55 protein-coding genes (1 of these 55 running past the window's edge) are annotated in these 55,287 nt (G+C 72.3%); 26 read left to right on the top strand and 29 right to left on the bottom strand.

Translation table 11 applies throughout. The features are described from left to right. Nucleotides 1-74: 74 nt before the first annotated feature. Nucleotides 75-599, top strand: a complete 525-nt coding sequence (locus CGL27_RS41650; protein ID WP_119992659.1) for a hypothetical protein — start codon at nucleotides 75-77, stop codon at nucleotides 597-599. Nucleotides 600-642: 43 nt separating this feature from the next. Here the strand turns inward: CGL27_RS41650 and CGL27_RS41645 are convergent, their stop codons facing one another. After that, a complete protein-coding gene (locus CGL27_RS41645) occupies nucleotides 643-1,320 on the bottom strand; it encodes an HAD family phosphatase (protein ID WP_119992657.1) in 678 nt (225 codons plus the stop codon). Nucleotides 1,321-1,594: 274 nt separating this feature from the next. After that, a complete protein-coding gene (locus CGL27_RS41640; RefSeq protein ID WP_119992655.1) occupies nucleotides 1,595-2,527 on the bottom strand; it encodes a ScbA/BarX family gamma-butyrolactone biosynthesis protein in 933 nt (310 codons plus the stop codon). Nucleotides 2,528-2,637: 110 nt separating this feature from the next. Here CGL27_RS41640 and CGL27_RS41635 point away from each other — a divergent pair, with 110 nt between their 5' ends. Continuing rightward, nucleotides 2,638-3,279 carry a ScbR family autoregulator-binding transcription factor gene (locus tag CGL27_RS41635; RefSeq protein WP_119992653.1) on the top strand — a complete coding sequence of 214 codons (642 nt, stop codon included), beginning with the start codon at nucleotides 2,638-2,640 and terminating at the stop codon, nucleotides 3,277-3,279. Here CGL27_RS41635 and CGL27_RS41630 read toward each other — a convergent pair. The 8 genes from CGL27_RS41630 to CGL27_RS41595 form a co-directional block, all read right to left on the bottom strand. After that, the gene (locus tag CGL27_RS41630) at nucleotides 3,271-3,954 is read right to left on the bottom strand and encodes an SDR family oxidoreductase (RefSeq protein WP_119992651.1); all 684 of its coding nucleotides are present in this window, start codon (nucleotides 3,952-3,954) and stop codon (nucleotides 3,271-3,273) included. The genes CGL27_RS41635 and CGL27_RS41630 overlap by 9 nt on opposite strands. Continuing rightward, nucleotides 3,947-5,152, bottom strand: a complete 1,206-nt coding sequence (locus tag CGL27_RS41625) for an exo-alpha-sialidase (RefSeq protein ID WP_119992649.1) — start codon at nucleotides 5,150-5,152, stop codon at nucleotides 3,947-3,949. Before CGL27_RS41625 ends, CGL27_RS41630 begins: the two co-directional genes overlap by 8 nt. A gap of 93 nt (nucleotides 5,153-5,245) precedes the next feature. Then, nucleotides 5,246-6,265 carry an aldo/keto reductase gene (locus CGL27_RS41620; RefSeq protein ID WP_205587837.1) on the bottom strand — a complete coding sequence of 340 codons (1,020 nt, stop codon included), beginning with the start codon at nucleotides 6,263-6,265 and terminating at the stop codon, nucleotides 5,246-5,248. Then, nucleotides 6,262-7,104 carry a dipeptide/oligopeptide/nickel ABC transporter ATP-binding protein gene (locus tag CGL27_RS41615; RefSeq protein WP_059146152.1) on the bottom strand — a complete coding sequence of 281 codons (843 nt, stop codon included), beginning with the start codon at nucleotides 7,102-7,104 and terminating at the stop codon, nucleotides 6,262-6,264. The genes CGL27_RS41620 and CGL27_RS41615 overlap by 4 nt, the downstream gene beginning before the upstream one ends. Beyond that, nucleotides 7,101-8,006 carry an ABC transporter ATP-binding protein gene (locus CGL27_RS41610; protein ID WP_119992648.1) on the bottom strand — a complete coding sequence of 302 codons (906 nt, stop codon included), beginning with the start codon at nucleotides 8,004-8,006 and terminating at the stop codon, nucleotides 7,101-7,103. The genes CGL27_RS41615 and CGL27_RS41610 overlap by 4 nt, the downstream gene beginning before the upstream one ends. Beyond that, nucleotides 8,003-8,944 carry an ABC transporter permease gene (locus tag CGL27_RS41605; RefSeq protein WP_119992646.1) on the bottom strand — a complete coding sequence of 314 codons (942 nt, stop codon included), beginning with the start codon at nucleotides 8,942-8,944 and terminating at the stop codon, nucleotides 8,003-8,005. Before CGL27_RS41605 ends, CGL27_RS41610 begins: the two co-directional genes overlap by 4 nt. Nucleotide 8,945: 1 nt before the next feature. Then, entirely contained in the window at nucleotides 8,946-9,875 is a 930-nt protein-coding gene (locus tag CGL27_RS41600; RefSeq protein WP_078639234.1) for an ABC transporter permease, read from the bottom strand. 3 nt (nucleotides 9,876-9,878) lie between these two features. After that, the gene (locus tag CGL27_RS41595) at nucleotides 9,879-11,453 is read right to left on the bottom strand and encodes an ABC transporter substrate-binding protein (protein WP_119992644.1); all 1,575 of its coding nucleotides are present in this window, start codon (nucleotides 11,451-11,453) and stop codon (nucleotides 9,879-9,881) included. A 104-nt stretch (nucleotides 11,454-11,557) separates the two neighbouring features. Here CGL27_RS41595 and CGL27_RS53290 point away from each other — a divergent pair, with 104 nt between their 5' ends. The 4 genes from CGL27_RS53290 to CGL27_RS41580 all read left to right on the top strand — a co-directional run bounded on the left by CGL27_RS53290 (nucleotide 11,558) and on the right by CGL27_RS41580 (nucleotide 15,726). Continuing rightward, nucleotides 11,558-13,591, top strand: coding sequence for a four-carbon acid sugar kinase family protein (locus CGL27_RS53290; protein WP_346345769.1), 2,034 nt, complete (start codon nucleotides 11,558-11,560; stop codon nucleotides 13,589-13,591). Then, nucleotides 13,522-13,803, top strand: coding sequence for a nucleotide-binding domain containing protein (locus CGL27_RS50480; RefSeq protein WP_237299789.1), 282 nt, complete (start codon nucleotides 13,522-13,524; stop codon nucleotides 13,801-13,803). Before CGL27_RS53290 ends, CGL27_RS50480 begins: the two co-directional genes overlap by 70 nt. Next, a complete protein-coding gene (gene pdxA, locus CGL27_RS41585; protein ID WP_205587836.1) occupies nucleotides 13,800-14,855 on the top strand; it encodes a 4-hydroxythreonine-4-phosphate dehydrogenase PdxA in 1,056 nt (351 codons plus the stop codon). The genes CGL27_RS50480 and pdxA overlap by 4 nt, the downstream gene beginning before the upstream one ends. Before the next feature lie 94 nt (nucleotides 14,856-14,949). Then, nucleotides 14,950-15,726: a DeoR/GlpR family DNA-binding transcription regulator gene (locus CGL27_RS41580; RefSeq protein WP_078639238.1), complete on the top strand. Its 777-nt coding sequence runs from the start codon at nucleotides 14,950-14,952 to the stop codon at nucleotides 15,724-15,726. A gap of 58 nt (nucleotides 15,727-15,784) precedes the next feature. Here CGL27_RS41580 and CGL27_RS41575 read toward each other — a convergent pair whose 3' ends face one another. Together CGL27_RS41575 and CGL27_RS41570 are read right to left on the bottom strand one after the other, a co-directional pair. Next, complete coding sequence (locus CGL27_RS41575; protein ID WP_119992642.1) at nucleotides 15,785-17,527, bottom strand: ABC transporter ATP-binding protein; 1,743 nt, start codon at nucleotides 17,525-17,527, stop codon at nucleotides 15,785-15,787. Beyond that, nucleotides 17,524-19,161: an ABC transporter ATP-binding protein gene (locus CGL27_RS41570; protein WP_240450822.1), complete on the bottom strand. Its 1,638-nt coding sequence runs from the start codon at nucleotides 19,159-19,161 to the stop codon at nucleotides 17,524-17,526. Before CGL27_RS41570 ends, CGL27_RS41575 begins: the two co-directional genes overlap by 4 nt. A gap of 698 nt (nucleotides 19,162-19,859) precedes the next feature. Here CGL27_RS41570 and CGL27_RS41560 point away from each other — a divergent pair. After that, nucleotides 19,860-20,843, top strand: a complete 984-nt coding sequence (locus CGL27_RS41560; protein WP_119992639.1) for an alpha/beta hydrolase — start codon at nucleotides 19,860-19,862, stop codon at nucleotides 20,841-20,843. A gap of 41 nt (nucleotides 20,844-20,884) precedes the next feature. On the opposite strand, the gene CGL27_RS41555 is transcribed toward CGL27_RS41560, so the two are convergent. After that, nucleotides 20,885-21,481, bottom strand: a complete 597-nt coding sequence (locus tag CGL27_RS41555; RefSeq protein WP_119992638.1) for an HhH-GPD-type base excision DNA repair protein — start codon at nucleotides 21,479-21,481, stop codon at nucleotides 20,885-20,887. Between the two features lie 163 nt (nucleotides 21,482-21,644). Between CGL27_RS41555 and CGL27_RS41550 the strand changes: the two genes are divergently transcribed. After that, complete coding sequence (locus CGL27_RS41550) at nucleotides 21,645-22,430, top strand: sigma-70 family RNA polymerase sigma factor (protein ID WP_078639243.1); 786 nt, start codon at nucleotides 21,645-21,647, stop codon at nucleotides 22,428-22,430. A gap of 41 nt (nucleotides 22,431-22,471) precedes the next feature. Continuing rightward, nucleotides 22,472-23,140, top strand: a complete 669-nt coding sequence (locus tag CGL27_RS41545; protein WP_119992637.1) for a dienelactone hydrolase family protein — start codon at nucleotides 22,472-22,474, stop codon at nucleotides 23,138-23,140. 43 nt (nucleotides 23,141-23,183) lie between these two features. Here CGL27_RS41545 and CGL27_RS41540 read toward each other — a convergent pair whose 3' ends face one another. Then, on the bottom strand, nucleotides 23,184-24,260 hold the full coding sequence (locus CGL27_RS41540) for an ATP-dependent DNA ligase (protein WP_119992636.1): 1,077 nt from the start codon (nucleotides 24,258-24,260) through the stop codon (nucleotides 23,184-23,186). 78 nt (nucleotides 24,261-24,338) lie between these two features. Here CGL27_RS41540 and ligD point away from each other — a divergent pair, with 78 nt between their 5' ends. Then, the gene (gene ligD / locus CGL27_RS41535) at nucleotides 24,339-25,343 is read left to right on the top strand and encodes a non-homologous end-joining DNA ligase (protein ID WP_078639246.1); all 1,005 of its coding nucleotides are present in this window, start codon (nucleotides 24,339-24,341) and stop codon (nucleotides 25,341-25,343) included. Nucleotides 25,344-25,376: 33 nt separating this feature from the next. Continuing rightward, nucleotides 25,377-26,372, top strand: a complete 996-nt coding sequence (locus tag CGL27_RS41530) for a helix-turn-helix domain-containing protein (protein WP_119992635.1) — start codon at nucleotides 25,377-25,379, stop codon at nucleotides 26,370-26,372. On the opposite strand, the gene CGL27_RS41525 is transcribed toward CGL27_RS41530, so the two are convergent. The 4 genes from CGL27_RS41525 to CGL27_RS41510 form a co-directional block, all read right to left on the bottom strand. Continuing rightward, complete coding sequence (locus CGL27_RS41525; RefSeq protein WP_119992634.1) at nucleotides 26,369-27,493, bottom strand: asparaginase; 1,125 nt, start codon at nucleotides 27,491-27,493, stop codon at nucleotides 26,369-26,371. The two genes, CGL27_RS41530 and CGL27_RS41525, sit on opposite strands and share 4 nt — an antisense overlap. 46 nt (nucleotides 27,494-27,539) lie before the next feature. Beyond that, nucleotides 27,540-29,648, bottom strand: coding sequence for a SpoIIE family protein phosphatase (locus CGL27_RS41520; protein ID WP_119992633.1), 2,109 nt, complete (start codon nucleotides 29,646-29,648; stop codon nucleotides 27,540-27,542). A 98-nt stretch (nucleotides 29,649-29,746) separates the two neighbouring features. Further along, nucleotides 29,747-30,601, bottom strand: a complete 855-nt coding sequence (locus CGL27_RS41515) for a caspase family protein (protein ID WP_119992632.1) — start codon at nucleotides 30,599-30,601, stop codon at nucleotides 29,747-29,749. 197 nt (nucleotides 30,602-30,798) lie between these two features. After that, on the bottom strand, nucleotides 30,799-31,410 hold the full coding sequence (locus CGL27_RS41510; protein ID WP_119992631.1) for a TetR/AcrR family transcriptional regulator: 612 nt from the start codon (nucleotides 31,408-31,410) through the stop codon (nucleotides 30,799-30,801). Between the two features lie 115 nt (nucleotides 31,411-31,525). Here CGL27_RS41510 and CGL27_RS41505 point away from each other — a divergent pair, with 115 nt between their 5' ends. After that, the gene (locus CGL27_RS41505) at nucleotides 31,526-31,948 is read left to right on the top strand and encodes a nuclear transport factor 2 family protein (protein ID WP_119992630.1); all 423 of its coding nucleotides are present in this window, start codon (nucleotides 31,526-31,528) and stop codon (nucleotides 31,946-31,948) included. Beyond that, entirely contained in the window at nucleotides 31,941-32,813 is an 873-nt protein-coding gene (locus CGL27_RS41500; RefSeq protein WP_119992629.1) for an NAD(P)H-binding protein, read from the top strand. The genes CGL27_RS41505 and CGL27_RS41500 overlap by 8 nt, the downstream gene beginning before the upstream one ends. A gap of 294 nt (nucleotides 32,814-33,107) precedes the next feature. Here CGL27_RS41500 and CGL27_RS41495 read toward each other — a convergent pair whose 3' ends face one another. After that, nucleotides 33,108-33,620 carry a hypothetical protein gene (locus tag CGL27_RS41495; RefSeq protein ID WP_119992628.1) on the bottom strand — a complete coding sequence of 171 codons (513 nt, stop codon included), beginning with the start codon at nucleotides 33,618-33,620 and terminating at the stop codon, nucleotides 33,108-33,110. Continuing rightward, nucleotides 33,617-34,042: an ATP-binding protein gene (locus tag CGL27_RS41490; protein WP_240450821.1), complete on the bottom strand. Its 426-nt coding sequence runs from the start codon at nucleotides 34,040-34,042 to the stop codon at nucleotides 33,617-33,619. The genes CGL27_RS41495 and CGL27_RS41490 overlap by 4 nt, the downstream gene beginning before the upstream one ends. A gap of 601 nt (nucleotides 34,043-34,643) precedes the next feature. Between CGL27_RS41490 and CGL27_RS41485 the strand changes: the two genes are divergently transcribed. Continuing rightward, entirely contained in the window at nucleotides 34,644-35,468 is an 825-nt protein-coding gene (locus CGL27_RS41485; RefSeq protein ID WP_346345768.1) for an SDR family oxidoreductase, read from the top strand. A 115-nt stretch (nucleotides 35,469-35,583) separates the two neighbouring features. Here CGL27_RS41485 and CGL27_RS41480 read toward each other — a convergent pair whose 3' ends face one another. Continuing rightward, the gene (locus tag CGL27_RS41480; protein WP_119992625.1) at nucleotides 35,584-36,987 is read right to left on the bottom strand and encodes a hypothetical protein; all 1,404 of its coding nucleotides are present in this window, start codon (nucleotides 36,985-36,987) and stop codon (nucleotides 35,584-35,586) included. 278 nt (nucleotides 36,988-37,265) lie between these two features. Here CGL27_RS41480 and CGL27_RS41475 point away from each other — a divergent pair, with 278 nt between their 5' ends. The 5 genes from CGL27_RS41475 (at nucleotide 37,266) to uppS (ending at nucleotide 40,949) form a co-directional block, all read left to right on the top strand. Beyond that, a complete protein-coding gene (locus CGL27_RS41475) occupies nucleotides 37,266-38,132 on the top strand; it encodes a helix-turn-helix transcriptional regulator (protein WP_119992624.1) in 867 nt (288 codons plus the stop codon). A gap of 1 nt (nucleotide 38,133) precedes the next feature. Next, nucleotides 38,134-38,373 (top strand): DUF397 domain-containing protein, encoded by a 240-nt coding sequence (locus CGL27_RS41470; protein WP_014056733.1) that lies wholly within the window; start codon nucleotides 38,134-38,136, stop codon nucleotides 38,371-38,373. A gap of 172 nt (nucleotides 38,374-38,545) precedes the next feature. Next, nucleotides 38,546-39,148 carry a hypothetical protein gene (locus CGL27_RS41465; RefSeq protein WP_119992623.1) on the top strand — a complete coding sequence of 201 codons (603 nt, stop codon included), beginning with the start codon at nucleotides 38,546-38,548 and terminating at the stop codon, nucleotides 39,146-39,148. A gap of 65 nt (nucleotides 39,149-39,213) precedes the next feature. After that, nucleotides 39,214-40,026, top strand: a complete 813-nt coding sequence (locus CGL27_RS41460; protein WP_119992622.1) for an SAM-dependent methyltransferase — start codon at nucleotides 39,214-39,216, stop codon at nucleotides 40,024-40,026. 104 nt (nucleotides 40,027-40,130) lie between these two features. Next, nucleotides 40,131-40,949, top strand: coding sequence for a polyprenyl diphosphate synthase (gene uppS, locus CGL27_RS41455; RefSeq protein ID WP_078639260.1), 819 nt, complete (start codon nucleotides 40,131-40,133; stop codon nucleotides 40,947-40,949). 189 nt (nucleotides 40,950-41,138) lie between these two features. On the opposite strand, the gene CGL27_RS41450 is transcribed toward uppS, so the two are convergent. Continuing rightward, nucleotides 41,139-42,365 carry an acyl-CoA dehydrogenase family protein gene (locus CGL27_RS41450; RefSeq protein WP_119992621.1) on the bottom strand — a complete coding sequence of 409 codons (1,227 nt, stop codon included), beginning with the start codon at nucleotides 42,363-42,365 and terminating at the stop codon, nucleotides 41,139-41,141. Between the two features lie 193 nt (nucleotides 42,366-42,558). On the opposite strand from CGL27_RS41450, the gene CGL27_RS41445 reads away from it, so the two are divergent. Then, on the top strand, nucleotides 42,559-43,215 hold the full coding sequence (locus CGL27_RS41445; protein ID WP_078639262.1) for a TetR family transcriptional regulator: 657 nt from the start codon (nucleotides 42,559-42,561) through the stop codon (nucleotides 43,213-43,215). Between the two features lie 47 nt (nucleotides 43,216-43,262). Here the strand turns inward: CGL27_RS41445 and def are convergent, their stop codons facing one another. Beyond that, complete coding sequence (def, locus tag CGL27_RS41440) at nucleotides 43,263-43,820, bottom strand: peptide deformylase (protein ID WP_078639263.1); 558 nt, start codon at nucleotides 43,818-43,820, stop codon at nucleotides 43,263-43,265. A gap of 186 nt (nucleotides 43,821-44,006) precedes the next feature. On the opposite strand from def, the gene CGL27_RS41435 reads away from it, so the two are divergent. From CGL27_RS41435 to CGL27_RS50475, 5 genes are all read left to right on the top strand, one after another. Further along, nucleotides 44,007-45,245, top strand: a complete 1,239-nt coding sequence (locus CGL27_RS41435) for a MurT ligase domain-containing protein (RefSeq protein WP_078639264.1) — start codon at nucleotides 44,007-44,009, stop codon at nucleotides 45,243-45,245. 32 nt (nucleotides 45,246-45,277) lie between these two features. Next, nucleotides 45,278-46,006: a glutamine amidotransferase gene (locus CGL27_RS41430; protein ID WP_119992620.1), complete on the top strand. Its 729-nt coding sequence runs from the start codon at nucleotides 45,278-45,280 to the stop codon at nucleotides 46,004-46,006. Between the two features lie 200 nt (nucleotides 46,007-46,206). Further along, nucleotides 46,207-47,232 (top strand): 6-phosphofructokinase, encoded by a 1,026-nt coding sequence (locus tag CGL27_RS41425; protein WP_078639266.1) that lies wholly within the window; start codon nucleotides 46,207-46,209, stop codon nucleotides 47,230-47,232. Between the two features lie 118 nt (nucleotides 47,233-47,350). Continuing rightward, complete coding sequence (locus CGL27_RS41420; RefSeq protein WP_119992619.1) at nucleotides 47,351-48,301, top strand: cytochrome c oxidase assembly protein; 951 nt, start codon at nucleotides 47,351-47,353, stop codon at nucleotides 48,299-48,301. 117 nt (nucleotides 48,302-48,418) lie between these two features. Next, on the top strand, nucleotides 48,419-48,574 hold the full coding sequence (locus CGL27_RS50475; RefSeq protein ID WP_162953186.1) for a hypothetical protein: 156 nt from the start codon (nucleotides 48,419-48,421) through the stop codon (nucleotides 48,572-48,574). A gap of 21 nt (nucleotides 48,575-48,595) precedes the next feature. Here the strand turns inward: CGL27_RS50475 and CGL27_RS41415 are convergent, their stop codons facing one another. The 5 genes from CGL27_RS41415 to CGL27_RS41395 are packed head-to-tail and all read right to left on the bottom strand — an operon-like array spanning nucleotide 48,596 to nucleotide 53,011. Next, nucleotides 48,596-50,056 (bottom strand): cytochrome P450, encoded by a 1,461-nt coding sequence (locus tag CGL27_RS41415; protein ID WP_119992618.1) that lies wholly within the window; start codon nucleotides 50,054-50,056, stop codon nucleotides 48,596-48,598. Next, complete coding sequence (locus CGL27_RS41410) at nucleotides 50,053-50,703, bottom strand: ATP/GTP-binding protein (protein WP_119992617.1); 651 nt, start codon at nucleotides 50,701-50,703, stop codon at nucleotides 50,053-50,055. The genes CGL27_RS41415 and CGL27_RS41410 overlap by 4 nt, the downstream gene beginning before the upstream one ends. Then, nucleotides 50,684-51,046, bottom strand: coding sequence for a DUF742 domain-containing protein (locus tag CGL27_RS41405; protein ID WP_078639270.1), 363 nt, complete (start codon nucleotides 51,044-51,046; stop codon nucleotides 50,684-50,686). Before CGL27_RS41405 ends, CGL27_RS41410 begins: the two co-directional genes overlap by 20 nt. Further along, the gene (locus CGL27_RS41400; protein ID WP_237298527.1) at nucleotides 51,043-51,450 is read right to left on the bottom strand and encodes a roadblock/LC7 domain-containing protein; all 408 of its coding nucleotides are present in this window, start codon (nucleotides 51,448-51,450) and stop codon (nucleotides 51,043-51,045) included. The genes CGL27_RS41405 and CGL27_RS41400 overlap by 4 nt, the downstream gene beginning before the upstream one ends. Before the next feature lie 4 nt (nucleotides 51,451-51,454). Beyond that, on the bottom strand, nucleotides 51,455-53,011 hold the full coding sequence (locus CGL27_RS41395) for an ATP-binding protein (RefSeq protein ID WP_119992616.1): 1,557 nt from the start codon (nucleotides 53,009-53,011) through the stop codon (nucleotides 51,455-51,457). Between the two features lie 266 nt (nucleotides 53,012-53,277). Between CGL27_RS41395 and CGL27_RS41390 the strand changes: the two genes are divergently transcribed. Continuing rightward, complete coding sequence (locus tag CGL27_RS41390; RefSeq protein WP_119992615.1) at nucleotides 53,278-54,333, top strand: NAD(P)-dependent oxidoreductase; 1,056 nt, start codon at nucleotides 53,278-53,280, stop codon at nucleotides 54,331-54,333. 79 nt (nucleotides 54,334-54,412) lie between these two features. On the opposite strand, the gene CGL27_RS41385 is transcribed toward CGL27_RS41390, so the two are convergent. Next, on the bottom strand, nucleotides 54,413-55,287 hold the 3' portion of the coding sequence (locus tag CGL27_RS41385) for an alpha/beta hydrolase (RefSeq protein WP_119992614.1). 769 nt of this gene lie beyond the right edge of the window; only the last 875 of its 1,644 coding nucleotides appear in the window; its start codon lies beyond the right edge, outside the window; its stop codon occupies nucleotides 54,413-54,415.

Genomic DNA, 55,287 nt, shown 5'->3' with positions numbered 1-55,287 from the left:
ACGGTCCACCGCGGCGGGTGGCCCGAGGCCGTCCGGCCCGGGCCGCCCCGCCGGATTTTCTACGGGAGGTTGATGTGTCACTCGCACTCCGTGCCACCGCGGTCGGCGCGGCCCTGCTGTTCCTGGCCGGCTGCGGTGGAGGCGATCAGGCACACGGGGCCAAGCACGAGCAGAAGAAGGTGTCCCCCGCCACCAAGGAGTTCGCCAAGCCCGGCAAGCCCGCGCCGCTGACGAAGATCGCCGACGCCATCGGCTGCAAGGCCACGGTCATCACCGAGGCGGACGAGCTGCGCCAGGGCGCCTGCGGGTCCGGTGGGAAGCGGTTCACGATGGTCACCTTCGCCACCGACAAGGGCCAGCACGACTGGCTGACGACGTCGAAGGACTACGGGGGGATGTACCTGGTCGGCAAGCGCTGGTCGGTCACCGGCCTGTCCATGAACTCACTGGAGCCCCTGCGCGAGAAGCTCGGCGGATCCCTCGAGGAGGGGATGTCCCACGGCGCGTCCCATGGCGGGATGAAGCAGGGGGACGGGATGGACGGCATGGAGGGCATGGACGGCTCGGCGAGCCATACGGGCCACGACGGGAAGAAGTGACGCGCGGAACCCGCCGACCAGGCGGTGAGCGTGGGTCAGCCCCTCAGGCCGCCCGGGAGTCCGCCCACTTGACCAGCTCCGGGTCGGCCAGGGTGGAGACCCACACATCCACCGGCGGAGGCTCGTCCACCGGCTTCCGCGGCCCGACGCCGAGCACCCTCAGCCCGGCGCGCGAGGCGGACAGAAACCCACAGTGGGAGTCCTCCACCGCGAGGGCGTCCTCGGGGGCCGCGCCGCACAGCCGGGCGGCCTCCAGATAGACGTCGGGATACGGCTTGGGCCGCACCTGCCCCTCGGGGACCAGCACATGGCCGAAGTACCGCAGCAGCCCGGCCTTGGCGAGCCCGTCCTCGACGACGTCGCGCGGGCAGTTGCTGGCCACGGCCAGCGGGGCGAACGTCGCCGCCTTCGCGACCAGTTGGGGCGCTCCCGGCATGGTGACCGGGTCCTCGGCCACCAGCCGGCGGAAGGCGTCCAGGAGTTGTTCGGTCATCTCGTCGGCGAGTTCGGGGCGGCCGGCGAATTCGGCCAGCATACGGCCGCATTCGGTGTAGTGGAGCCCCTTCGTGCTTTGCGCGAACTCCTCGTCGGGGGCGGTTCCGTGGTTTCTGAGAACCACTTCGCGCGCCTCCACCCAGTGTCGTTCGGAATCCATCAGGGTGCCGTCGCAGTCGAAGACGATGGCGGCTGGGGTCCATCCGAGAAACTTTTCGGCTGTCATCTGTCTGCCGTTCCATGGGAGGTGGAGGAATCGGCGCAGGGAGTGCCTGTACTTGCGGGGAGCCGCTCAGTGGAAATGTTCTGGCGGCTCGGAAGTGGCGCCGGGCGCCGACCGCTGCTGTCGTACAGGCCGTGAGGTTCGCCTGCCCGAAACATAACGATCACTACGTTAGTTAGATGACCCGCGGTAAGCAAGGGGTCACTCAGTGTCGGCGATTTGTTCGTCGTTCAGGCCGTTCGTCGCCCGTGAGTTCGTCGCACAGTGTGTTCGTCACTCAGAGGTACTGGAGCACGCCGACCGCCGTGCAGATATCGGCCTGGCGCAGCCGGAAGACGCACGTCCGGCCGTGGGAGGTGCACTCGACCACGGCCGGCGGAAACGACTCGGTGAAGCGGATCGCCTTCATGCGGCAGGCGACGGGCCGGGTCAGCGTCCCGCCGGTGGCCAGCGCCGCCGCCTGACGGGCGCCCTCCAGCAGTACCAGGCCCGGCACATGGTCGCTCCAGTGGTCGAAGAAGAACGGATGGCGGGGGTCGGCGGGGTCGAGGTAGACCACTCCCCCGTCCCGTACCACCAGCACGTCCCGGGCCGCGGGAACGGCCAGTTGCGCAGGTGAGGGCCGCACCGCGGCGCGCAGCCTGCGGCGCGCGGTGTGCCCGTGGAAGGCGGACCGGGTCTCCGCGTAGGCCGTGCCGTCGAGGAAGCGCGCGGTGCCCCCGGCCCAGGCGAAGAGCTTGCCGCCCGCGGACAGCACGACATCCAGCCGCATCCCGGAGACGAAGCGTCCGCAGGGGGTGGTGCGGATGTCGGTGACGGCGGCCCGGCAGGTGATGTCGGAGGCACCGTACGGCGCCCGGGGCTCGGTCTCGGGGTCCAGCCGGTAGGAGATGTCCCGGATCAGGAAATGCGCCCCCGCGGGCACCGCGTAGTACTGCGTGGGGATGTAGATCCCCAGCTCGCGCAGGGTTTCCGCGATCATCAGCGGATGGTGGCGGCCGTCTCCGCCGTGCGGGAAGGTGGGATGGGACCGCGGCCACTGGGCGGCGGCCTCGAACCGGTTGTCACCGTGCGTACGCACGTCGGTGAGCAGCACCTCGGCCACCGAGACCCGGTGCACCGCCTCCCGCGCCACGGTGCGGGACCAGCTGAGCGGCCGCCCGGTGGGACCGGACGGCTCCGAAAGGCCATGAGCCTCACGAACGATCACCTTAAAATACTAATAATGTTTGATCTGTCTCGCCTCATCACCATCACCGACCGAAAGTCCGCTAAGTTCTCCCCGTCACATCCGACGGGCTGCTGAAGGACGGCGAACACGTGCAAGAACGGGCCGAGCAAACACGCCGATCCCTTCTGGAGGCCGCCGCGTTCCTTTTCAACGAACGGGGATACGCCGGCACGAGCATCAGCGACATCACCTCCCGGTCCGGTCACACCAGCGGCGCCATCTATTTCCATTACACGAGCAAGGAAAGACTCGCCCTCGCCGTGGTGGAGGAGCACTTCGCCACCTGGCCCCCGCTGATCGAGCGCTACACCGCCCTCGACGCGCCTCCCCTGGAGCAACTCGTACGGCTCAGCTTCGCGGTGGCCCGCGCCTTCCGCGATGACCTCCTGGTCCGGGCCGGGGCCCGGCTGTGGACCGAGCGCACCCTGATCGAGGCGCCCATGCCACCGCCCTTCGTGGGCTGGATGGACGCCGTGGGGCAGATGATGGAGAAGGCCCGTGCCGAGGGCGATCTGGCCCCGCATGTCGATCCGCTGCCCGCCGCCCGGACCGTCGTCTTCGCCTTCTTCGGGCTGCACACCATCTCCGAGGCCCTCGACGGGCGGCGGCTGGTCGAGGACCATCTGGCCGACATGTGGACCGTGCTGCTGCCCTCGCTCCAGGCCCGGCCCGGGGACACCGCGAGGCTGCTGGCGCTCGCCCGCCCGGGCACCCCGCCCCCGTCAGAGTGAGGCGCCCGCGCACATCACCAGCGTCTGCCCGGTGACCGCGCCGCCCTCCGGGCCCAGCAGGAACGACGTCAGACCCGCCACCTCCTCGGGCCGGACGAGCCGGCCCAGCGGTGGCATCACCGGCGGGGTGCCGCTGCGGCCGGGGTCGCGCAGCATGGGGGTGTCCGTGGGCCCCGGCGCCACCACGTTCACCGTGACCGCCCGGGGCGCCAGCTCGGCCGCCCAGGACCGGGCCAGAGCGGGCAGCGCCGCCTTGGTGGCGGCGTACTGGCTCTTGCCCGGGACGCCCGTCATCGTCCGGCTGCCCACCAGCACCACCCGGCCGCCGTCCGCCACCCGGTCCACCAGCGTGTCGACCAGGACGCCCGCCGCCTGCACATGGATCCGCCACATGAGGGACCCGTCCTCGGGCGCCAGCTCCCCCAGCCGCGCCGAGCGCTGAACGCCCGCCGCGTGCACGATCGCGTCCACCCCGGACACCGGGGCGAGCACCTCGGGGAGGTCCTCCGGCCGGGACAGATCGGCCGGGATCCAGTGCAGCCCCGCGACCGGGTGCGCGGGGGCCGTACGGCTGATCCCGGTGATCCGCCACCCCTCGGCCAGCAGCCGGGTGGCGATCGCGGCGCCGATACCGGAGCTGACACCGGTGACCACGGCGTGGCGGGGCTCAGGCATCGGCCGCCCAATCCGGCGTGACCCGGACGTACTTGATGGCCCGGCGGTGGTAGGTGTAGGCGATGTGCAGCGTGCCGTCGGAGCCCTGCCGGATGGTGGGGTAGGACAGCTCGCGGTTGAGCCGGTCGCGTGAGTTGTTGGTCAGGCAGTGGCCGTCGCCGGTGTCCAGATCGCGCCGTACGGGCCAGGTCAGGCCGTTGTCGGAGGACAGCGCGAGAGCCATCGGGGCGCGCGGCGCACCCCAGAAGGCACCGGGTGCCGCGTCGTCCCGCGTGGCGGCCGGGGCGGGGGGCTCGCCGGTCCTCCCCTCGTCGTCGATCTCGTCGTAGAGGGAGACGCGGCGGGCCGTGGCGTCCGCCCGGCTGCTGTGGTTGTAGACCAGCGCGAGCCGCCCGTCGGCGAGCGGGACGTACTGCACGGAGGAGTTGTTGTTGGGCAGTTCGGTGCGGACCGGCTCGCTCCAGGTCTCCCCGCCGTCGGTGCTGTGCGAGCGGTACACCGCGTCCGCCCAGCGGCTGCGGAAGAGGGCCAGCACGGTGGTGTCCGGCAGTTGGTGGACGTTCATGTGCACACAGCCCGTCGAGCCGGGCACCGGCCGCTCGCGCCAGGTCCGCCCCTGGTCGTCGCTGATCATCACCGCGCTGGTGTCGTGGTCGCCGACCCACTTGACCCCGGGGGTGGCCACGCAGTGGAACACCGGCAGCAGCCACCGTCCGGAGTCCAGGACGGCCACCGGCTGACGGATGAACACCCCGCCCGCCTCGGTCGCCGGGAAGAGCGTGCGCGGCGCGTCCCAGGTGGCGCCCGCGTCGGCGGACACCCGCAGCCGGACCTCCGCCGTGTCCTGGTCGCCCGCCCGCTGGGCGGTGTAGAGCAGCCACAGCTCCCCGGCCGGGGTGGGGAACAGCAGCGGGTTCTGCTCCGAGCGGGTGTCGTCGCCGGAGAGCCGGACCGGCTCGGTCCAGGCGCCGGAGCCCGGGGCGAGCCGGGAGAACCACACGGAGATGTCCGGTACGCCCTCCTGCGTGCCGCCGAACCACACACAGCCGAGGTCCCCTCCCGGCAGCACGGTGAGGTTCGCGGCGTGGTTCTGGACGGCGGGCGCCGGCAGGAACGCCTCCTGGCGCGCCGGGTCGCCCGGGCGCGGCCGGAGCCGTCCGTCCGTCGGCGGCATCGCGGTGTCATGGTCGGCGGTCATGGGCGCCGGGCTCCTCATGGTTGCGGTGGTACGGGGATGTCTGCGGCCGGGCGGGCCCCGGCCCTCCGGGAAGGGACGGGAAAGGCCGGGGAGCTACCGGTTGTACGCGGGCATCGGGCCCCTGAGCCCGGCGCCCACCTCGTCGCACGCCGCCGTCACATCCGCCGGAAGGGGGCCCGCGGTCGCGGCGGCCAGATTGGCGCGAAGGTGTTCCACGCGGGAGCCGCCGAGCAGCAGCGCGTCCACCCCGTCCCGGCCGAGCAGCCAGCGCAGCGAGAGGTCGACGAGCGGGATGCCCGCCTCCTCGGCGATCCCGGACAGGGTCCGTACGGCCTCGAAGAGCCCGGCGTCCCAGTAGCGCTGCCGGTACATGGCGGCCACCCGGGAGTCGCCGAAGCGGCCCGACTCCGGCTGCTCCTCGAAGGTGTGACGGCCCGTCAGCAGCCCGCCGCCGAGCGGGTTGTAGACCATGGTGCGCAGTCCACTGGTGGCCGCGTACGCCAAGTATTCCTCCTCGATCCGCCGCGCCAGCAGGTTGTAGAGCTGCTGGGCCACCACCGGGCGCGGCGCGCCGACCCGTTCGGCGGTGTGGGTGATCTCGGCGATCTGCCAGGCGGCGTAGTTGGAGACGCCGAGCGCCCGGATCTTGCCCTCGGCGACGAACTCGGCGACCGTTCCCAGCGTCTCCTCCAGCGGCGTGGAGCGGTCGGGCTGGTGCAGATAGAACAGGTCGACATGGTCGGTGCCCAGGCGGCGCAGGCTGCCTTCGAGGGCCGCGCGCATCCCGCGTGCGGACAGCGGTGAGTGGTCGCCCGCGTCGGGGTGCGGCATACCGGCCTTGGTGGCGAGCACGATCCGGTCGCGGCGGCCGGGGAGCAGCTCGGCCAGGATCGTCTCGGTGGTGCCGCCCGCGTAGGCGTTCGCGGTGTCCACCCCGGTCACCCCGGCGTCCAGCGCGGTGTCCAGCATCGCGGCGGCGCCCGCGCGGTCCACCGTGTCGCCGAAGGTCATGGTGCCCAGCACCAGCCGCGAGAGCGGCACCGGGATCCCCGGCAGGGCGACCCCGCCGGGCGACGCCTGGGTGGTGGTGTGGGGCTGCGGATGCGCGTTCACTGCGTTGCTCCCGGTTCCTGGTCGGTCGCGATCGCGGACACGAGGGCGCGCGGTTTGCGTCCCCGCATGGTCGTCGGGTCGAGCGCCGCCCGCCGCAGCGCCCTGGTGTACGGGTCGGCGGGCGCGGAGAGCACCGTGCCGGTCGGGCCGGACTCGATGATCCTCCCGGCGCGCATCACCACCACCTCGGAGCTGATCTCGCGGACCACTCCGAGGTTGTGGGAGATGACGATGTAGGCGAGCCCCTGTTCGGCCTGGAGTTCCCGCAGCAACTGGAGCACCTGGGCCTGTACGGAGACGTCCAGCGCGGAAGTGGCCTCGTCGCACACCAGCAGCTCGGGGCCGCTGGCCAGGGCGCGGGCGATGCCGATCCGCTGGCGCTGCCCGCCGGAGAACTCGGCCGGGCGCCGCTGGAGCGCGCCGGAGTCCAGCCCCACCTGGTCGATGAGGACGGCGGCGCGGCGGGCGCGTTCGGCACGCGAGCGCATGCCGTTCAGCCGCAGCGGCTCGGCGACGATCTCCTCGGCCGTCAGATGCGGGTCCAGGGAGCCGTACGGATCCTGGAAGACCATCTGCACCCGCTTGCGCAGCGGGCGCAGCCGCCGCTCGGGCAGGCCCGCGATATCGGTTCCGTCGAGGAGGATCCGGCCCTCGGTGGGGCGCAGCAGGCGGACGAGAGAGCGGGCGATGGTGGACTTGCCGCAGCCGGATTCGCCGACGACGCCGAGCGCCCCGCCGGGCGGGACGGAGAAGCTGACGCCGTCCACCGCGCGGAAGACACCGCCGGCGACCGGGTATTCGACCACCAGGTCCTCGACGGCCAGCAGGGGTGTGGTCACAGCGCCTCCTCGGTGACGGTGGCGGCGGGGGCCTCGTGCCAGGGGCCCAGGGTGGGCACGGCGGCGAGCAGATCGCGGGTGTACCGCTCGCGGGGGTGGTCCACGATCTGTTCGACCGGTCCCGACTCCACGAACCGGCCGCCGCGCATGACGTGGATGCGGTCGGAGACCAGCCGGGCCACGCCCAGATCGTGGGTGATCATCAGGATGCCGATGCCGGTGCGCTCCTGGAGCTCCATCAGCAGGTCGAGGACGCCCGCCTGGACGGTGACGTCGAGCGCGGAGGTCGGCTCGTCGGCCACCAGCAGCCGGGGCTCGGCGGCCAGCGCGATGGCGATGAGGACGCGCTGCAGCATGCCGCCGGAGAACTGGTGGGGGTAGGCGCCCCAGCGGGTCTCGGGGTGCGGGATCCGTACCCGGCGAAGCAGTTCGACGCCCCTGGCGCGGGCGTCGGCGCGGGACATCCCCGGGTGGCGCAGCCGGAGCGCCTCGCCGAGCTGGCGGCCGATGGTGTGCACCGGGCTGAGCGCGGTCATCGGGTCCTGGGGGATCAGGGACACCCCGCGGCCGCGGATCCGCCCGGCCGCCTTGGCGTCGGCGATGACGTCGGCACCGAAGATCCGGGCCGTCCCGGAGAGGACGGCGAGCCCTTCGGGCAGCAGCCGCAGCAGGCCCATCGCGGTGGTGGACTTGCCGGAGCCGGACTCGCCGATGATCGTCACCGTCTCGCCGGAGCCGATGGTGAAGCCGACCCCGTCGACCGCGCGCACCACACCGCGGTCGGTGATCAGCTCGATCTGCAGGTCCTCGACCTCCACCAGGGGGCCCGGGGCGCCGGTGTCGCGGGTGTCGCTGGTGCCTCGGGTGTCGCGGGTATCGCGGGTATCGCGGGTGTCGTTCATCGGGAGCCCTCCGTGGCACGTCGGCGGGTACGGTCGCGCAGCCCGTCGCCCAGCAGGTTGACCCCGACCACCAGCAGCACGATGACGAGGCCGGGCAGGGTCACCAGCCACCAGGAGGTGGTGATGTAGTCCTGGCCGTCGGAGATGATCCGGCCCCAGGTGGCGAACGGCCGCTGGGGGCCCGCGCCGAGGTAGCTCAGCGCGCTCTCCAGCAGCACCGCCTGGGCGAGCAGCAGCAGGACCACCAGCGATGCCTGGCGGACGATGTTGGGGATGATGTGGCGGGCCAGGATGGCGATCCGGGGCAGCCCCAGCACCTGGGCGGCGGCCACATACGGCTTCTCCCGCTCGACCAGCACCAAGGACCGGGTCAGCCGGGCCACCTCGGGCCACTGGGCGATGGCGATGACACAGGTGATGACGGTGACGGAGGGGCCGAAGAGGGCCACGACGAGCAGCAGCATCATCAGCAGCGGCAGCGACATCTGGGCCTCCAGCAGCCGGGAGACGACGGCGTCCACCCAGCGGCCGTAGTACCCGGCGGCGGCACCCGCGACGATGCCGATGAGGCCGGAGACGACGACGGCGAGCACACCGATCGACAGCGAGACCTGGCCGCCGTGCAGCACCCGCGAGAGCACATCGCGGCCAAGCTGGTCGGTGCCGAAGAGATGGCCGTCGGTCAGCGGGGCGAGCCGGCGCCGGGAGAGGTCCTGGTCGCCCGCGCCGGGCAGCGGCAGCATCTGGGCGAGGGCGACGGGGACCACCACCAGCAGGGTGCACACCGCGCCCGCCCACAGTTTGAGGCTCGCGCTGCGGCGGCGCCGGGTGGCGGTGGCGCGGGCCAGGTCCCGGGCGGTGACCGCGCTGGGGCGGGGCGCGGGGGCGGCCTTCGCGGGGGCTGGGGGTTCGGCGGGGGTTTCGAGCGCGCCTTTCATCTCAGGCCGCCTTTCCCAGGCGTACCCGCGGGTCGAGCAGCGGGTAGGCCAGGTCGATGAGGAGTTGGACGAAGACCGCCAGGGCGGCGGTGACCAGGACGGTCGCCTGGATCAGCGGATAGTCGCGGGTCTCCAGGGCGCGGACGACCAGCGAGCCGACACCGGGCCAGCCGAAGACCACCTCGACCACCACGACGCCGTTGAGCATGGCCGCGAAGCGGGTGCCGAGTGCGGTGAGCACCGGGATGGCGGAGTTGCCCATGGCGTAGCGCCAGGTCAGTACGCGGTTCGAGACCCCGCGGGAGCGGGCGACGGTGACATACGGCGCGGCGAGGGCCGCCACCATCTCACGGCGGACCAGCCGGGAGATCAGCGCCATCTGGAGGATCGCCACGGTCACGGTGGGCAGCACCAGCCCGCCCCAGGTGGTGAAGCCGGAGGCGGGCAGCACCGGAACGGCCACGGCGAAGAGGGTCAGCAGCATCACGCCGATCCAGAAGTCCGGCATGGACTGCCCGGCGATGGTCAGCACATTGGCGCCCAGCTCGCGCTTGGTGTCGGCGCGGCGGGCCATCCATACGCCCAGCGGTACGGCCACCAGCGCGGTGAGGGCGATCGCGGAGAGGGAGAGGGTGATCGTGTAGGGCACCCGGTCGAGCACCACGTCCAGGGCGGGCGCGTGGAAGGAATAGCTGGTGCCGAGGTCGCCGGTGAACAGATCGCGCAGAAAGAGCCCGTACTGGCTGAGCAGTCCGCGGTCGAGGCCGAACTGCTCCCGGATCCGGGCGAGGTCGGCGCTGGAGGGGTTGGGCCCGGCCAGGGCCGCGGCGGGGTCGCCGGGGGCCATGCGGACCAGGACGAAGACGGTGGAGAGGGTCAGGAAGACCGTCAGGACGCTCTGGCCCAGGCGGCGTATCAGATAACGCGTCACGGCTCAGCCCTCCAGCCGCACGGCGGCGAGATCGTAGGAGTTGAGCTGCAGAAGGCGCACATCGCGCACTCGGGTGCGGCGGGCCAGCACCACATCGGGGACGAAGGCCCACAGGCAGGGGCGGGTGTCCCAGATCTGCTGCTGGACGGCGGCGAGCTTCGTGTTCCGCGTCTTCTCATCCGTTTCGGCGGAGGCGTCGGCCAGCCGGGCGGCGATCCGCGGAAAGACATAGCCCTGGTAGGTGTCCCGGGTCTGCTCCTTCTCCGCGGTGCCGCCGTACATGCCCTGGAGGCTGGTGGAGGCGTGGCCGGTGGGAACGGAGAAGCCGTTGCCGAGGACGTCCCAGTCGCCCCGGCGGCCCTGCCGCCACTGCTGGATGTCGCCGCCCGGTTCGAACTGCTGGAGAGTGGCGCGGACGCCGACCGCGCGCAGCATCTCCAGCACGGCCTCCATCACCGAGGTGTCCGCGGGGAACTCGCCGGACTCCCAGATGATCTTCACCTTGAGATCGCTCGCGCCCAGCGCGGCGAGGCGCTTGCGGGCCTTGCCGGGGTCATGGACGTAACGGCCGGTGCGCACCGAGCCCTTGAGGGCGAGCGGGATGACGCCCTCGGCCTGCTGAGCGGAACCGGTGAGCACATCGCGCACCAGGGCCTCGCCGTCGATGGCGTAGCTGAGCGCCTCGCGCACCCGGGCGTCGGCCAGCGGATGTCCGCGCGGTTTGCGGAAGTTGAAGAAGAGCTGGTTGACGCGGGTGCCCGAGGTGCGGTCCAGACGCACCCCCGGCAACCCCTTGAGCTGCTCGGCGGAGTCGGGGGTGATGGTGTCGATGACATCCAGCTCACCGCTGCGCACGGCGACGACACGGCTGGACTCCTCGGGGACGAAGCGCACCCGCACCCGGTCCACGGTGGGGCGCGGCCCCCAGTACCGGGGGTTGGCGTCCAGGGTGTACTCGCCGGTGCCGGAGTTGGCCGAGCTGACCACGTACGGGCCGGAACCCACACCGCCGGACAGCTCCTCGGGGCGGTTCCGGGCGGCGGGGCTGATCAGGATGTTGGCCATCAGCTGGTCGAGGATGGGCACCGGGCGCTTGGTGTGCAGGCGGAAGGTGCGCTCGTCGACCGGCTCGACGGTGGGCATCTCGGGGAAGAGGCCGACGATGAACGAGCCGTTGACGCCCGCGTACATCCTGAGAGCGGTCGAGACGTCCTTGACGGTGACCGGCGTTCCGTCGGAGTAGCGGGCTCCTTGGCGCAGCCGCACCGTCCAGGCGGTGGGCCCGGTCATCTCGAAGCGGTCGGCGAGCACCAGTTCGGGCCGGAGCCCTTTGCCGATCCGGGTCAGCGCCTGGCGCACCGCGCGCTGGACCGTGACCGCCGCGTCGAACTGGTTCAGCTTGTTGTCCAGGCTGACCAGCGAGCGGTTCAGCCCGAGGCTGATGGCACCGGGCCCGGGGGCACCGGTGGGGCCCGCGCACCCGGTCAGCGGGGCGAGGGCGATACCTGCTGAGGCGCCTGCTCCGAGGCGCAGCACGGACCGGCGGCTGAGGGCCGGACCGAAGGGGATACGGGTCATCGTTGACCTCTCGGCGTTCCTGAGGCGAGCGACCGGATCGCTCGACCCGCTCGGCGTCCGGATGACGGCCGTACGGGTCAAAGTGTCGCGGCGGTCACCGTGACATGGCTGCGCGCTTTACGCAATACTCCTCGCGCACTTCGCGCAACGTATGCCATCATCGGCACCACGGAGCCGATGTCCACGGCACCGGATCGTTCCGCCCGTCACGGTCATTCGAGGAGGTGCTGGTGGACATGACACCCAACCGGAGGCTGTTGGCCATCGCGGATGACCTGTCAGGCGCCGCCGAGGTGGCAGCGGCGCTTTGCTCGCGCACAACACGCAGCCGGGTCCTGCTTGTGGGGAGGCCCGACGTGGGGAACGGGGGTGGGGTGAGCGCGGGTGGGGCGAGGGCCTTGCACCCCCGCCACCCCGGCGAGGCGACCGTCCTGGACCTCGACTCCCGCTACCGGCCCGCCACCGAGGCGGCCGAGGCGGTCCGCGACGCGCTGCGGCTGTCCTCGCCGGACGGGGAGGCCGACGGGGACACTGACGCGGAAACCCTCGTACTGAAGAAGATCGACTCGCTGCTGCGGGGCAATGTCGCCGCCGAGATCGCCGCCCTCGCCGAGGGCGGGGCGGGTGTGGTGCTGGCCCCCGCACTGCCGATCGCCGGGCGCGTGGTGCGCTCGGGGGTGGTCCACATCGGCGGGGTGGCGCTCCACGAGGGCGACGCATGGCGCGCCGAAACCCTGCCCCCACCCGCTTCGGTGGCCCAGGCGCTCGGCGGCCTGCCGACCGCGCTGATCCCGCTGACGACCGTAAGGGCGTCCCCGCCTGCCCTGCTGGCCGCGCTGCGTGCGGCCGTGGCGGCCGGACGGGTGGCGATCTGCGACGCGGAGACGGACGCCGATCTCGACGCGGTCGTCGAGGCGTCGCTCGCCGAGGGCCCCCGGATGCGGCTGGTCGGCTCAGGGGGCCTGGCCGTAGCCCTCGGCCGCCACCTGACGACCGCCCCCGCTGCCACGACGACTCCGGCCGCCACCCAGACCACCGCGGTGTTGGCGGCTCCGACCGCGACGGGCCCGGCCGCCTCCGACCCCACCGGGGCTCCGACCCTCACGGTCCCGGCTGCCACCGCCACCACGGCTCCGGCTGCCGACACCGCCACAGCGCCCCCGGCTGGCTCCGCCACCACGGGCCCCGCCGCCACCAAGTCCACCACGGCTCCGGCGGTCACCGACCCCACCAGGGCTCCGGCCGCCGACACCACCAACCGGACCCCGGCTACCCCCGCCGCCACGGGCCCGGCCGACAACGACCCCATCACGGCTCCGGCCGCCGCCAACGCCCCGGCCATCACCACACCGGCGGGGGCCGCCGCGTGGACGGCCAGCACCACGGTGCCCTTGGCGAACGCCGGAGGCGCTCCGGCCGCCCCGGCGACTCCGGCTGCCGACACCGCCACTGCGCCCCCGGCTGGCCCCGCCACCACACCGGCGGGGGCCGCCGCGTCGGCGGCCGGAACCGCGGCACCCTCGGCGGACACCGGCCGACCGGTGCTGGTCGTCGTCGGCACGGCCGAACCCTCAGCCGCCGAACAGGTCCGGCGGCTGGTCGAGGACGGCGCCACCCATCACCGACTCCCGCACGCGGGGCTGCTGTCGGACGGTCCCCCGCTGCGGCTGCCCCCGCTGACCGCCCCGGTCACGGTCGTCTCCCTCGCCGCCTCGCCCAGCCCCTCGCCGGTAGCCCCCGGCCCGGCACCGAAGCGCGAGGTGGCGGCCGACGCCGCCTCGCCGACAACGGGCGGCGCGGCGCCCATCCCGTCCCCCCGTCCGGAACGCGAGGCCGTCGCGCCCGCCGACGTGCCCGGCCCGCCGCCCAGCCCAGCACCCGGCCCCAGCCCGCCACGGCGCCACCGTCCGGCGGCGGGACCGACCGCACAGGCCCGGACGCAAGCCCGAACGAAGACCCGGACGCACGCCCGAGCACAGGCCCGGACGCAAGCCCGGCCGAAGACCCTGCCGAAGACCCTGCCGACGAGGCAGGCGCGCGGTCCCGGCCCGTGTCCGGTCGGCGGCTGGTGCTCGGCCTCGCCCGGGCCATCGGCGAGGCCGTCGCCGCGCATCACGGCGCCGTCGACCTCGTGCTGACCGGCGGCGAGACGGCACGCCGGGTGCTGGACGCCCTGGCGGTGACCGAGCTCGATCCGGTCGGCCAGGTGCACCACGGCGCCGTTCATCTCTCCACTCCCGACGGGCGGTCCGTCGTGACCCGACCGGGCAGCTTCGGCGATCCCGACTCCCTGCGCCACATCGTCCAGGCGCTGCGCCCCCACCCGATGGAACGGAAGGTCACCTCATGAACTCCTCCACCAACCTCGCCCCCGCCGGGGCCGCTGGTGCGGACGCCGAGCCCGCCCCGCTTCCGCTCATCGCGGTCACCATGGGCGACGGCGCCGGCATCGGACCCGAGGTGATCGTCCCCGCGCTGCTCGACCCGGACACCCTGCGGCGTTGCCGTCCGGTGGTCATCGGGGACGCGGAGCGGCTGCGGCAGGCCGCCCGGCTGCGCGAGATCGCGTGCGAGATCGTCACGGTAGCCGCGCCCGCCGACGCGGCGTTCACCCCGGGCCGGATCAACGTCGTCGACCTCGGGCTGCTCCCCGCCGAGCTGCCCTGGGGCACGCTCTCCCCGGTGGCGGGGGACGCGGCCTACCAGTACGTACGGACCGCCGCCGAACTCGCCATGAACGGTGAGGTGCAGGGCATCTGCACCGCGCCGCTCAACAAGGAGGCGCTGCACGCGGGCGGCCATGTCTTCCCCGGCCATACCGAACTGCTGGCCCAGCTCACCGGCGTCGAGGAGGTGTCGATGATGCTGGCCACCCCCACGGTGAAGGTCATTCACGTCACCACCCACATCGGACTCATCGACGCGGTGCGGAAGATCGAGCCGGGTCTGGTCGAGCGCACCGTGCGCCGCGGCCATGAGGCGATGGTCCGCGCCGGGACTCCCGAACCGGTGATCGGGGTGTGCGGGATCAATCCGCACGCCGGGGAGAACGGCCTGTTCGGCTACGGCGAGGAGGAGGAGAAGATCGTGCCCGCGCTGGAGGTGCTGCGCGCCGACGGCATCGACGCCCGCGGCCCGCTCCCCGCCGACACCGCCTTCTTCCTGGCCGGGCGCGGTGACTACGACCTGATCGTGGCGATGTACCACGACCAGGGACACGGCCCGGTCAAGGTGCTGGGCCTGGAGGCCGGGGTCAATCTCACCGTCGGACTGCCCGTCATCCGCACCTCCGTCGACCACGGCACCGCCTTCGACATCGCCGGTACGGGCACGGCCGACGCCGGTAGCATGATCGAGGCGCTGCGGCAGGCCGCCGAGATGGCTCCGTCCCCCGCCCACTGACGCCAGCCCCGATTGCTGACGCCCAGCCCCTGTTGAGGAACGCGAGGCCGAGCCCACGTTGAGGAACGCGAGAGACGCGAGAGACGCGCGAGAGATGCCGGTGAACGGAGCGCGGGCCCGGCGCGACCAGATCGTCCACCTCGCCACGACCACGGGCCTGACCAGCGTGGAGGAGCTGTCCCGCGCCTTCGGCGTCACCGCCTCGACCATCCGCCGCGACCTCGCCCAGCTCACCGCGGACGGGCGGCTGGCGCGGACGTACGGCGGGGCGATGGCCCTGGTCGCCCACCCGGAGGCGTCGCTGCGCCAGCGCACCGGCGAGGCGTTCGAGGCCAAGCGGGCCATCGCGCGCTGGGCGGCGTCGACGATCCGCACCGGGGAGACGGTGCTGCTCGACGCCGGTTCGACGGTCGGCGCCCTCGCCCATGAGCTGCGCACCGCCGAAGGACTCACGGTGGCCACGACCGGGCTCACCGCGCTGCAGGAGCTCGCCGATGTGGAGACCGTACGGGTGGAATGCCTCGGCGGTACGCTCCGGCCGCTGAGCCAGAGCTTCCTCGGCCCACTCGCCGAGGCGGCCCTGGAGCGCATGACCTTCGACCGGGTGTTCCTGGGCGCCGACGGGGTGACGGCCGAACACGGCATCTGCGAGGCGGATCTGAGCCAGACCCGGCTGAAGGAACTGATGGCCCGCCGGGCGGACGCGGTGTACGTACTGGCGCACTCCGCGAAGATCGGCCGCCGCCCCTTCCACACCTGGGTGCGGCTGCCGCCCGGCTGGACGCTGGTGACCGACGACGGCGCCGACCCCCACGAGATCCGGGCGCTACGGGCTCAGGGAGTCGAGGTCACGATCGCCGGGGGCGAGTAACCGCCGCCCCGCGACGCCCGCGGCCATTGGTCCGCCACACATGAGGGTCGCGCCCCCATCACGTGCGGCCGTGCCACGACTCCCACAGCGCGGCATACGCACCCCCGCGCGCCACGAGCTCGTGGTGCGGGCCGAGTTCGCTGATCCGTCCGTCCTCCATCACCGCCACCCGGTCGGCGTCATGCGCGGTGTGCAGCCGGTGGGCGATCGCGATGACGGTACGCCCCTTGAGCAGGGCGGCGAGGGAGCGCTCCAGACGGCGGGCCGCACGCGGATCGAGCAGCGAGGTGGCCTCGTCCAGCACCAGGGTGTGCGGATCGGCCAGCACCAGCCGGGCGAGGGAGAGCTGTTGCACCCGGTCCGGTGCCAGGGCCGCGCCACCCGCCCCCACCCGCGCGTCCAGCCCCAGCTCCAGGGCCCACTCCCGGGCCCCGACCGCGTCCAGCACCCGCTCCAGCTCGGCGTCGGCCGCCTCGGGCCCGACGATGAGCAGATTCTCCCGGAGCGTTCCGGAGAAGACGTACGTCTCCTGGGTCACCAGGGCCACCTGGCCACGCAGCCGGTCCGGGGAGAGCGCGGTGAGCGGCACCCCGCCGACGGTCACCGAGCCGGTGCGCGGTGCGTGGATCCCGGCGAGCAGGCGGCCGAGGGTGGACTTCCCCGCGCCCGACGGCCCGACGACCGCCAGCCGCTCCCCCGGCTCGATCTCCAGGTCGATCCCGCGCAGCACATCCCGGCCGTCCCGGTAGGCGTAGCGCACTCCGCGCAGCGCCAGGCCCCGGTGCCGGGGCGCGGCCGTTGTGGGGGCGTCGGCCCCGGGCCCGGGGGTGCGGTGGACGCCCCGCAGCCGGGCCAGTGAGGCGGCGCCCGCCTGGAGGTCGCCCAGGCAGTACAGCACCGTGTCGACCGGGCTCAGCAACTGCTGGACGTAGAGGGTGGCCGCGGTGACCGCGGCGAGCGAGACCATGCCGTGGAGCGCGAAGAGGCCGCCCAGCACCAAGGTCGCGGCCACCGGCAGCAGATAGGCGGTGTCGATGACCGGCAGAAAGACCGTGAGCAGCCCGATCGTATGGCGTTCGGCCGCGTAGGACCCGGCGATGTCCCGGTCCGTACGCTCCGCCCGCCGCCCGGCCAGGCCCAGCGCCTCGACGGTACGGGCCCCCTCGACGGTCTCGGTGAGGCCCTCGGTGATCCGCGCGTAGGAGGCGCTCTGGCGCAGGAACGCCTCGCGCGACCGGCCGAAGAACCACCGGGCCGCGACCCACAGGACCGGGACCCCGATCAGGCAGGGGAAGGCCAGCAGCGGGCCCACCACGACCAGGGCGCCGAAGGTGACGGCGATGGTGACCAGGGCGGTCATGGTGGCGGGGACCGCGCGCCGCACACAGCCCGCGAGCACCTCCACGTCCCGGATGCTGCGGGTGACCAGATCGCCCGCGCCCGCCCGTTCGACGGTGGCCAGCGGCAGGGCGAGCACATCGCCGACGAACCGCTCGCGCAACGCGGCCAGGACCTGCTCGCCCAGCCGCGCCGCGGCGTACGTCGCGGCATGGGTCAGCAGCGCCTGGACGATGACGAACGCGCAGATCAGCAGCGCCGTACGGGTGATGGCGCCGCCGCCGTCGCGGGTGTCCTCCACCAGGTCGCCCAGCAGCCGGGGGCCCACCAGTCCGCAGCCCGCGGCGAGCGCGTACAGGACGAGCACGGCGGTGAGTTCGCGCGGGTGGCGCAGCGCCAGCCGCCGGGCGTAGGCGCGGGTGTCGCCGGCCGGGGCGACCGGCAGCGGGGTGTGGGTGCTCATGCCGACTCCTCCCGCGCGACGACGGACCGGTAGCGGACATCGGTGAGCAGATCGGCGTGCGAGCCCTGGGCGACGGCCTTCGCGCTCTGTACGTAGACGACGTGGTCCGCCCGGTCGAGCACCACGGGGCTGGTGGTGAACACCAGCGTGGTCCGTCCGGCGCGCAGGTCGCTCACCCCGCGCGCGATACGGGCCTCGGTGTGGGCGTCGACGGCGCTGGTGGGCTCGACGAGGATCAGCACCTCCGGGTCGGCCATGAGCGCGCGCACCAGGCGCAGCCGCTGCTGCTGGCCGCCGGAGAAGTTGCGCCCGGACTCGGCGACGAGGTCGTCGAGCCCGTCCGGGAGCGCCTCGGCGATGTCCCGCGCACAGGCGGCGTCGACGGCCCGCTCCAGCTCCGCGTCACTCCCCCGGCCGCGGAGCTCCTCGCGCAGCGGACCGGCGAAGAGGCGGTCGTCGTTGTCGGCGACGAGGATGCGGCGGCGTATCTCGTCCGGGGGCAGATCGCCGAGCGGGGTGTCCCCGAGGGTGACGGTGGAGTCGGTGTAGCGGCCCAGCCGCGCGGCGAGGGTCGCGGTGTCGGCGGGGGAGGCGCAGGCCACGGCGGTGAACCGGCCCGGTGCCACGATCAGCCCGGAGGCGGGGTCGGCGAGCGGGGCGGGCCCCTCGTACGGAACGGGACCGTCGGCCGAAGCGGGCCTCTCGTACGGGACGGGTCCCCCGTAGGGTCCGTCGTACGGAGCGGGTGCGGCGGCCTCCAGGGCGAACTCGGGCCGCAGCGCGAGAAACGCCGTGATACGGCTCGCGGCCACCTGCCCCTGGGTCAGCCGGCCGGCCGCGGTGGTGAGCCGGCGCAGCGGATCGACCAGGAAGACGGCGTAACCGTAGAAGGCGACGAGCTGTCCGGGGCCCATCCGCCCGCTCGCCACGTAGTGCGCGCCCAGCCAGACGACGACGGTGGTCAGCAGCCCCGGCAGCAGCACCTTGGCACCCTCCAGCAGGGCCTCAACCCGGGCCACCTCGACTCCGGCGGCGCGCACCCGCTGGGAGTCGGCGCGATAGCGGTCGGCGAAGACCTCCTCGCCGCCGATGCCGCGCAGCACCCGCAGCCCGCTGACGATGTCCACGGCGCGGCCGGTCAGCTCGGCCTGCTGCTCGCGCAGCCGCTGCTGGCGCCGGTGCAGCGGACGGATCAGCAGGGACACCGTCCCCACCATGAGCGGCACCCCGAGCAGCACCACCAGGCCCAGCTCCCAGGAGGTGTGCAGCAGGATGGCCGCCACGACGGCGATGGCGACGATGGCACCGCTGCCCCGGGCGGTTTCGGCGAGCGCCTCCCCGAGCCGGCCGATATCGGCCACTCCGGCATTCACGATCTCGCCTTTGGCCACCCGTTTCGGCAAGGTCGCCCCCAGCCGGGCGGCCTGGCGGGCGATGAGTTGTGCGGTGCGATAGGCGGCGCCCAGCCGGGTGGTGAGGGCGGCGCGGTCACGCAGAATTCCGGCGGCGGCCTGAATCGTCCCGAGGGCCACCACCGCACCGCCCCACCACAGGAGTGCCCGCTGGTCACGGGCGATGATTCCGGCGTCGATGGCCTTGCCGACGGCGGCGGGCACCAGGGCCTGGGCCAGCACATGGACAATTCCATAGAGAGTGCCAAGGAATATGGCATTGCGCTGATAAGCGGCAAGCCATAACAGATAGGATAGGGGTGAACGGTGGTCTGGATTTCCGGGATCCGGATCAGGAAAACGTCGCATGACGACGGCGATGCTAGCGACGCCGCTTCCGCCGGGCGGAGGAATTATCGCCCGCCTTCCCCACTCCTCGCGCGTTCGGCGCCGAGTCCATGCGTACATCCCAGGGGACCGGGGCACCCGCCCCGGAAACGACGTGGCCACCCGCCGACGAGCTTTGGAGGACACCGTGGCACGGCAGACCGACCCGACCCTCATCCACCAGACACAGCGAGATCCCGGGCCGCCGTCTCCGACCCCGTCGCCCGGTCCGGGCGGCCCCGAACCGGGTCCCGCACCGGGCCCCGTGCCCGGACCGCCTCCGGGGCCGCCGCCCGACCCGATTCCCACCCCTCCGCCCGAGCCGCCGCCGAACCCCACCCCCGGCCCCGCACCGGGCCCGTCCCCCGATCCGGTGCCCAAGCCGCCGGGCCCCGACCCGGTTCCCGATCCGTCACCGGCCCCGGGCCCGCTCAGGTGATGCCGTCGATGGGCCGCCCGGGCGCGGCGGAGGCCCGGGTGGCGTAACAGCGGTGGGTGCCGCGGCGGCCGGGGTGAGATCGTCGGACGGAATCGGACCGGAAAAGGAGAAGCAGATGTCCATCACCGCTCCGGCCCGCCCCGTCCTCGAACCCGCCGCCGCGGCATTCGCCGAGGCCACCGCCAAACCGCCGTATCCGTACCAGATGACGCCCGCGGAGGGCCGTCGCACGCTCGACGAGGCGCAGTCCGGCGAGGTGCCCAAACCGGAGGTGGACGAGGAGTGGATCAGCGTCGGCGGTATCCCGGCGGGCGGCGTCAAGGCGCGGATCGTCCGCCCTCCGAAGGCCGTCGGCACCCTTCCGGTGATTCTCTACATCCACGGCGCGGGCTGGGTGTTCGGCAACGCCCACACCCATGACCGGCTGGTCCGGGAGCTGGCGGTCCGAGTGGGCGCCGCGGTCGTCTTCCCCGAGTACGACCTCTCCCCCGAGGCCCACTACCCGGTGGCGCTGGAGCAGAGCTACGCCGTGGGCCAGTGGATCGTGGCCCACGGCCAGGGAGCGGGGCTCGACGCCTCCCGGATCGCGGTGGCCGGAGACTCGGTGGGCGGCAACCTGGCCATCGCCCTCACCCTGCTCGCCAAGGAGCGCGGCGATCTGTCACTGGTGCGGCAGGTGCTCTTCTATCCGGTGACCGACGCCGCCTTCGACACCGGCTCCTACGAGGAGTTCGCCGAGGGCTACTCCCTCACCTGTGAGGCGATGAAGTGGTTCTGGGACCAGTACACGACCGACCCGGCGCACCGCTCCGAGATCACCGCCTCCCCGCTGCGCGCCACCCCCGACCAGCTCGCCGGGCTGCCGCCCGCCCTTGTCATCACGGGCGAGGCGGATGTGCTGCGCGACGAGGGCGAGGCGTACGCGGCCAGGCTGCGGGAGGCCGGGGTGCCGGTCACCGCCATGCGGATGCAGGGGATCATCCATGACTTCCTGATGCTCGACGCGCTCCGCGACACGCAGGCCGCACGGGCCGCGCTCACCCTGGCCGTGGACACCCTGCGGGACGCGCTGGGCACCGCCTCGCCGAGGACTGCCTGAAGCCCGGCACCGCCTGAAGCCTGGCGAACGCGGGCCCCGGCTCAGCCTCCCGCGCCGCCCTTGGCCTGCTTGGCCTGCCGCTTGAGCTCCTGTTTATGGGCGCGGACCTTGTCCAGCGACTCGGGCCCGGTGATGTCGGCCACCGAGCGATACGCGCCCTCCTCGCCGTAGGACCCCGCGGCCTCGCGCCAGCCCTTGGGCCGGACCCCGAGCCGCTTGCCCAGCAGCGCGAGGAAGATCTGCGCCTTCTGCTTGCCGAAACCGGGCAGTTCGTTCAGCCGCCGGAGCAGTTCCTCGCCGGAGGAGGCATCGCGCCACATGGCGGTCGGGTCGCCGTCGTAGTGCTCGGCCAGATACCCGCAGAGCTGCTGGATGCGCCCGGCCATCGCGCCCGGGTAGCGATGCACGGCGGGCTTCTCCGACAGCAGCGCGGCGAACCGCTCGGGGTCGTGCGCGGCGATCTCCTGGGCGTCCAGCCGGTCTCTGCCCAGACGGCCCGCGATGGTGTACGGACCGGAGAACGCCCACTCCATGGGCACCTGCTGATCGAGCAGCATCCCGATCATCAGGGCCAGTGGGTCGCGCTCGAGCAGGGCGTCCGCCTCGGGTTGCTGGGCGAGACGAAGGCGTGTGTTCATCCCCTGGCCATACCCCGCCACCAGTCGCTACGAACCAGATGAAACGCGCATACCACCCAAAGGCATGCACACCATCACCAATTTGGCCGAATTGCGAGGTGTTAGGGCGCATGCGAATCTGGTGGCGAACCGCCGTGACATCGGAACACGGAGGCGAGTGACCATGTCAGCAACCGCGACTCGCCAACGACGCCATGACGACACTCCCGACACCGGCGGTGCCTTCCTGCGTCTGTCCCGGCTCCCGTCCGGGTCTGAGCGCGACGCACTGCGCGAGGCGATCATCTGCGCCTGGCTGCCCGTCGCCAAGCGCCTGGCGCTGCGCTTCCGCAACAAGGGCGAGAACATCGAGGACCTCACCCAGGTCGCCTCGCTGGCCCTGGTGAAGGCCGTCGACCGCTACAACCCCGACCTCGGGCATGCCTTCCCCTCCTATGCGATCCCCGTCATCACCGGTGAGCTCAAGCGCCACTTCCGCGACTATCTGTGGACACTGCACATTCCCCGCAACATCCAGGAGGTCCGCTCCCGCACCCGCTCCGCGCGCGACGCGCTGGAGCAGGAACTCGGCGGGCGCACCCCCACCATCCATGAGATCTGCCTCCGCACCGGTATGCCCCAGGAGGATGTGAAGGCGGGTCTGGAGGCCAGCGCCTCCTGCACCCCGCTCTCCCTCAACGCCACGGTCCAGGGCGCCGAGGAGCGGCTGCTCGCCGAGACGGTGGGCGCGGACGACGCCGCGATCGAACGCGTCGTCAACCGCGAGGCGCTGCGGGTGCTGATCGCCGAACTGTCGGAGCAGGACCGCTACGTCCTCTATCTACGGTTCTTCGCCGGGCTTTCGCAGAGCCAGATCGGCGAGATCCTGGGCTTCTCGCAGATGCACATATCCCGCAGGCTCTCCCGGCTCTACAGCGAGCTGCGGCAAGGGCTCATGGCCTACGCCTAAGCCGCAGCACCAGCCCCGCAACCCCCGGCAGGAGGTGGCCGATGCGCTCCGAGACCGCCCGTATCGCCGCGGACGATGCCATGCTCGTGGGCGATCTGGCCCTTCCCGACCAGCCCATCGGGGTCGTCGCGTTCGCCCACGGCAGCGGCAGTTCCCGGCACAGCCCGCGCAATCGCGCGGTGGCCCGGGTGTTGCAGGACGCGGATCTGGCCACCCTGCTGTTCGATCTGCTCACCGACGCCGAGGAGCGGGTGGACGCGATCACCGCCGAACTGCGCTTCGACATCCCGCTGCTGGGCCGGCGGCTGGGGGCCGCGGTGAACTGGCTCGGCGGGCATCCGGCCACCTCTGCGCTGCCGGTGGGGCTGTTCGGCGCCAGTACCGGCGCGGCGGCGGCGCTGACGGCCGCCGCGGAGCGGCCGGAGCGGGCGGCGGCCGTGGTCTCCCGGGGCGGCCGGCCCGATCTCGCGGGCGGTGCGCTGAACCGGGTGCGGGCGCCGGTGCTGCTGATCGTCGGCGGTGACGACCCCGAGGTGCTGCGGCTCAACCAGCAGGCGGCCGCCATGCTCGTCGCCCCGCACGAGATCCATGTGGTGCCCGGCGCGAGCCATCTGTTCGAGGAGCCCGGAACCCTGGAGGAGGCCGCCGGGGCGGCGCGTGACTGGTTCGTACGGATGGCCAGGCACCCGGCCCGGGGCGGCAAGCGGTGACGGACCGAGCGGTGGCGGACGGCGGCGGGGACGGCAGCAGCGGCTACGCGTCCGCGGCGGACGACCCCAGCACTTGGCGCAGATCGTAGGAGACCGGCTCCTCCAGTTGTTCGTAGGTGCACTGCCCGGGCTCCCGGTCCGGCCGCCAGCGCCGGAAGCGGGCGGTGTGCCGGAAGCGGCCGCTCTGCATGTGGTCGTAGGCCACCTCGCACACCCGCTCCGGGCGCAGCGGCAGCCAGGACAGATCCTTGACCCCGGTCCAGCGGCTGGGCGCGCCCGGCATCCGGCCCTTGGCATGGGCCTCCTCGCGCGCCCAGTCGGCCCAGGGATGGCCTTCGACGGTCTCCATGGCCAGTGGCTCCAGCTCGGCCATCAGCTCCTGGCGGCGGCGTGCGGTGAAGGCGGCGCTGACGCCCACGTGCTGGAGCCGGCCGGTGGCGTCGTACAGGCCGAGCAGCAGCGAGCCGACACCCTGGCCGGACTTGTGGACGCGGTACCCGGCCACCACACAGTCGGCGGTGCGCTCGTGCTTGACCTTGACCATCACGCGCTCGCCGGGGCGATAGCGCAGGTCGGGGCTTTTGGCCACGATGCCGTCGAGCCCCGCCCCCTCGTACTGCTCGAACCACTGCCGGGCCACGTCGAGATCGTCGGTGCAGGGGGCGAGGTGCACCGGGTCCGCGGCGTCGCGCAGCGCCTCGGTCAGCGCCTCGCGGCGCTCGCTCAGCGGGGTGTCCAGCAACGAGGCGTCGCCGAGCGCGAGAATGTCGAAGGCGACGAAGCCGGCCGGGGTGTTCTTCGCCAGCAGCCGCACCCGGGAGTCGGCGGGGTGGATCCGCTCCAGCAGGGCGTCGAAGTCCAGCCGTCCGCCGCGCACGATGACGATCTCGCCGTCCAGGACGCAGCGCGGCGGCAGGTTGGCGAGCAGCGCCTCGGCCAGCTCGGGGAAGTAGCGGGTGAGCGGCTTGGTGGTGCGGCTGCTGATCTCGATCTCGTCCCCGTCGCGGAAGACGATGGCCCGGAAGCCGTCCCATTTGCCCTCGTAACGCATCCCGGGCGGGATCGTGGCCACGGCCTTGGCCAGCATCGGCTCGACGGGAGGCATCACCGGAAGGTCCATGATGTCCGATTGTGCTCCTGTGGCGGGCCGCTCGCCCGCCGGGAGGCGGCCTCGGGCGGGCGGGCCTAGCGTGGCCGTATGGCAGAGTCGGTGGAGCTCACGGTCGGCGGTCGCACGGTGCGGGTGACCAACCCCGGCAAGGTGTACTTCCCGGAGCGCGGGTTCACCAAGCTGGACCTCGCCCGCTACTACCTGGCGGTCGGCGAGGGCGCGCTGCGGGCGCTGCGGGACCGGCCGACGACGCTGGAGCGCTATCCGGACGGGGTCGACGGGGAGTCGTTCTTCCAGAAGCGGGCCCCGAAGAACCTGCCGGAGTGGATTCCGACCGGCCGTATCTCCTTCCCCAGCGGGCGGCACGCGGACGAGATCTGCCCCACCGAGACGGCGGCCGTGGTGTGGGCGGCGAATCTGGGGAGCGTGACCTTCCATCCGTGGCCGGTGCGGCGCGGGGACACCGAACACCCCGATGAGCTGCGGATCGACCTCGACCCCCAGCCGGGCACCGACTACGAGGACGCGGTACGGGCCGCTGTGGAGCTGCGCGAGGTGCTGGACGGGCTGGGGCTGAGGGGGTGGCCCAAGACCTCGGGCGGCCGGGGGCTGCATGTGTTCGTCCCGATCGCGCCGGAGTGGACCTTCACCCAGGTGCGGCGGTCCGCGATCGCGATCGCGCGGGAGCTGGAGCGGCGGGCTCCGGAGCGGGTGACCACCAAGTGGTGGAAGGAGGAGCGCGGCCGGAAGATCTTCGTGGACTACAACCAGACCGCCCGGGACCGCACCATCGCCAGCGCCTACTCGGTGCGCCCCCGCCCCCATGCGCCGGTCTCCGCGCCGCTGCGCTGGGACGAGGTCCCCGACGCCCGGCCGCGCGACTTCGACCTGGCCACCATGCCGGTGCGCTACCGCGAGCTGGGCGATGTGCACGCGGACATGGACGAGCACGCCTTCCGCCTGGAGTCCGCGCTGGAGCTGGCCACGCGGGACGAGCGGGAGCACGGGCTCGGCGACCTTCCCTATCCGCCGGATCATCCGAAGATGGCGGGCGAGCCGAAGCGGGTGCAGCCGAGCCGGGCCAAGAAGTGATGGCCGGATCCGCCCGTCTGCGAGAATCGCGCCATGTCCGTCTTCGCTCACCCCGGCCGCCATCGGGTGGCGGTGCTGGTGCGCCACGGGCTGCTGCCGTTCGAGCTGGGCATGGCGCACCGGCTGTTCGGCCGGGCCGTATCGGCCGCCGGTGAGCCGCTGTACGAGGTGGTGACCTGCGCGCTCGTCCCCGGTGAGGTGCGCACCGACTCCGACGTCACGATGCGTGTCGCCCATGGCCCGGACGCGCTGGCCGAGGCCGACACCGTGCTCGTCCCGGCCGCCAACGAACCGGACGAGCCACAGGCCGAGGGCCGCCTGGGCGCCCCGCTCACCGGCGCCTTCGCCCGGATCCGCCCCGGCGCCCGGATCGCCTCGATCTGCACGGGGGCGTTCGTGCTGGCGGCCGCCGGGCTGCTGGACGGCCGCCGGGCGACGACCCACTGGCAGGAGGCCGACCGGTTCCGGGAACTGTTCCCGGCCGTCGCGCTCGACCCGGACGTCCTCTACGCGGACGAGGGCGAGGTGCTGACCTCGGCCGGGGACGCCGCCGGTATCGATCTGATCCTGCATATGATCCGCCGCGACCACGGTACGGCGGTGGCGGGCGAGGTCGCCCGCGGCTCGGTGGTGGCCCCGCATCGCGACGGCGGCCAGGCGCAATTCATCCGGCGGCCGGTGCCGGAGCGGCGCGGCGGCTCCACCGGCGCGGCCCGCGCCTGGGCGCTGACCCGGCTCGACCGTCCGCCGACCCTGCGGGAGCTGGCCGAGCGGGAGTCGATGAGCGTACGGACCTTCTCCCGGCGGTTCCGCGAGGAGGTGGGGATGACCCCGGTGCAGTGGCTGACCCAGCGGCGCCTCGAACGTGCCCGGCAGCTACTGGAGGAGACCGATCTGCCGGTGGACCGGATCGCGGCGGACGCGGGCTTCGGCACCGCCGCGTCGCTGCGGCAGCGTCTGCACACCGCCCTCGGGGTGTCACCGAGCGCCTACCGCGCCACCTTCCGGGGCGGCGCCGCCGCCCCCTAACGACGGGCCGTGAACTGGCCGGTGCCCAGGGTGTGGAACCACGTCTGGATCCGATGCTCGTTGTGGGTGGTGGCGAGCGAGAGAAGCAGCAGCAGCCGGGCCTTCTGCGGGGTCAGGTCCTGGGCGCCGATGACGCCGTGGACATCGGGGTCGTAGACCGCGCCGGAGCCGGTGCGCGAGGCGGAGACCATGACCACCCCGTTCTTGACGGCGTCGTCCCTGGCCTCGGTCATGGCCGGGGAGAGGCCGCCCGCCCCGGTGCCCGCGGTGACGATCCCGGCCGCCCCGGCGTCGGCGAACGCCTTGATGGCCTGGGGTCCGGCGCCCTGGTAGCTGTAGGCGATGTCGACCTTGGGCAGTGGCCGCCGGGCGATCCGGTCGAGGTCGAACGGGGTCTTCCAGGCGGGCTTGCCGCACTGCTCGACGCGGGCCGGCGCGCGGTTGACGCGGATGTGGTTCTGGTCGATGACGCCGAGTTCTCCGCTGCTGCCGCTGCTGAACGCGTTCAGCCGCAGGGTGTCGGACTTGCGCACCTCGCGGGCGGCGTGAATCTGGTCGTTGAGCATCACCACGGCGCCGAAGCAGGTGGTGCGCCCGCTGGCGGCGAGGTGGATCGCGTTGTAGAGGTTGGCCGGGGCGTCGGAGCCGATCACCGTCCAGGGCCGCATGGAGCCGGTGAGCACCACGGGCTTGTCGCTGCGGACGGTCAGGTCCAGCCAGTACGCGAACTCCTCCATGGTGTCGGTGCCGGTGGTGACCACGACCCCGTCGTTGAACTTCAGGGCGTGGTCGACGGCGGCGGTGAGCCGGCGGTACTCGGGGATCGTGTAGTTGTTGGAGTCCTTGTTGCCGAACTGCTGGGTGGTCACGTCGGCGATCCGGTTCACCTCGGGCCTGAGGTCGTTGACCAGCCGGGACACCCGGAGCTTGCCCGCCTCGTAGTCGTCGAAGGACACCTTGGACTTGCTGACGCCCGCGATGGTGCCTCCGGTGCCGATGACCGCGACCTTGGGGGTGGGCCTGGGGTGCGGCTCCGCGGCACCGGCGAGGGAGGCCGTGGTCCCCAGGGCGACGGCCACCAGAGCGGTCACTACGGTGAAGCGGCGGGCGAACTGAGCCATCGGGACGTCGTTTCATCGATGGGGTGGGTGATATGTCGGCCCTTCTTCAGCCACCTTCCACGGTAACCACGGAGGTCTCCGACAGGCGAGGGCGGCGCAGCCGGGCCAGCAGCAGGGCCACATCGTCGTCCGGCGCCCCGTGCAGCGCGGCCAGCACCTGGTCGCAGATCCGCTCCAGCGGGCCCTGGTGGCGGCGCAGCAGCTGGACCAGGGTGTGCAGTCCGACGTCGAGGGACTGATGGCGCTTTTCCACCAGGCCGTCGGTGAACAGGGCCAGCAGCGCCCCCTCGGCCAGCTCCCGCTCCACCGAGACGAAGGGGACGCCTCCGACGCCCAGTGGCGCGCCGGTGGGGATGTCGATCAGCTCGGCGTCGCCGCCGGGCTGCACCAGCACCGGCGGCAGATGCCCGGCGGTGGACATCTCGCACCGCCCGGTGCGCGGATCGCAGACCGCGTAGAGGCAGGTGGCGATGGACTCCCCCAGACTGGGCGTGATCTCGTCGAGATGGCCCAGCACCTGGGCCGGGGGCAGATCGAGCCGGGAGAAGGCCCGGGTGGCGGTGCGGAGCTGGCCCATGATCGCGGCGGCGTGGATGCCCTTGCCCATGACGTCGCCGACCACCAGCCCGACCCGGCCGTCCGGGAGGGGCAGCACATCGAACCAGTCGCCGCCGGCGGCGCTGACCGCGGGCAGATACCGGGAGGCGATCTCCAGGCCGTCCAGGTCGCGCGGCTGCTGGGAGAGCAGGCTGCGCTGGAGGGTGAGCGCGGCGTCGCGTTCGCGGGCGTAGAGCCGGGCGTTGTCGATGCACAGGGCGGCGCGGATGGCCAGTTCGCAGGCGAGGGTGAGGTCCTCCTCGTCGAACGGCCTGGGGTTGATGGTGCGGTGCAGGCTGAGGGTGCCGAGCACACTGCCGCGGGCGATCAGCGGGGCGGCGATGTACGAGTGCACGCCCTCGCGCAGCAGCACCCGGGCGGCGTCGTCGTCCCGGGCGATCCGCCGTACGTCCTGCTCGGTCACGTGCGGCACCAGGATCGGCCGGGCCTCGCGGACGCACTGGGTGATCAGCCGGGTGGGTTCGTAGCGGGCGATCTCGCCGACCGGGTCCGCCGCGTGGACGGCGTCGGTGGGGTAGCCGGCGGCGACGGCGAGCGCCCGGAAGCGGGCGGAGCCGTCGGCCCACACCCGGGGCGTGGCCTCGCGGTGCACCACGGAGTCCAGGACGTCGACGGCCGCGAGGTCGGCGAGCCGGGGCACGGTCACATCGGCGAGCTCCTGGGCGGTCTGCCGCAGATCCAGCGTGGTGCCGACGCGGACGCTCGCGTCGGCGATCACGGCCAGCCGCTCGCGCGCCTCGGCGATCTCGCTGGTCTCCCGGTGGCGCCGGGAGATGTCCATGATGGAGACGGCGACGCCCAGGATCCGGCCGCTGGGGTCCTCCAGCCGGTAGTACGACTCCGACCAGGCGTGGTCATGGTCGGGGTCGGCCGGGGTCCGGCCGATGCTCTGCTGGTCCAGCAGCGGTTCACCGGACTCCAGCACATGCCGCATCGCGGCCTCGATGGCCTCCACGTCGAGCCCGGGCAGCACCTCCCCGACGCGGTGGCCGCGCACCTGGGACTCGGTGACGGAGTTCATCTGCTGCAGGGCCGGGTTGGCGCGCAGCCAGCGCAGCTCGGTGTCGAACACCGCGAGCCCCACCGGCGACTGTTTGACCAGGAAGCCGGATACCGCCAGATCGGTCTCCAGCCGCCGTACGGTCCCCTCGTCGGCGGCCAGCCCGAGCGCGTAGCCCTCGCCGTGGGCGTCGCGCAGGCCCATGGTGCGGAACTCCACCTTCAGGGTGGAGCCGTCCAGGCGGCGGACCGGGAAGACCCCGGCCCAGGTGTCGCCCGCCCGGACGCGCGCGAAGAGCTCCACGGCCGCCCGCCGGTCCTTCGGGTGGACCAGCAGCTTGTCCGCGCGGCGCCCCAGCGCCTCGGCCGCGCGGTAACCGAACAGTTGTTCAGCCTCCGGGCTCCACAGGGCGATCCGCCCCTCGACATCCAGCGCCACGGCAGCGACCCGCAGCAGATCGAGCACTCCTCCCGGGGCGGTCGCCATGCTGCCGATACCCGCCTCGTCCTCCTGGTCAACACGGTCATGCGTGGTCATACCGGCACCTCACCGGCTCGCCGTGCCCTCCTACTGTCATACCTCGCTCGGCGGGCCGCCGCACACGGGTATGACGCGGGCACGCTACAGATCCCGGTTCAGATGGTGAAGGGCCGCTGCCGGGCGAATGCGGAGTTCGGCACACCCGCCTGGAAGAGGTGGGGCGTCTGGTCGGGCGGCATCCGCTTGACGATCTCCCGGTGCAGTCCGCGGTAGCTGCCCGCGAAGGCACCGCCCCGCCAGACCTTCAGCAGGGCGGCGGTGAACAGGCCGTTGACGATCCCGTCGGCGGAGGTCTGGTTGTCCTGGCAGCCGGAGATCTGCAGCACGCTGGCGTCGATTTTGGCGAGGTCCTTGGCGGTGCGGGTGTTCTGGATGCGGTCGTAGGCGTCGCGGTCGCGCCGGTAGACGGCGGACTGCACCGACTGGGGCATGACCCGGATCCTGCGGCCGACCTCCGCCGGGTCGGCGGTGCTGAAGCGCCGGTCGAGCTCCTGGGCGCTGAGCGTCTCGGGCAGCCGCCGGGCCACGGTGCCGCTGTGGCAGCTGTCGGAGAGCAGCCAGATCCGCACCCCCTTGGCGAACTTCCCGAACAGCTCGAAGAGCTCGTCGTCGACGAGCTGCCGGTCGTGGAGCACCCAGGTCTCGTCGAGGCGGTCCCCGGTCTCGTCGTGGTTGAGGTCGGGCACCTGACCGCCGTGGCCCGAGTAGGTGAGAAAGAGGATGTCCCCCTCGGCCAGCCGCCCGGCCGCGGCCTCCAGGGTGGCGGTGACCGTCTCCGCGGTGGCCGCCGGGCTCAGCAGCGGGTCGGTCACATCGAACCCCGCGGCGTCGGCGATCCCGGCCATGTCCACGGCGTCCTGCTCGCAGGCGCCCAGCTCACCGCTCCAGCCGTCGTACGCGGCGGGGTCGACCTGATTGAGTCCGATATGGACGGAGAGGCCGGTTGACATGGGGGCTCCTAGGGTCGAGGACGCGCGGCGGCTCACCACCGCTCGTCACTAAGCGATGATGCGGGGCCGCGCACCTCCATGCCCGTTCTCCGGCCCATCCGGAGGAGGAGCCCCGCCGGAGAAGACGCGACGCCCGGACAACGAGCGACTTCGCAGCGGAGGCCCCACTGGGACGCCCTACGGCCCCGCCCCGGCCGTCACTCCCCGCGCGGCCGGGCGCCCAGGGCCCGCAGCGCCATATCGGCGGCGCGCTCGAAGTAGCCGGGCTCCAGGGCCGCCCCACGGGCCGAGACGCGCCAGTAGACCAGCCCGCCGAGCAGATCGAGCGCCAGCTCGCGGTCGAGGTCCCGCGGCAGCTCACCGCGCTCGGTCGCCCGGTCCAGCATGCCGATGGCGCGGGCGCGCCGCGGCTCGCCGATGCAGCGGGCCAGGGCCTGGAACAGCTCCTCGTCCCGCTGCGCCTCGGCGATCAGGTCCGGCAGGATCCGCGAGAACCGCGGATGGGTGAGCCAGTCGGCGACCGTGTGAAGCGCGGCCAGCACATCGCCGCGCAGGGATCCGGTGTCGGGCTCCTCGACCAGGGCGACGCTCAGCTCCGACACGACCGCGATGACCATCCGCTGCCTGGAAGGCCACCGCCGGTACAGGGCGCTCTTGCCCACCCCGGCCCGTTTGGCCACGGCCTCCATCGACAGCCGGCCGTATCCGTGCTCCGCGAGCTCGTCCAGGACGGCCTCGGCGATGGCGGCGGTCTTGTCCGCGCGCAGGGTGGCGGCGCCGCTCGGGGGGCGCCGGTTGGTGTCCGACATGGCGTCAAGGTTAACAGATGGACAGGACGGTACCGTCTCGTTCTATGATGTGCGGACGGGACGGTACCGTTCCGTCCATTGGTTGTGACATTCCCCTGTGAGAAGGAAGTGCGTCATGGACGACCGCATCAAGGTGTTCGAGCGGGCGAAGGAACTGCTGCTCGACCACGACATGATGGGATTCGCGAACCTGTGGGCCGTCGACGGCACCATGGAGTTCCCCTTCGCCCCGGCCAGCCGGCCGCGTCTGCTGGAAGGGCGTGAGGCCGTGCGCGAATACGTGCGGGACTACGCCGACCACATCGATCTGCGCGCCGTCGCGCATCAGGTCATCCACCGCACCGAGGACCCCGAGGTGCTGATCGTGGAGTTCTCGATGGACGCCGTGGCCGTCTCGTCCGGCCGCCCGCTCCGCCCCTCGTACATCGCCGTCATCACCGTCCGGGACGGCGAGATCGCCTCGTACCGCGACTACTGGAACCCGCTGATGCTCAGCGAGGTCAGCTTCGGCGCCGAGGAGGACCGGACCAATGGCTGAACCGACCGTTCTGGTCCTCGGCGCCACCGGGAACACCGGTTCCAAGGTGCTGCGGATGGTGCGCGCGCAGGGCGCGCGGGCGCTGGCCGCCACCCGGCGGCCCGAGTCCGCGGCAGTGGCCGAGGCGGGCGAGGCCGTCCGGTTCGACTGGCACGACCCGGCCGGCCATGCGGCGGCGCTGGACGGCGTGGAGCGGATCTATCTCGTCTCGCCCCTGGGGGTGGCCGAGCCGCGGCCCGTGGTCGAGCCGTTCCTGAACACCGCTGTCGCCCAGGGCGTACGGCGGGTGGTGCTGCTGAGCTCCTCCGCGGTCCCCGAAGCGCCCACGGGCCTCGGCGCGCTGCACACGCTGGTGAAGGAGACCGTTCCGGAGTGGGTGGTGCTGCGGCCCTCGTGGTTCATGCAGAACTTCACCGGTGACCATGCGGTGGCCCACGCCATCCGCGGCGACGGCGAGATCGTCACCGCCACCGGGGACGGCAAGGTGGCCTTCGTCGACGCGACGGATATCGCCGCGGTTGCCACCCGGGCCCTGCTGGACGACCGCCCGCACAATACGGACCACGTCATCACCGGTCCCGAGGCGCTCGGCTACGCGGAGGCGGCGCGCATCGTGACAGAGGTCTCCGGGCGGCCGGCCCGCCATGTCGCGGTGGAGACCGGGGAGTTGCGGGAGAGGCTGAAGGCGATAGGGATCCCGCCGGAGTTCACCGCGGTGCTCGCCGGGCTCGACGAGGACATCCGGCACGGCGCGGAGGACCGGACGACCGACACCGTCCAGCGGGTCACGGGGCGCGCTCCCCGCTCCTTCCGCGCCTTCGCCGAGGCGCACCGCGCCGCCTTCGCCCCGGCGCCCGCCGCCTGAGCGCTCCGCCGGAAGTGCGCTGAGCTGCCGTCGATCGTCCGCGGCACCGTCGTGGCTGATCGCGCCCCCGCGGCGGAGCCGCACATCGGTACGGCCCCGCGCCCCTTCAGGGCGCCTTTCGAACCGCGGCAGACTTCCGCCGATCTGCTCAGGCCCGGCCCGGGAGGATCTTCACGGGCCCGTGACGCCTGGCAGGGCGCTCCCGGCCACCGCTGGGAGGGGCTCTGGCATCGGACGTCGCGCCCCGCGGCGTCCGATGCCGATGCGACAGGGGCCAGGGCCTACCGACAAGGGTCAGCGGAACAGCACATCCGGGAGGCCGGGCCGGTCGATGGCCTCCTCCAGGGCGGCGCGCAGGGCACGGCTGTCGGTGAGCGGGCCGCCGGGCCGGATCAGCCAGACATGGCCCTGCCGGACACAGCCGGGCCTGGGGCAGCGCAGCACCCGGCCGGGCCCCGCCGCGGCCACCGCGCGGCGGCGGGCGTACGCCGTCCCGGCCAGCCAGCCCTTCCACTCGGCCGCCGATCCGGGCGGCACGAGGAAGGACAGCACATGGCTGGCGGTGGCGAGCATCACCGGCCCCGCCGCGTCGCGCCGCCGCAGCGCCTGGATCACCGCGGTGCCGATGTCGTCGCACATCCGCACCAGGTCGAAGACGGGGCCCACCGGCAGATCGGCGAGGCCGGTGCCGCTGGCCCATTGCAGCCGCACCCGCCCGGGGTCATCGCTCGCGGCCAGCAGCCATTCGGCCGCGTCGGTCTCCACGGTGACCCGCATCCGGCGGTCACCGCGCGCCCCCGCGTTCATGAGGTGGCCACCAGCGGCAGGGTGAACCACACCTTCTTCCCCCGGGCTCCGGGGTCGGGCGGCTCGGTGCCCCAGTCGAGTGCCAGGTCCTCGACGATGGCCAGCCCTCGTCCGGACTCCTCGGTCGGCTCCGGTTTGCGGGCGACCGGGATCACGGGCGAGCCGTCGGCCACCTCCACGCGCAGCTCACGGCCGAAGCGTTCCAGCGAGACGGTGATGGTGACGGTGTCGGCGGGGCCGGAGCTGCCGTGCTCCACGGCGTTGGCGAACAGTTCGTTGGTGGCGAGGACGACATGGTCCACGATCGCGCCGAGCCGCCAGTCGCGCAGATGCCCGGCGACCATCCGGCGTACGGCGGCGGCGCGGTCGGGAAGGGCGGGGAACTCCGCCCGGAAGAGCCGGCGGGTGTCCAGCGGGATCACCGTCCTCTCCCCTCCAGCGCGGGGGACAGGGATCGCCGCGGCGGCCGGCCCGGTAACCGGATCGGCTCCCGGCGAGGTAACCGGATCGGTTCGAGGCCCGGTAAGCGGATCGGTTCGCGACCCGGCAACCGGATCGGTTCGCGGGCGGTCCGCGGAGACCGCGATGCCATGGCTCGCGCCCATCGTCTCGCTCTCCTCATCGGCCGACGCCGGCCTGTGCGACAGTCCTGGAAAGGATCGGCTCACGGTGTCGGTCCTCACGCTCCTCATCGGTCTGTGGGCTGTGGTGGCATACGGGCTCATGGGGTGATTGATGCTCCGGTGAGCGGGTAAGCGCATTCTGGCGACCGACTGCCTGGCATCTGAGCTGGTGACAGGCGGTGCGCACACCCCACCGGACCCGCCTGGACCAGCTGCCACGGACGGAGACGGCCCGGTCGCGGTGAGTGCCGGATACCGGCATGGTTCCTCCTTCGAAGGCAGCGCGAGGCGCCGTCGGTCGCCGTTCATGTAGACAAACGGTTGGACCGGCCGGTGGGCGAGAGGGCATGGGGGTTGTCCGGTTGTACGGGCGTAGTGGTTCGGGCTGTACGGTCCGGACGTGGCAAGCGTGAGCGACGGCCGCGAGGGGCGGCTCGGCCCGGGTCAACGGTCCGGTGTGGACGCCAAACGGGTCCTGGTGACCGGGGGCTCCCGGGGGCTGGGTGAACAGATCGTACGGCTACTGGCCGCCGGCGGGGCGCGATTGGCCACGTGTGCGCGGACACCGGAGGATCTGCGGTCCCTCGCGGCGTCCCTGAGCGCCGAGGGCAACGGGGAGTTGTTCACCCGTGCGCTGGACGTCACCGAGCCGGGGTTGCTGGAGGAATTCGTCGAGGCGGCGGGGATACGTTTCAGCGGGCTGGACGGCGTGGTGGCCTGCGCCGGTGGCGCCCGTGGCCGCGGCATCGAGGACGCCGACCCCCAGGACTGGTCGCTGACCTGGGAGATGAACGTGGGTCATACGGCACGGCTGGTGAAGGCCGCGGTGCCGCATCTGCGCCGCGCGGGCGGCGGCTCCGTGGTGGTGATCGCCTCCATCTCCGGCTGGAAGCCGGGGCCCCCGGCGCAGTACGGGGCGGCCAAGGCCGCCCAGATCCATCTCGCGGCCTCGCTCGCCCGTGAGCTGGGCCCGGACGGGATCCGGGTGAACGCCGTCTCCCCGGGGTCCATGCTGATCCCCGGGAAGCGGTGGGACCGGATGCGCACCGAAGAGCCCGAGGCATACGCCCGGTTCACGGCCGAGCTGCCACGCGGTGAACTGGTCACCCCGCGGGAGGTCGCCCAGGTCGTGGCGTTTCTGCTCTCGGACGCCGCGAGCGGGGTCTCCGGTGCGCATCTGCCCGTCGACCGAGCCCAGAACGCCCCCACGCCGGGAGGGTACTGACCCCCCGGCGCTCCCCCGAGCGGAGGCGCTCCGGACACGTCTCCGGCCGCTCACACGGAGCGGCCGGAGACTTCGCCGAGGCACCAGGCGGGGCGAAACCCCGGGGCCCGGAGCCTCAGGCGGCCACGCCGAGCACCGTCCGGGAGCGCTGCTCGAACTCCCGGACCATGGGCTCCCCGCGGTGCGGCCGCAGCCGGGTGCGGAAGTCGCGCAGCGCCTGGATCGAGCGCTCGCTGTGCACCCCGCTGAGCGTGTCCAGCGCCTCGCCCGCGGTGCCGACGGCCTCGTCCAGCCGGTTCTGCTGGAGGTAGGACGTCGCCAGCACGGATCTGCTGATGGCCTGGCGCCGGCGCCGGTCGGCGTTGGCGCGCACGGATTCGGCGGCGGCGTGCTCGGCCTCGGCGGCGTTGCCCAGGTCGCGGAAGCACAGGGCCGCCTCGGCCGCCAGATAGTGGTGGTCGAGGAAGCGCACCCAGGGCGATTCCTGCTCGGGGCCCTGGCTGGCCTCCAGTTGGGCGTCGGCCGCGCGCAGCGACTTGGACGCCTCCCGGGGCTGGTCCAGGGCGGCGTAGCCCCGGGCGGCCATGGCGTGCAACCGCATCAGCCCGAGCGGGCTTCCGGCGTGCTTGGCTGTGGCGACACCGACCCGGGCCAACTCGACCCCCGCCTCGGGCTGGCCCAGGTTGGTCGCCAGATGGGACAGGCCGGCCAGGATCTGACCGCCCAGGACCCGGTCGCCGCCCTCGGCGCACAGCCGCAGCGCCTGGGTCATATAGCGCTGGGCCAAGCCGTATTCGGCGTTGTCATAGCTGCTCCAGCCGGCCATCGCGGCCAGCTTGGCGGCGGCGGTGAAGAGCTGGCGCCGCTCCTGAGGGGGCGCGCCGCGCTGCTGGAGCATGGGGACGACCTCGGTCGACAGATAGAGCACGATGCTGGCGCGGACCTGGCCGCCGCCGAAGCGATTGTCCATCTCGTCGAACATGTTGATCGCCGCATGGACCTGTTCGACGCGGCCGCCTTCGGCCGCGGGTGCGAGCCGGGCGGTGTCCTGGTTTTCGACCAGCCACAGCAGCCATTCGCGCTGCGGGGTCACCAGTGCGCCGGCGACGAAGGGCACCGCACCCAGCAGGCTGCGGCGGGATATGTCGGTGGAGCCGAGTTCGGCGAGCGTGTGCAAGGTTTCTGCTACGTCCTCCCGGTAGGCCAGCGCGCGGGCCACGACCGGGCGCTGTCGGTCGGAGATGAACCCCAGCTCGGCGGGGGCCACGGGCCTGCCGATCCGGTGGGAGAGCACGGCGGCGATCAGCTCCGGCGTGGTGCCACGCGGCTGTCCGCCTTGCAGCCAGCGGGTGACGGACGCCTTGTCGTAATTCGACTCGCGCCCCTGCCTACGGCCCAGTTCATTGACCCGCAGGGCCAATGAGGCGTAGGAGCACCCGGATTCCTTCAGAGCCGCGGCCAACCCGACGTTGACCACGACGCCTTGGCGCCCGCTTACCGGCTGTGCGTGATGCGTCACCGTGACCGTCCCTGTTTCGAGCCACGGCGGTCTGCGGGTTCCCCATCGCGCGGCGCCGACCGGTTGGCCAAGCACCTCAACGACGTTGTGGACATGGGTGGTTGGGAGCCCTCGCCAGAGAGGGTGAGATGGGTCACGTGCTCACTATGCGTGGTGAAGCCGTCACCCCGCAACCTTCGTTCTGATAATTTCAAACCGATCGACTCGCTCTGTCAGTGTCATCCATCGCGTGGCACACTGTGCAGGCATATGACAGCCATTCCTCCGGGAGGCGGGACGTGAGCGAGGCACGGCCGGCCGGCGCCGCCCCCACCGTCTTGCGCAGAGTCCTCGGCAAGCGTCTGCGGCATCTGCGCGAGCGGGCGAAGGTGTCGTTCGAGGAGGCCGCGAAAGCCATCGAGGTCACCCCGTTGACCGTGCGCAGGATGGAAAAGGCGGAAGTCGGTCTCAAGATTCCGTATCTCAAGGAGCTGCTGCGGAACTACGGCGTCCGCGGTCCGGAGATGGAGGACTTCCTCGCTCTGGCACGGGAGGCCAACCAGCCCGGCTGGTGGCATCAGTTCCGCGATGTTCTTCCGGACTGGTTCAGTGCTTACGTCAGCCTGGAGAGTGAAGCCACCGTCATTCGCGCGTACGAGCCCCACTACGTCCCCGGGCTGCTCCAGACTGAGGACTACGCCCGAGCGGTATTGCGCATGGGCTTCCCTCGGGACACCGAGGAGGAGCTGGAGCGCCGGATCGCCCTGCGCGTCCAGCGCCAGGACCTGCTCACCAAGGCGGACGCGCCGACCATCTGGGCCATCCTCGACGAAACGGTGCTGCGCCGCCCCGTGGGCGGCTCGCAGGTGATGCGCGACCAGATCGACCACTTGATCGACACCTTGGATATTCCCAAGGTCAGGCTGCAGATCATGCGGTTCGCGGCGGGGCCGCACCCCGGGGCCTTCGGCCCCTTCCACTACTTCCGCTTCGGATTCTCCGAACTGCCGGACGTCGTCTACACCGAGAGCCTCACCGGGGCGGTCTATGTGGACAAGCCGGCCGAAGTCGTCGCCTATCTCGAGGTCCTGGACCGGATGGCGGTCCAGGCCGAGCGGATCGGCGACTCCAGCACCATCCTGGCCGAACTGCGTAAGGAGCACTGAGATGCACGACCCCGTCTACAGCGGAATGCCGGCCACGGACCTGGGCACGGAGGGCTGGGAGAAGCCCTGGAGCGGGTCCAACGGCGGCACCTGCATCGAGGCCAAGCGGCTGCCGGACGGGCGGGTCGCGCTGCGCCAGTCCACCGACCCGGCCGGACCCGCGCTGATCTACACCCGCTCGGAGGTGGCATCCTTCCTGGAGGCGGCGAAGTCCGGCGAAGCGGACTTCCTCATCGCGTAGAAGGGCCACGCACGGGCGACCCCTCGAAAACCACTACGCCCGCACAACCGCACAACCCCGCACCGCACTCCCGCCCCCGCCGTCCCGCCACGCACACTGAAGACGCCGTGGCGGGCGGCGGCGTCGTCCCCCTCGCAGAGCTGAGAGCTATGGGACCGACAGGATGCCGGAAATGAACCTCGACCATGCGGTGGCACAGCACCGCACACTGATCGTCGAGGGCTGCGACGGGGTCGGCAGGGACGCGCTGCTGGCCGGGCTCGCCCGCCGGCACGGCTACACCGTCACCCGCGCCTCCCCCGACCTCCCGCATGTCGACCCGGTCCGGCCGTACCGCGAACTCCTCCTGCACGACGGGGCGCTCGCGGTCGACGCCGGGCTGGTCGGCGAGCTCGTCTACGGGCCGCTGCGCCGTGGCCACTCCCGGGTGACCTGGATTCAGGCGTTCGACTTCGCCGACGCGGTGGCCGAGCGCCACGGCGCCTTCGTCCATGTGACGGCCCCGGTACCGGTGCTGGAGGACCGGCTGGCCGCGCGCGGCGCCTCGGCGGCGGCCCTCGCGGAGATCGGCGCCGCGGTGACCGGCTATGACCATGCCTTCTCCACTCTCGCCGAGCACGCCCCGGTGCTCACCATCGAGGAGCAGCCGGCCTCCGGCGGCGGCCCGGATCCGGATCCGGGCCGCGGCGAGGCGGCGCCCGAGCCGGTGTCCTCGTTCGCCCGGCCCCTCCCGCGCATCCGCTCCCCCGTGCCGCTCCACGCCCAGCGTCGCTGAACTCCCCGGCACCGGGCTTACGTTGGTGCCCCGCGAACCGCACACGCACGGCAGGAGATGGCTCTATGACCGACCGCTCGTCCACCCCGGACCAGCAGGCCCTGAACAAGATCGACACCACGGTGCCGCATTCGGCCCGGATCTGGAACTACTGGATGGGCGGCAAGGACAACTACGAGATCGACCGGATCGCCGGTGACGAGTACCGGGAGGTCGCCCCGAACATCGAGACCATGGCCCGGGCCTCGCGCGCGTACCTCATCCGCACCGTCACCCATGTGGCGGGCGAGTGCGGGATCCGGCAGTTCCTGGACATCGGCACCGGGCTGCCCACCTACGACAACACCCACCAGGTCGCCCAGCGGGTGGCGCCCGAGGCCCGCATCGTCTACGTGGACAACGACCCCCTGGTGCTCCGGCACGCCCAGGCGCTGCTCACCAGCACCCGGGAGGGAGTGACCGACTACATCGACGCCGATCTGCACGAGCCCGAGCGGATCCTGGAGGCCGCGGCGAAGACGCTCGACTTCGACCGGCCCATCGCCCTGATGCTGATGGGCATCCTCGGCCACATCCAGAACTACGACGAGGCGGTGTCGGTCGTGCGGCGGCTGCAGGACGCCTTACCGTCCGGCAGCTACTTCGTGCACTACGACAGCACCGACACCGACCAGGCGCTCAAGGAGGCACAGCAGGGCTACGACGACACCGGCGCCGTTCCGTACGTGCTGCGCAGCGTGGCGCAGATCAGCCGCTTCTACGAGGGTCTGGAGCTGATCGAGCCCGGTATCGTGTCGTGTCCGCTGTGGCGGCCGGGTCCCTCCGAGACGGACATCGAGACCACCGATGTCCACGGGGGCGTGGCCCGCAAGCGGTGACGGCCGTGACGACCAAACGAATGGTTCGGCCACCGGGGAGGTAACCCCCGCCCCTGTCGCGTCGTCAGACACGGCGCCGGGAAGCTAGGCGGAGGGACGCGTGGGTGTTCGAGGTCGGAGCCTGGAGAGTGCCCTCCGTCAAGCGGCTGCTGCGGGCGTCGATCGCCGGTGCGCCCGCCGTCGTACGGCAACGCCGCGGCCCCCAGGACGAGTCACCCGGGCGGCCACGGCATCTGGCCATCATCATGGACGGCAACGGCCGCTGGGCCGCCCTGCGCGGCCTCTCCCGCACCCGGGGCCATCAGGCGGGGGTGCTGGCGCTGCCGCGGGTGGTGGACACGGCCCTGGAAGAGGGCATCGAACATCTGTCGCTGTTCTTCTTCTCCACCGAGAACTGGAACCGTCCGCGCGGTGAGGTGGCCGCCCTGATGCGGCTCACCGCCCAGCTCGCGGACGTCTTCCGGGGCTACGGCGAGCGGGGGGTGCGGCTGCGCTGGCTGGGCTCGGAGGCCCGGCTCCCCCGGGCCACGCTGGCCGCGCTGCGCCGCGCCGAGGCCGATACGTGCGACAACCGCACGATGACGCTGGCCTTCTGCTTCAACCACGGCGGCCGGGAGGAGATCGCCCACGTCGCCACCTGCCTGGCCCGCGCCTCGGCGGACGGCGCGCTGGACCCCGGGCTCATCGACGAGGCCCTGTTCACCCGCCATCTGCCGCATGCCGATCTGCCGGACATCGACATGCTGGTGCGCACCTCCGGGGAGCAGCGCATCTCCAACTTCATGCTCTGGCGGGCGGCCTACGCGGAGCTCTTCTTCGTGGACACCCTGTGGCCCGACTTCACCGGTGAAGAGCTCCGCGCGCTGCTGGCCGCCTTCGCGACCCGTAAACGCCGCTTCGGCGCGGGCGTCGGCCCCGTCTGACGCGCCCGCCGCTCCTCAGCAGGTCAGAGGAGGTCCGCTACGGTTCGGGCAGCGCCCCCAAGGGGCGCGGGGCTGTGTCGATGTGCGGCTCCGCCGCGGCTGTGTCGATGTGCGGCTCCGCCGCGTGGGACCAGCCACGGCGGCGCCGCAGTCGGCCGACGACGCATCGCGACACGTCCAGCGGAGCGCTTAGCGGATCTGGACGCCGGAGAGGGTGCGGGCGATGACCAGGCGCTGGATCTCGCTGGTGCCCTCGAAGATCGTATAAATCGCGGCGTCGCGGTGCATCCGCTCGACCGGGTAGTCGCGGGTGAAGCCGTTGCCGCCGAGGATCTGCACCGCCTGGGCGGTGACCTGCTTGGCGGTCTCGCTGGCGAACAGCTTGGACATGGAGCCCTCGGCCGAGTCGAAGGGCTTGCCGGTCACGGCCATCCACGAGGCGCGCCACACCATCAGCCGCGCGGCGTCGATCCGCGTGCGCATGTCGGCGAGCTGGAAGGCGACGCCCTGATTGTCGATGATGGGGCGGCCGAACTGCTGCCGGGTCTTGGCGTAGTCGAGCGCGACCTCGTACGCGGCGCGGGCGGTGCCGACCGCCATGGCGCCGACGGCCGGGCGGGACGCCTCGAAGGTGGCCATGGCGGCGTTCTTCAGCCGCTCCCCGCCCGCCTTGGCCTTCTCCCGGGCGCGCGCGAGGCGTTCGTCCAGCTTCTCCTTGCCCCCGAGCAGGCAGCTGCCGGGCACCCGCACCTGGTCGAGGACCACCTCGGCGGTGTGCGAGGCGCGGATGCCGTGCTTCTTGAACTTCTGGCCCTGGGACAGACCGGGGGTGCCCGGCGGGATGATGAACGACGCGTGGCCCTTGGAGCCGACTTCGGGGTCGACGACGGCGACCACCACATGGACATTGGCGATACCGCCGTTGGTGGCCCACGTCTTGGTGCCGTTGAGGACCCATTCGTCCTTGGCCTCGTCGTAGACGGCGCGGGTGCGCATCGAGCCGACGTCGGAGCCCGCGTCGGGCTCGGAGGAGCAGAAGGCGGCCACCTTCACGTCGTCCGCGTCGCCGTACATCTGCGGGATCCAGGTGCCGATCTGCTCCTCGGTGCCGTTGGCGAGGACGCCGACGGCGGCGAGGCCGGTGCCGACGATGGACAGCGCGATGCCCGCGTCGCCCCAGAACAGCTCCTCCATGGTCATGGGGATGCCGAGGCCGGTGGGGTCGAAGTACTGCTGGGCGTAGAAGTCCAGGGAGTACAGGCCGATCTTGGCGGCCTCCTGGATAATCGGCCAGGGGGTCTCCTCACGCTCGTCCCATTCGGCGGCTGCCGGGCGCATGACGTCCGCGGCGAAGCCGTGGATCCAGTCGCGCACCGCCTTCTGATCGTCGTCGAGCTCGAACGAGAACTCCGCCATGACCCCTCCACGTGCTTATTACCTGCGGTAACCGCAGTCTGTTACCGCCCAGTAGACGATGTCAACTCCCCCGGGCACGCGGGCCCCGCGGCCCCCGCGGGTGTTACGTTGCGCAGAGCGCGGAGCGCGATCGCGCCGGGAAACGCGAGGCGCGAAGGGCGCGAGTACGACATCGGGGGCGGGGAGGCAACGCATGCGGACCGGGACCAGCCAGCGGGACGACCAGCGGACGACGGCCCAGCAACGGCGCAAGGAGCTGCTGGAGGCCGCGGACCGGGTGGTGCTGCGCGACGGACCAGAAGCCTCGATGAACGCCATCGCCGCCGAAGCGGGCATCACCAAGCCCATTCTCTACCGCCACTTCGGCGACAAGGGCGGCCTGTACCGCGCGCTCGCCAAGCGCCACACCGACGCCCTGCTCGCCTCGCTGCGCGCGGCTCTGGACGCACCCGCCGAGGACCGCCGGCACCGCGTGGAGGCCACGCTGGACACCTATCTGGCGGCGATCGAGGCGCGGCCCCAGGTGTACCGCTTCCTGATGCACCCGGCCGACCACGGCCAGCAGGAGCCCGAGCAGGGCTTCGACGTCGGCCACCACTCCGCCCCGCTGCTGCGCAGGCTCGGCGAGGAGCTCGCCACCGTGATCGCCGAGCGGCTGGATCTGGGACCCGGCGGCGACGAGGTGGCCCGGGTCTGGGGCCACGGGATCGTCGGCATGATGCACGCGGCCGGTGACTGGTGGCTGCGCGACCGCCCGTGCGCACGCGGCCAGTTGGTGCACCATCTCACCGATCTGCTGTGGGGACGGCTGTCGCTGGCGGACGACCGGGTCGGCGCACCGGGCTTCTGAGCCCCCCGGCCTCCGCTCGCCCCCGCCGCGCTCCCGCCGGGGCGGCCCTACGCCCCGGCGCCGGCCGACGCCGCCCAGGACGCCCGGCGGACCGCCCGCAGCACCCTGCGCCGCCGCAGCCCGGAGAGCCGGTCGAGGAACAGCCCGCCGTCCAGGTGGTCGCACTCGTGCTGCAGACAGCGCGCGAAGAAGCCCGTGCCCTCGATCCGCACCGGCTCCCCGGTCATCGTCACGCCCTCGATCACCGCACGGTCGTAGCGCGAGGTGCCCGCCTCGATGCCCGGCAGCGACAGACAGCCCTCCGCCCCACGCACCGTCACCCCGTCGGCCGCGGCCAGCCGGGGGTTGACGACATGCCCCAGATGGCGGTGGTCCTCGTCGTCCGGGCAGTCGAAGACGAAGACCCGCAGCCCCACACCGATCTGATTGGCGGCGAGGCCCACCCCGTGCGCCGCGTACATCGTGGCGTACATGTCCTCGATCAGCAGGGCGAGCTCGGCGTCGAACGCCGTGACCTCCGCGCACGGCGCGCGCAGCCCCGGATCGCCGAGGAACCGCATGGGCCGCACCGCTCCGCGGCTGCCCGGTATCACGCCATGTCGCATGGCAGCCAAGCCTACGGGGCCGGGGAAGTGCCCTGCGCGGGTGACGGAATTCGGGACAGCCGCCGGATCTCGATAGGCTGCTACCCGACCGTGGCCTCCCGGCTGGCGATGCGGCGCGGAGGGGGCGTACCACCGGCGCCTCGGGGGGCAGGTGCGGCGCCGGTATGCGAGGAGGATCGAGAGACGATGGCAGGCAACTCAGAGCCGCTGTCGCCACGTGCCAAGCTGGCCGTGACGGCGGGCAGGGCCGCGGCGGCGGTGTCGAAGGCCGCGGGCCGCGGCAGCGGATCGGTGATCGGCGGCAAGGTGGCCCTGCGCCTCGACCCCGATCTCCTCGGCAGGCTGGCACAGCACCTGGACGTGATCCTGGTGTCGGCGACCAACGGCAAGACCACGACCACCCGGCTCATCGCCGAGGCGCTGCGGGCGGCCGGTCCGGTCGTCTCCAACGCGCTGGGCGCCAATATGCCGGCCGGTATCACCTCGGCCCTGGCCGGCGGCTCCGACGCCCGCTACGGCGTCATCGAGGTCGACGAGAAGTACCTCGCCGGTGTGGCGCGCGACACCGAGCCCAAGGCCATCGCGCTGCTCAACCTCTCCCGTGACCAGCTCGACCGCGCCGCCGAGACCCGGATGCTCGCCGAGAAGTGGCGCGAGGGCCTGACCGGCACCAAGGCGATCGTGATCGCCAACGCCGACGACCCCCTGATCGTCTGGGCCGCCTCCTCCAGCCCCAATGTGGTGTGGGTCGCCGCCGGGCAGGAGTGGAAGGACGACGCCTGGTCCTGTCCGTCCTGCGGCGGTGTGCTGCAGCGCCCGGGCGACGACTGGGTCTGCGCGGAGTGCGGCTTCCGCCGTCCGATCCCCAGCTGGGCACTGAACGGCGACTACGTCCTGGACCCGCACGGCGCGGCCTGGCCGATCCACCTCCAGCTCCCCGGCCGTGCCAACAAGGCCAACGCGGCCACCTCGGCCGCCGTCGCCGCCGCCTTCGGGGTGCCCCCGCAGGTCGCGCTGGAGCGGATGTACCAGGTCCAGGCCGTGGCCGGCCGGTATGACGTGGTCACCTTCCAGGAACGCCAGATGCGGCTGCTGCTGGCGAAGAACCCGGCCGGCTGGCTGGAGACCTTCTCGCTGATCGACCCGCCGCCCACCCCGGTGATCCTCTCGGTGAACGCCCGCGGCGCCGACGGCACCGACACCTCCTGGCTGTGGGACGTGGACTACACCCGGCTCGCCGGGCACCCGATCTGCGTGATCGGCGACCGTAAGCTGGACCTCGCGGTGCGCCTGGAGGTCGCCGGGCTGGACTTCCGGGTCTGCGCGGACGTGGACGAGGCGGTGCGGATCTCCCCGCCCGGCCGCATCGAGACCATCGCCAACTACACCGCGTTCCAGGACCTGCGCCGCCGGGTCGGCAACTGACCCCCCGTACGAGAGGCACGAAGATGCGTAGCATGAGCCAGAACGGCCTGCGTCTGGTGTGGGTCTACCCCGACCTGCTGAGCACGTACGGCGACCAGGGCAACGTCCTGGTGGTGGAGCGCCGGGCGCGGCAGCGCCGGCTGGAGGTCTCCCGGCTGGACGTCCGCTCCGACCAGCAGATCCCCACCTCCGGGGACGTCTATCTGATCGGCGGCGGCGAGGACCGCCCGCAGCGGCTCGCCGCCGAGCGGCTGATCCGGGACGGCGGGCTGAGCCGCGCGGTCGCCAACGGGGCGATCGTCTTCTCGGTGTGCGCCGGGTACCAGATCCTCGGCCATGAGTTCATCAACGACCTCGGGCAGCGCCAGCAGGGTCTGGGGCTGCTGGACGTGGTCAGCACCCGTGGCGAGGGCGCCCGGTGCGTCGGGGACGTGCTGGCCGACATCGACGAGCGGCTCGGGCTGCCCCCGCTGACCGGCTTCGAGAACCACCAGGGCGTCACCCACCTCGGCCCGACGGCCCGCCCCTTCGCCCGGGTCCGGTTCGGCAACGGCAACGGCACGGGCGACGGCTTCGAGGGCGCCTACAACGACACCGTTTTCGGGACGTACATGCATGGCCCGGTGATGGCCCGCAACCCGCATATCGCGGACCATCTGCTGAAGCTGGCCCTCGATGTGAACGCGCTGCCGCCGGTCAACGACCAGTGGTACGACGCGCTGCGCAACGAGCGGATCGCGGCGGCGTCCCAGCCCGCCTGAGCCGCGACCCGCTCGCCCGAGCGCCACTCGGACGCCGCTCGGGCGCCACTTTGCCGCCACTCGGGCGAAGGGTGCCCGCATGGCGGACATCCGACGCACGACCCCGCCCCCGCCGCCCGGCCGCTTGTAGGGTGGCGGGGTCCAGCCGGACGACGCGGTCCGGCCGTCGGCCCCCCATCTCAGACAGAGGTATGCGTGCCATGCGCATTGGTGTGCTCACGTCCGGCGGCGACTGCCCCGGCCTGAACGCGGTCATCAGGTCAATCGTCCACCGTGCCACCGTCGACCACGGCGATGAGGTGATCGGCTTCCACGACGGCTGGAAGGGCCTGCTGGAGGCCGACTACCGCAAGCTCGACCTGGACGCGGTGGGCGGCATCCTGGCCCTCGGCGGCACCATCCTCGGCTCCACCCGCGTGCGCCCCGAGCATCTGCGGGACGGCGTGGAGCGGGCCAAGGGGCATGTCGCGGAGCTCGGCCTGGACGCGGTCATCCCCATCGGCGGGGAGGGCACGCTGAAGGCCGCCCGGCTGCTCTCGGACGCCGGGCTGCCGATCGTCGGCGTGCCGAAGACCATCGACAACGACATCGCCTCCACCGATGTGACCTTCGGCTTCGACACCGCGGTCGGCGTCGCCACCGAGGCCCTGGACCGGCTCAAGACCACCGCGGAGTCCCATCAGCGGGTGCTGATCGTCGAGGTCATGGGACGGCACACCGGCTGGATCGCGCTGCACTCGGGCATGGCCGCGGGCGCCCACGCCATCGTCGTCCCGGAGCGCCCGTTCGACATCGAGGAGCTCACCAAGACCGTCGGGGCGCGGTTCGAGGCGGGCAAGAAGTTCGCGATCGTGGTGGTGGCGGAGGGCGCCAAGCCGCGCGAGGGCACGATGGACTACGAGGCCGGCGGCAAGGACGTCTACGGCCACGAGCGCTTCGCGGGCATCGCCCGCCACCTCTCCGTCGAGCTGGAGCGGCGGCTCGGCAAGGAGGCGCGGGCGGTCATCCTGGGCCATGTGCAGCGCGGTGGCACCCCGACGGCGTACGACAGGGTGCTGGCCACCCGCTTCGGCTGGCACGCCGTCGAGGCGGCCCACCGCGGCGCCTTCGGCACGATCACGGCGCTGCGCGGCACGGACATCGACCTGGTGCCGCTCGCGGCGGCCGTGGAGCGGCTGAAGACGGTCCCCGCCGAGCGGTACGCCGAGGCCGAGTGCGTACTGTAGGGACGACACAAACCGGTTAATGCCGACTCCGACCGCGGCCATCAATTGCGCAACCCTTACGGCGAGCAACCAGGTCCGCGAGAGCGGCGCCGGTTTAGGCGCACAAAGGGGCTACTCGATGGATCACGGCGGGCACGGCATGACCATGGATCTGCCGCCGTTCACCCTCGCTCGCGGGTTGGAGTTCGGCGGCGATCCGTTCTTCCTGGTCGGCTGTGTGCTGGCGCTCGGGCTGTACGGCTGGGGCGTCGCGCGGCTGTGGCGGCGCGGTGACGCCTGGCCGGTGGGGCGCCTGGTCTCCTTCGTGCTCGGGGTGCTGACCATCGCGGTCGCGATGTGCACCAAGCTGAACGACTACGGCATGGTCATGTTCAGCGTCCATATGGTGCAGCACATGATCATCAGCATGGTGTCGCCGATCCTGCTGCTGCTGGGCGCGCCGGTCACGCTGACCCTGCGGGCCCTCCCGGCGGCCGGGCGCGGCCGCAAGGGCCCCCGGGAGCTGCTGGTCGCGCTGTTGCACAGCCGCTATATGCAGATCATCAGCCACCCGGCGTTCACGATCCCGCTGTTCATCGCGAGCCTGTACGCGCTGTACTTCACCTCGCTCTTCGACTTCCTGATGGGGAGCAAGGCCGGGCATATCGCGATGATGGTCCACTTCCTCGCGGTGGGCCTGGTCTTCTTCTGGCCGATCATGGGCGTGGACCCGGGGCCGCACCGGCCCGGCTATGTGATGCGGATGCTGGAGCTGTTCGCGGGCATGCCGTTCCACGCGTTCTTCGGCATCGCGCTGATGATGGCGTCCGAGCCCATGGTCGGCGTGTACGAGCATCCGCCCGCCTCGCTGGGCATCGACGCGCTGTCGGACCAGACCTGGGCGGGCGGGATCGCCTGGGCCTTCAGCGAGATCCCGTCGGTGATCGTCCTGGTGGCGCTGGTCTACCAGTGGTACAAGTCCGAGCAGCGCCAGGCGCGGCGTATTGACCGCACCGCGGACCGGGACGGCGACCAGGAGCTCGCGGCGTACAACGCCTATCTGGCCTCGCTCCAGTCCCGGAGCCGCTGAGGGCGGCCCCTGCGGCCTGCTAGCGGCAAGGCCCCGGACCGCGAGACCATGGACCCGGGCCCTGAGCGGCCCGGGTCCTGGCGAAGGGGCGTCAGGACCGCCGTGAGGAGGTCGGGGATGCCCGGATCCGCGAAGACGATGACGGTGGCCACGGTGGGGGGCCTGGTGCTGGTGACGGCCTACACCGTGACCCTGGGGAGCAACGGCTGGCTGTGGTTCAGCTGGGTGGTGCTCGGCCTGCTGACCGTGGGGGTCGTGGTGGCCCGGAGCTGAGCGGCGGGGCCGCCGCCATCCCTACGGGGCGGATCCCGAGGGCCTGCCCAGCAGCCACCGCCATAACGCCACCCACCACGGGACGCGCCCGGGAGCCGTCGCCTCGGGCCCCCCGGTGGCCGCTTCCGGGGCCTCCTCCGCGGGCAGCCGGCGCGGCCGCGGGGCGAAGAGAGTCGCGGAGGGGTCCTCCGTGCCCTCCGACTCGGGGCGCCGGGGCATGAACTCCACCGGCAGCGCCACGAGATGGCGGGAGATCCAGGACGAGAGCCAGGTCAGCTCGGACTCGTCGACGGCCAGCCGCAGATCGGGCAGCCGCAGCAGCAGGGTGTCGATGGCGGTGTCCGTGATGGCACGGCCGATGTCCTGCCCCGGGCATTCATGGGGGCCGCCGCTGAAGGCGAGATGGGACCGGTTGCCGTACATCGGCGCCGCGATGTCGGGGCGGATGGCCGGGTCGACGTTTCCGGCGGCCAGCCCCAGCAGCAGCATGTCCCCGGCCTTGATCCGCTGACCGCCCAGTTCGGTGTCGCCGGTGGCCCAGCGGCCGGGGACGACCGTGAGCGGGGGCTCGTTCCACAGCACATGCTCGATGGCGTCCGGCAGGGTCATATGGCCACCGGCCAGGGAGGCGCGGAAGCGCGGGTCGGTGAGGACCATGCGCAGCGTGTTGGCCATCAGATTGGTGGTGGTCTCATTGCCGGTGAGCAGCACCAGCCGCAGATGCTGGACCACCTCCTCCTCGGTGAGGCCGGAGGGGTGGGCCAGCAGCCAGGACGCCAGATCCTCGCCGGGCTCCGCGCGTCTGCGGTCCACCAGGCTCTGGAGGGCGCCGGTGACATACGCGTCGCTGCGCAGGGCCGTCTCGGTGCCCTTCATCAGGTCCCGGGTGGCCTCGACCAGCCGCGGGCCGTACTCGTCGGGCATGCCCAGCAGTTGGGTGAGGACGAGCATGGGCAGCTGCTGGGCGAAGGCGGTGACCAGTTCGGCGCCCCCGTCCGCGCAGAAGTCGTTGACCAGCTGATGGGTGAAGCGGGTGACGTGGCGGCGGATCCCCCGGCGGTCCAGGCGCCCCATGGACTCGGTGAGCGCGGCCCGCAGCCGCTCGTGCTCGTCGCCGTCGGCGAAGGTGCACATGGGCTGCCATCCGACCACCGGCAGCAGGGGCGAGTCGGCGGTGATCCTCCCGTCCTCCCAGGCGTGCCAGTGGCGGGAGTCGCGGGAGAAGCGGGAGGGGGTGCGGGATACCTCCAGGTTCTCCCGGTAGCCCAGCAGCAGCCAGGCCGGTATGCCACCGTCGAGCACGATCGGGGCCACCGGGCCGTGCTCGGCGCGCAGCCGCTCGTACAGGCCCATCGGGTCCTTCTCGTTCTCGGGCCCGAGGAGGTCCACCAGGCCGGCGTCGGACAGCGCGGGGTGGACGGGGCACCGGGTGGGCGGCAGGTCGGCCGTCCCGGTGCCGGGGTCGTCGGGATGAGAGGTCACGGTGTCTCCGGGGTCACGGTGTGGAGGGATTGCAGATGGCGCACGAGGGTGAGGAGGGTGTCGCGGCTGGAGGCCCGGTCGCGCGCATCGCAGTCGATCATCGGTACGGAGTCGGGCAGGTCCATGGCGGCGCGCAGCTCCGCGATGGGGTGGACGGGGGCCTCGGGGAACACGTTGACCGCGACCACGAAGGGCACACCGCGCTCCTCGAGCCGCCCGACCGCGTCGAAGCTGACCTCCAGACGGCGGGTGTCGATCAGGACCACGGCACCGAGGGCGCCCTCGAAGAGGCCGTTCCACAGGAACCAGAACCGCTCCTGGCCGGGGGTGCCGAACAGATAGAGCACCAGCCGTTCGTTGAGGCTGATCCGGCCGAAGTCCATCGCGACGGTGGTCTCGGTCTTGCGCTCGATCCCGGCGATGTCGTCGACGCCGACCCCGGCCTGGGTCATGGTCTCCTCGGTGGTCAGCGGGCGGATCTCGCTCACCGAGCCGACCATGGTCGTCTTGCCGACCCCGAAGCCTCCGACGATCACCACCTTGACGGCGGCGGCCGCGGAGGCCGGGAGGGTGTCCTCGCTGCGCGGTCCGACGATTTCCCCGGCTTCCTCGGCTTCCTCGGCTTCCTCAGAGTTTCTGTAGTCCATGCATCACCGCCTGCAGCAGTTCGGGGTCGGGCAGCACGGCTGCCGGGACCGGTGCCCTGACCTCCACCCGGCCGTCCCCCAGCAGCTCCGCGAGGATCACGGTGACGGTGGAGACCGGCAGGACCAGGTACGCGGAGATCTCCGCCACCGAAAGGGGGAACGGGCACATCCGCAGCACGGTGGCGGCCTCGGGGGCCATCCCCGGCTCCGGTTCGGCGCGCGCCACGATCAGGCTGACGAGTTCGACGGGCCGCTGCCGGGGTTCGTGCGGGGCGCGGCCCCGGCTGACGGTGTAGAGCCGCTCGGGCCCGCCCTCGTCCCACGCCTTGGCGGGCTCGCTCATGTCATCCGGCCGTCGACGCGCGGCGGACTGCTGAGGTGTTCGCCGAGCCGTGCGACCAGGTCTCTCATGCACTGGCCCATCAGCCCGGCGTCCACGCTGTCCTCGGCGAGCACCGCCAGATACGAGCTGACGCCGGCCGCCATCAGATAGAAGAAGCCGCCGTCGACCTCGATGACGACCAGCCGCATCCGCCCGTCCCCCTCGGGGAATTCGGTGGCGATCGCACCGGAGAGGCTCTGCAGCCCGGCGCAGGCGGCGGCCAGCCGGTCGGCGGTGTCCTTGTCCGTACCGACCTGGGCCATGCACAGGCCGTCCGAGGACAGCAGGACCACGTGGCGGGTCTGCGGAACGCTGGAGGCCAGGTCCCGGAGCATCCAGTCCATGTTGAACCGCGGTTGCGTCACTTGCCTACTCATCCTTGTCCGACGGGAGCGGGGTGTTCGAGGTGTTCGAGGTATCCGGGGTGCCGGGGGGTTTCCGGGTGTCCGGGGCGGCGGCACCGGCGTCCGCCGCCGGGATCGGCTCGCCGTTGAGCCCCTTGGTGAAGGCGTCCAGCCAGATCCCCGGCTGCACGGGCGGCCCGGCCGGTTCGCGGGGCACGGAGGGCGCCGCCGGGGGCCCGGAGTCGACCCTGATGGGCGGGGTGACCATGGGCATCCGGCGGCGGCGCTGCGGGAGTCCGGCGCCGTTCTGCCGGAAGCCGGGGCCGGGGCGGCCCTGCACGATCGGGCTGGTGCGAGTGGGCGACGGCAGGGGCGTGGCCCGCTTGATGGGCTTGGGCGGGGGCAGTTTGGCCGCGCGGGCGATCGCGCCGCCGGGGGCGGGGGTGGGGCAGATGATGTCCTGCGGTACGACCAGCACCGCGCGCACCCCGCCGTACGCCGAGGGCCGCAGCGAGACCTGGAACCGGTACTTCACGGCGAGCCGGCCGACCACGGCCAGACCGAGCCGCGGTGTCTCGCCCAGGTCGTTGAGGTCGAATCCGGTCGCCGCCTGGACCAGCACCGCGTCGGTGCGTCTGCGCGCTTCCTCCGACAGGCCGACCCCGGCGTCCTCGATCTCGATCGCGACCCCGGACTGGACCTCGATCGCGGTCAGATGTACCCGGGTCTTGGGCGGCGAGTAGCGGGTGGCGTTGTCCAGCAGTTCGGCGAGGGCGTGGATCAGCGGCTCCACCGAGGGCCCGACGATGGCGACATCCGCCACCGAGTGCAGATCCACCCGCTCGTACTCGAGGATGCGGGACATGGCGCCGCGGCAGACGTTGAACAGCGGCACCTCCTTCTGCCACTGGCGGCCCGGGCGCTGACCGCCCAGGACCGCGATGGAGTCCGCCAGCCGGCCGATGAGGGCGTTGCCGTGGTCCAGGTGGAGCAGGTCCTCGAAGACGTCCGGATCGGCGCCGTGCTTGTCCTCCATCTCCCGCATGTCCTGGGCCTGTTGGTGGACGATGGCCTGCACCCGGCGGGCGATGTTGACGAAGGCCCGCTGGCCCGCGTCCCTGAGGTCCTCCTCGGCCCGCACGGCTTCCAGCACCGACCGCAGCAGAAGCTCGTGGGCGGCGTCGAAGTCCGGGTCGAGGCGGGGCGCGTGGTCGATGGCCCGCATCGCCTCGTCCACCATGGCGCCGCGCTGCAGCCGGGTCACCGCCACCGGCAGCAGCTCCCGGGCCAGCCGCCGGATCGCCGTCTCCTGGTCCACCAGGCGCTGCCGCAGCTCGGTCTCCTGGGCCATGAGCCGGGTGCGCAGCGTGGTGATCAGCCGGCCGCGGCGCATCGCCTCGGCCGCCGCCAGGGCCACCGCGAACGTCGCCGCCATCCCGCACCAGGCGACCGTCGCCCGCGCCCCGGACGGGACCACGACGACGGCCAGCGCCGCGCAGAACGCCATCGCGGCGGGAGGGATGACCCATACGAGCGTGGAGGCGGGCCGTCGGCCTCCGGATGAGGTGCCGGCGAAAACCATGGACATCCTTAAAAACAGCGAAGAGAAAATGCGTGCGAAATACGGGCGGTGAGCCAGCCCGCCATGGGCCCTGGAGCTTAGCGGTTTCACCGACACACGAATCGAATATGCCTTTTTCTTCGAAATGCATCACGGTGAATTCAGAGAGCGCGAAAAAGCGATCATCTTGTACTAGCCGTTTGACCGTGAATGATCGCTCCACGGGCGAATCTGCTCGTGGCGAAGGAGTCTGGGCAGGGTGGCGGCCGGGCCCGTAGCGTCCCGGCATGACCATTGGCAGCGCATGTGTGATCGGGGCGACGGGGCAGATCGGCCGGGCGGCGGTGCGCGCGCTCGCCGCCGAGGGATGGCGGGTGCGGGCCGCCTCGCGCGGCGGGGGCCGCGACGAGAGCTGGCCCGCGTCCGTGGTGAGCGTGGCCGTCGACCGGGACGACGACGCCGCGGTGGCCGCCCTGATCGGGGACGGCTGCGATGTGGTGCTGGACTGCGTCGCCTACGGGCAGGCGCACGCACAGCAGTTGCTGGGGCTCGCGGACCGCATCGGATCGGCGGTGGTGATGTCCACCGGGGCGGTGTACGAGGACGACCAGGGCCGGGGCTTCGGGACCCAGGACCGGCCCGACGGCGCCCCGCGCTATCCCGTGCCGCTCCCCGAGTCCCAGCGGACCGTGCCGCCGGGCGAGGGCTACGGCAGCCGGAAGGTCGCGCTGGAGCGGGAGCTGCTGGCCGCCGGGGACAAGCTGCCGACGACCCTGCTGCGCGCGGGGGCGATCCACGGCCCGCACTGCCGTACGCCCCGTGAGCTGTACTTCGTCAAACGGGCGCTGGACGGGCGGCCGGTGCGGATCCTGGCGTACGGCGGCCGCAGCCGGTTCCATCCGGTGCATGTCGACAACATCGCGGAGCTGGTGCGGCTGGCCGCCCACCGGCCCGGCTCACGGGTGCTCAACGCGGGCGATCCACAGGCTCCGACGGTCGCCGACATCGCCACCGCCGTGGACGCGGTGCTGGGGACGCGCGGCGAGCTGGTGCTGATCGACGGGGAGCCGCCGCATCCGCATATCGGCAGCACCCCCTGGAGCCTGGCCCACCCGCTCGTCTACGACATGTCCGCGGCCGAAAGGGAGTTGGGCTACCGCCCGGTGACCGGCTATACGGAATCGCTGCCGACGACCGTCGCCTGGCTGGCGGACCGGCTGGCGGCCACCCCGGACTGGCGCACCGCCTTCCCTGACATGGCGGCCGCCTACGACCCGATGGCCGATCTCTTCGACTACGCGGCAGAAGACGCGTGGCTGCGGAGCGGCGGGCACGCGCCCTGATCGCTTCGGGGGAAAACGGCGCCGGGCCCGTGCGGGGAACGCACGGGCCCGGCCCTTCACCACATACCGCTTTCGTCGACTACTTGACGAGGGCGGCGGCCTCCTTGGCGGCCTTCGCGTCCTTCGCGGACGCACCCGACTTCGCGGGCACCGGCGTGGCGTGCGGAGCGCAGGTCACGTCCTTGGCGTCCACCGTGCCCTTGAGCAGGTAGGCGTCCACCCGGTCGTTGACACACGGGTTGACCAGACCGGTGACCCCATGCGAACCGGCGTCCTTCTCGGTGACCAGGCGCGAACCCTTCAGCCGCTTGTGCAGCTCCACCGCGCCCTCGTACGGGGTCGCGGCGTCCCGGGTGCTCTGCACGATCAGCGTCTTGGGCAGCCCCTTGGCGGCCCCCACCTCGAGCGGGGTGTGCTGCTTGGCACCCCAGGTGGCGCACGGCAGGTTCATCCAGGCGTTGGACCAGGTCAGGAAGGGGTAGTCGCGGTGGAGCCGGGTGTTGTCCCGGTCCCACTTCGCCCAACTGGTCGGCCACTTGGTGTCGGCGCACTCGACGGCGGTGTAGACGGCGTTGCCGTTCTCCGAGGCGATGTTGCCCGCGGTGTCGGACATGTCCGGGCCCGCGGCCTCGACCAGCGCCTTCTCATCGCCGGCGAGGTAGTCGCTCCACACCTGGGCGACGGTGGCCCACGACGAGTCGTAGTACGGAGCGCTCTGGAAGAACGCGAGCAGCTCGGCCGGGCCCACGACCCCGCCGATGGGGCTCTTCTTGGCGGCCGCGCGCAGCGTCTCCCACTGCTTCTGGACCTTCGCGGGGGTGTCGCCGATGTGGTAGGCGGCGTCGTTCTTGGCGACCCACGCCTTCCAGTCGTTCCAGCGCATCTCGAAGGCGACGTCCTGGTCCAGGTTGGCCTGGTACCAGATCTTCTCCCGCGAGGGGTTGACCACGCTGT

Source organism: Streptomyces sp. 11-1-2, from assembly GCF_003595545.1.
Classification (GTDB): Bacteria; Actinomycetota; Actinomycetes; order Streptomycetales; family Streptomycetaceae; genus Streptomyces; species Streptomyces hygroscopicus_B.
Note: the sequence above shows the minus strand (reverse complement) of the source record. Positions and strands in the feature narration are given on the sequence as shown.

Bases quoted from the DNA above. Each gene is read 5' to 3' on its own strand.
- CGL27_RS41505 (WP_119992630.1), top strand. From the start codon at position 31,526: ATGGACGACCGCATCAAGGTGTTCGAGCGGGCGAAGGAACTGCTGCTC.
- CGL27_RS41525 (WP_119992634.1), bottom strand. From the start codon at position 27,493: ATGGCTCAGTTCGCCCGCCGCTTCACCGTAGTGACCGCTCTGGTGGCC.
- CGL27_RS41445 (WP_078639262.1), top strand. From the start codon at position 42,559: ATGCGGACCGGGACCAGCCAGCGGGACGACCAGCGGACGACGGCCCAG.
- CGL27_RS41605 (WP_119992646.1), bottom strand. From the start codon at position 8,944: ATGAAAGGCGCGCTCGAAACCCCCGCCGAACCCCCAGCCCCCGCGAAG.
- CGL27_RS41560 (WP_119992639.1), top strand. From the start codon at position 19,860: ATGTCCATCACCGCTCCGGCCCGCCCCGTCCTCGAACCCGCCGCCGCG.
- CGL27_RS41580 (WP_078639238.1), top strand. From the start codon at position 14,950: ATGCCGGTGAACGGAGCGCGGGCCCGGCGCGACCAGATCGTCCACCTC.
- CGL27_RS41510 (WP_119992631.1), bottom strand. From the start codon at position 31,410: ATGTCGGACACCAACCGGCGCCCCCCGAGCGGCGCCGCCACCCTGCGC.
- CGL27_RS41425 (WP_078639266.1), top strand. From the start codon at position 46,207: ATGCGCATTGGTGTGCTCACGTCCGGCGGCGACTGCCCCGGCCTGAAC.
- CGL27_RS53290 (WP_346345769.1), top strand. From the start codon at position 11,558: ATGGCTGCGCGCTTTACGCAATACTCCTCGCGCACTTCGCGCAACGTA.
- CGL27_RS41450 (WP_119992621.1), bottom strand. From the start codon at position 42,365: ATGGCGGAGTTCTCGTTCGAGCTCGACGACGATCAGAAGGCGGTGCGC.
- CGL27_RS41390 (WP_119992615.1), top strand. From the start codon at position 53,278: ATGACCATTGGCAGCGCATGTGTGATCGGGGCGACGGGGCAGATCGGC.
- CGL27_RS41405 (WP_078639270.1), bottom strand. From the start codon at position 51,046: ATGAGCGAGCCCGCCAAGGCGTGGGACGAGGGCGGGCCCGAGCGGCTC.
- CGL27_RS41470 (WP_014056733.1), top strand. From the start codon at position 38,134: ATGCACGACCCCGTCTACAGCGGAATGCCGGCCACGGACCTGGGCACG.
- CGL27_RS41595 (WP_119992644.1), bottom strand. From the start codon at position 11,453: ATGACCCGTATCCCCTTCGGTCCGGCCCTCAGCCGCCGGTCCGTGCTG.
- CGL27_RS41410 (WP_119992617.1), bottom strand. From the start codon at position 50,703: ATGGACTACAGAAACTCTGAGGAAGCCGAGGAAGCCGAGGAAGCCGGG.
- CGL27_RS41420 (WP_119992619.1), top strand. From the start codon at position 47,351: ATGGATCACGGCGGGCACGGCATGACCATGGATCTGCCGCCGTTCACC.
- CGL27_RS41430 (WP_119992620.1), top strand. From the start codon at position 45,278: ATGAGCCAGAACGGCCTGCGTCTGGTGTGGGTCTACCCCGACCTGCTG.
- ligD (WP_078639246.1), top strand. From the start codon at position 24,339: ATGGCAGAGTCGGTGGAGCTCACGGTCGGCGGTCGCACGGTGCGGGTG.
- CGL27_RS41465 (WP_119992623.1), top strand. From the start codon at position 38,546: ATGAACCTCGACCATGCGGTGGCACAGCACCGCACACTGATCGTCGAG.
- CGL27_RS41495 (WP_119992628.1), bottom strand. From the start codon at position 33,620: ATGAACGCGGGGGCGCGCGGTGACCGCCGGATGCGGGTCACCGTGGAG.
- CGL27_RS41610 (WP_119992648.1), bottom strand. From the start codon at position 8,006: ATGAACGACACCCGCGATACCCGCGATACCCGCGACACCCGAGGCACC.
- CGL27_RS41515 (WP_119992632.1), bottom strand. From the start codon at position 30,601: ATGTCAACCGGCCTCTCCGTCCATATCGGACTCAATCAGGTCGACCCC.
- CGL27_RS41630 (WP_119992651.1), bottom strand. From the start codon at position 3,954: ATGCCTGAGCCCCGCCACGCCGTGGTCACCGGTGTCAGCTCCGGTATC.
- CGL27_RS50475 (WP_162953186.1), top strand. From the start codon at position 48,419: ATGCCCGGATCCGCGAAGACGATGACGGTGGCCACGGTGGGGGGCCTG.
- CGL27_RS41575 (WP_119992642.1), bottom strand. From the start codon at position 17,527: ATGAGCACCCACACCCCGCTGCCGGTCGCCCCGGCCGGCGACACCCGC.
- CGL27_RS41540 (WP_119992636.1), bottom strand. From the start codon at position 24,260: ATGGACCTTCCGGTGATGCCTCCCGTCGAGCCGATGCTGGCCAAGGCC.
- CGL27_RS41555 (WP_119992638.1), bottom strand. From the start codon at position 21,481: ATGAACACACGCCTTCGTCTCGCCCAGCAACCCGAGGCGGACGCCCTG.
- def (WP_078639263.1), bottom strand. From the start codon at position 43,820: ATGCGACATGGCGTGATACCGGGCAGCCGCGGAGCGGTGCGGCCCATG.
- CGL27_RS41550 (WP_078639243.1), top strand. From the start codon at position 21,645: ATGTCAGCAACCGCGACTCGCCAACGACGCCATGACGACACTCCCGAC.
- pdxA (WP_205587836.1), top strand. From the start codon at position 13,800: ATGAACTCCTCCACCAACCTCGCCCCCGCCGGGGCCGCTGGTGCGGAC.
- CGL27_RS41645 (WP_119992657.1), bottom strand. From the start codon at position 1,320: ATGACAGCCGAAAAGTTTCTCGGATGGACCCCAGCCGCCATCGTCTTC.
- CGL27_RS41545 (WP_119992637.1), top strand. From the start codon at position 22,472: ATGCGCTCCGAGACCGCCCGTATCGCCGCGGACGATGCCATGCTCGTG.
- CGL27_RS41435 (WP_078639264.1), top strand. From the start codon at position 44,007: ATGGCAGGCAACTCAGAGCCGCTGTCGCCACGTGCCAAGCTGGCCGTG.
- CGL27_RS41520 (WP_119992633.1), bottom strand. From the start codon at position 29,648: ATGACCACGCATGACCGTGTTGACCAGGAGGACGAGGCGGGTATCGGC.
- CGL27_RS41395 (WP_119992616.1), bottom strand. From the start codon at position 53,011: ATGGTTTTCGCCGGCACCTCATCCGGAGGCCGACGGCCCGCCTCCACG.
- CGL27_RS41460 (WP_119992622.1), top strand. From the start codon at position 39,214: ATGACCGACCGCTCGTCCACCCCGGACCAGCAGGCCCTGAACAAGATC.
- CGL27_RS41500 (WP_119992629.1), top strand. From the start codon at position 31,941: ATGGCTGAACCGACCGTTCTGGTCCTCGGCGCCACCGGGAACACCGGT.
- CGL27_RS41625 (WP_119992649.1), bottom strand. From the start codon at position 5,152: ATGACCGCCGACCATGACACCGCGATGCCGCCGACGGACGGACGGCTC.
- CGL27_RS41530 (WP_119992635.1), top strand. From the start codon at position 25,377: ATGTCCGTCTTCGCTCACCCCGGCCGCCATCGGGTGGCGGTGCTGGTG.